This is a genomic window from Nonomuraea sp. NPDC050663, from assembly GCF_044456985.1.
GTDB lineage: Bacteria > Actinomycetota > Actinomycetes > Streptosporangiales > Streptosporangiaceae > Nonomuraea.
The window spans coordinates 55,677-110,073 of the sequence record NZ_JBITGL010000018.1 but is presented as its reverse complement, the minus strand read 5'-3'; the positions used below and the strand labels follow the sequence as shown (position 1 = coordinate 110,073).

56 protein-coding genes (2 of these 56 only partly in view) are annotated in these 54,397 nt (G+C 70.9%); 24 read left to right on the top strand and 32 right to left on the bottom strand.

Annotated features, from left to right (window positions below):
• Both ACIBH1_RS39405 and ACIBH1_RS39400 read left to right on the top strand, forming a co-directional pair.
• Positions 1–295, top strand: the final stretch of a protein-coding gene (locus ACIBH1_RS39405; protein WP_397319168.1) for a CoA-transferase subunit beta. It extends 425 nt beyond the left edge of the window; 295 of the gene's 720 nt are visible here — the last part of the coding sequence; the start codon falls outside the window, past its left edge; its stop codon occupies positions 293–295.
• Entirely contained in the window at positions 292–1,317 is a 1,026-nt protein-coding gene (locus ACIBH1_RS39400) for an NAD(P)H-dependent flavin oxidoreductase (RefSeq protein ID WP_397319167.1), read from the top strand. Before ACIBH1_RS39405 ends, ACIBH1_RS39400 begins: the two co-directional genes overlap by 4 nt.
• A gap of 8 nt (positions 1,318–1,325) precedes the next feature.
• Here the strand turns inward: ACIBH1_RS39400 and ACIBH1_RS39395 are convergent, their stop codons facing one another.
• From ACIBH1_RS39395 to ACIBH1_RS39375, 5 genes are read right to left on the bottom strand one after another with little or no spacing between them, the layout of a single operon-like run.
• On the bottom strand, positions 1,326–1,991 hold the full coding sequence (locus ACIBH1_RS39395; RefSeq protein ID WP_397319166.1) for a pentapeptide repeat-containing protein: 666 nt from the start codon (positions 1,989–1,991) through the stop codon (positions 1,326–1,328).
• 20 nt (positions 1,992–2,011) lie between these two features.
• On the bottom strand, positions 2,012–3,490 hold the full coding sequence (locus ACIBH1_RS39390) for a glycoside hydrolase family 3 protein (protein ID WP_397319165.1): 1,479 nt from the start codon (positions 3,488–3,490) through the stop codon (positions 2,012–2,014).
• A 45-nt stretch (positions 3,491–3,535) separates the two neighbouring features.
• Positions 3,536–4,876, bottom strand: coding sequence for an alkaline phosphatase D family protein (locus ACIBH1_RS39385; RefSeq protein ID WP_397319164.1), 1,341 nt, complete (start codon positions 4,874–4,876; stop codon positions 3,536–3,538).
• Between the two features lie 5 nt (positions 4,877–4,881).
• Positions 4,882–5,373, bottom strand: coding sequence for a hypothetical protein (locus ACIBH1_RS39380; RefSeq protein ID WP_397319163.1), 492 nt, complete (start codon positions 5,371–5,373; stop codon positions 4,882–4,884).
• A 32-nt stretch (positions 5,374–5,405) separates the two neighbouring features.
• A complete protein-coding gene (locus tag ACIBH1_RS39375) occupies positions 5,406–6,557 on the bottom strand; it encodes an acetyl-CoA C-acetyltransferase (RefSeq protein WP_397319162.1) in 1,152 nt (383 codons plus the stop codon).
• Positions 6,558–6,644: 87 nt separating this feature from the next.
• Here ACIBH1_RS39375 and ACIBH1_RS39370 point away from each other — a divergent pair, with 87 nt between their 5' ends.
• Positions 6,645–7,325 carry a TetR/AcrR family transcriptional regulator gene (locus ACIBH1_RS39370; protein ID WP_397319161.1) on the top strand — a complete coding sequence of 227 codons (681 nt, stop codon included), beginning with the start codon at positions 6,645–6,647 and terminating at the stop codon, positions 7,323–7,325.
• Positions 7,322–8,008, top strand: coding sequence for a DNA alkylation repair protein (locus ACIBH1_RS39365; protein WP_397319160.1), 687 nt, complete (start codon positions 7,322–7,324; stop codon positions 8,006–8,008). The genes ACIBH1_RS39370 and ACIBH1_RS39365 overlap by 4 nt, the downstream gene beginning before the upstream one ends.
• Here the strand turns inward: ACIBH1_RS39365 and ACIBH1_RS39360 are convergent.
• Positions 7,980–8,996, bottom strand: a complete 1,017-nt coding sequence (locus tag ACIBH1_RS39360; RefSeq protein ID WP_397319257.1) for an MFS transporter — start codon at positions 8,994–8,996, stop codon at positions 7,980–7,982. The two genes, ACIBH1_RS39365 and ACIBH1_RS39360, sit on opposite strands and share 29 nt — an antisense overlap.
• A gap of 142 nt (positions 8,997–9,138) precedes the next feature.
• On the bottom strand, positions 9,139–10,083 hold the full coding sequence (locus tag ACIBH1_RS39355) for a LysR family transcriptional regulator (protein WP_397319256.1): 945 nt from the start codon (positions 10,081–10,083) through the stop codon (positions 9,139–9,141).
• Between the two features lie 56 nt (positions 10,084–10,139).
• Between ACIBH1_RS39355 and metE the strand changes: the two genes are divergently transcribed.
• Together metE and ACIBH1_RS39345 are read left to right on the top strand one after the other, a co-directional pair.
• Positions 10,140–12,284: a 5-methyltetrahydropteroyltriglutamate--homocysteine S-methyltransferase gene (gene metE / locus ACIBH1_RS39350; RefSeq protein WP_397319159.1), complete on the top strand. Its 2,145-nt coding sequence runs from the start codon at positions 10,140–10,142 to the stop codon at positions 12,282–12,284.
• Positions 12,285–12,659: 375 nt separating this feature from the next.
• Positions 12,660–13,028, top strand: coding sequence for a peptidase inhibitor family I36 protein (locus ACIBH1_RS39345; protein WP_397319158.1), 369 nt, complete (start codon positions 12,660–12,662; stop codon positions 13,026–13,028).
• 82 nt (positions 13,029–13,110) lie between these two features.
• On the opposite strand, the gene ACIBH1_RS39340 is transcribed toward ACIBH1_RS39345, so the two are convergent.
• Together ACIBH1_RS39340 and ACIBH1_RS39335 are read right to left on the bottom strand one after the other, a co-directional pair.
• The gene (locus tag ACIBH1_RS39340) at positions 13,111–13,917 is read right to left on the bottom strand and encodes an SDR family oxidoreductase (protein ID WP_397319157.1); all 807 of its coding nucleotides are present in this window, start codon (positions 13,915–13,917) and stop codon (positions 13,111–13,113) included.
• 35 nt (positions 13,918–13,952) lie between these two features.
• The gene (locus ACIBH1_RS39335; RefSeq protein WP_397319156.1) at positions 13,953–14,996 is read right to left on the bottom strand and encodes an aldo/keto reductase; all 1,044 of its coding nucleotides are present in this window, start codon (positions 14,994–14,996) and stop codon (positions 13,953–13,955) included.
• A 56-nt stretch (positions 14,997–15,052) separates the two neighbouring features.
• Here ACIBH1_RS39335 and ACIBH1_RS39330 point away from each other — a divergent pair, with 56 nt between their 5' ends.
• Positions 15,053–15,421 carry a MerR family transcriptional regulator gene (locus ACIBH1_RS39330; protein ID WP_397319155.1) on the top strand — a complete coding sequence of 123 codons (369 nt, stop codon included), beginning with the start codon at positions 15,053–15,055 and terminating at the stop codon, positions 15,419–15,421.
• Here ACIBH1_RS39330 and ACIBH1_RS39325 read toward each other — a convergent pair.
• From ACIBH1_RS39325 to ACIBH1_RS39300, 6 genes are all read right to left on the bottom strand, one after another.
• Positions 15,418–16,074: a type 1 glutamine amidotransferase domain-containing protein gene (locus ACIBH1_RS39325; protein ID WP_397319154.1), complete on the bottom strand. Its 657-nt coding sequence runs from the start codon at positions 16,072–16,074 to the stop codon at positions 15,418–15,420. The two genes, ACIBH1_RS39330 and ACIBH1_RS39325, sit on opposite strands and share 4 nt — an antisense overlap.
• 80 nt (positions 16,075–16,154) lie before the next feature.
• A complete protein-coding gene (locus tag ACIBH1_RS39320) occupies positions 16,155–17,021 on the bottom strand; it encodes a carbohydrate ABC transporter permease (RefSeq protein WP_397319153.1) in 867 nt (288 codons plus the stop codon).
• Positions 17,021–17,917, bottom strand: a complete 897-nt coding sequence (locus ACIBH1_RS39315) for a carbohydrate ABC transporter permease (RefSeq protein WP_397319152.1) — start codon at positions 17,915–17,917, stop codon at positions 17,021–17,023. The genes ACIBH1_RS39320 and ACIBH1_RS39315 overlap by 1 nt, the downstream gene beginning before the upstream one ends.
• 5 nt (positions 17,918–17,922) lie before the next feature.
• A complete protein-coding gene (gene ngcE / locus ACIBH1_RS39310; protein ID WP_397319151.1) occupies positions 17,923–19,284 on the bottom strand; it encodes an N-acetylglucosamine/diacetylchitobiose ABC transporter substrate-binding protein in 1,362 nt (453 codons plus the stop codon).
• Positions 19,284–20,021: a sugar isomerase domain-containing protein gene (locus tag ACIBH1_RS39305; protein ID WP_397319150.1), complete on the bottom strand. Its 738-nt coding sequence runs from the start codon at positions 20,019–20,021 to the stop codon at positions 19,284–19,286. Before ACIBH1_RS39305 ends, ngcE begins: the two co-directional genes overlap by 1 nt.
• A complete protein-coding gene (locus tag ACIBH1_RS39300; RefSeq protein ID WP_397319149.1) occupies positions 20,018–20,887 on the bottom strand; it encodes a MurR/RpiR family transcriptional regulator in 870 nt (289 codons plus the stop codon). Before ACIBH1_RS39300 ends, ACIBH1_RS39305 begins: the two co-directional genes overlap by 4 nt.
• 82 nt (positions 20,888–20,969) lie before the next feature.
• On the opposite strand from ACIBH1_RS39300, the gene ACIBH1_RS39295 reads away from it, so the two are divergent.
• Positions 20,970–21,899, top strand: a complete 930-nt coding sequence (locus ACIBH1_RS39295) for an N-acetylglucosamine kinase (RefSeq protein ID WP_397319148.1) — start codon at positions 20,970–20,972, stop codon at positions 21,897–21,899.
• On the opposite strand, the gene ACIBH1_RS39290 is transcribed toward ACIBH1_RS39295, so the two are convergent.
• From ACIBH1_RS39290 to ACIBH1_RS39250, 9 genes are all read right to left on the bottom strand, one after another.
• A complete protein-coding gene (locus tag ACIBH1_RS39290; RefSeq protein WP_397319147.1) occupies positions 21,886–22,305 on the bottom strand; it encodes a nitroreductase family deazaflavin-dependent oxidoreductase in 420 nt (139 codons plus the stop codon). The two genes, ACIBH1_RS39295 and ACIBH1_RS39290, sit on opposite strands and share 14 nt — an antisense overlap.
• Before the next feature lie 64 nt (positions 22,306–22,369).
• The gene (locus ACIBH1_RS39285) at positions 22,370–23,248 is read right to left on the bottom strand and encodes a hypothetical protein (RefSeq protein ID WP_397319146.1); all 879 of its coding nucleotides are present in this window, start codon (positions 23,246–23,248) and stop codon (positions 22,370–22,372) included.
• A gap of 116 nt (positions 23,249–23,364) precedes the next feature.
• Complete coding sequence (locus ACIBH1_RS39280; RefSeq protein WP_397319145.1) at positions 23,365–24,546, bottom strand: beta-N-acetylhexosaminidase; 1,182 nt, start codon at positions 24,544–24,546, stop codon at positions 23,365–23,367.
• On the bottom strand, positions 24,543–25,361 hold the full coding sequence (locus ACIBH1_RS39275; RefSeq protein WP_397319144.1) for a carbohydrate ABC transporter permease: 819 nt from the start codon (positions 25,359–25,361) through the stop codon (positions 24,543–24,545). The genes ACIBH1_RS39280 and ACIBH1_RS39275 overlap by 4 nt, the downstream gene beginning before the upstream one ends.
• On the bottom strand, positions 25,358–26,290 hold the full coding sequence (locus ACIBH1_RS39270) for a carbohydrate ABC transporter permease (protein WP_397319143.1): 933 nt from the start codon (positions 26,288–26,290) through the stop codon (positions 25,358–25,360). The genes ACIBH1_RS39275 and ACIBH1_RS39270 overlap by 4 nt, the downstream gene beginning before the upstream one ends.
• A 66-nt stretch (positions 26,291–26,356) precedes the next feature.
• Complete coding sequence (locus ACIBH1_RS39265; RefSeq protein ID WP_397319142.1) at positions 26,357–27,622, bottom strand: extracellular solute-binding protein; 1,266 nt, start codon at positions 27,620–27,622, stop codon at positions 26,357–26,359.
• Entirely contained in the window at positions 27,619–28,980 is a 1,362-nt protein-coding gene (locus tag ACIBH1_RS39260; RefSeq protein ID WP_397319141.1) for a cellulose binding domain-containing protein, read from the bottom strand. Before ACIBH1_RS39260 ends, ACIBH1_RS39265 begins: the two co-directional genes overlap by 4 nt.
• Before the next feature lie 31 nt (positions 28,981–29,011).
• A complete protein-coding gene (locus tag ACIBH1_RS39255) occupies positions 29,012–29,740 on the bottom strand; it encodes a sugar isomerase domain-containing protein (RefSeq protein WP_397319140.1) in 729 nt (242 codons plus the stop codon).
• On the bottom strand, positions 29,694–30,590 hold the full coding sequence (locus tag ACIBH1_RS39250; RefSeq protein WP_397319139.1) for a MurR/RpiR family transcriptional regulator: 897 nt from the start codon (positions 30,588–30,590) through the stop codon (positions 29,694–29,696). Before ACIBH1_RS39250 ends, ACIBH1_RS39255 begins: the two co-directional genes overlap by 47 nt.
• Positions 30,591–30,663: 73 nt before the next feature.
• On the opposite strand from ACIBH1_RS39250, the gene ACIBH1_RS39245 reads away from it, so the two are divergent.
• Positions 30,664–31,536 (top strand): N-acetylglucosamine kinase, encoded by an 873-nt coding sequence (locus tag ACIBH1_RS39245; RefSeq protein WP_397319138.1) that lies wholly within the window; start codon positions 30,664–30,666, stop codon positions 31,534–31,536.
• 6 nt (positions 31,537–31,542) lie between these two features.
• On the opposite strand, the gene ACIBH1_RS39240 is transcribed toward ACIBH1_RS39245, so the two are convergent.
• Together ACIBH1_RS39240 and ACIBH1_RS39235 are read right to left on the bottom strand one after the other, a co-directional pair.
• The gene (locus tag ACIBH1_RS39240) at positions 31,543–32,595 is read right to left on the bottom strand and encodes an acetyl-CoA acetyltransferase (protein WP_397319137.1); all 1,053 of its coding nucleotides are present in this window, start codon (positions 32,593–32,595) and stop codon (positions 31,543–31,545) included.
• 153 nt (positions 32,596–32,748) lie between these two features.
• Positions 32,749–33,423 (bottom strand): ThuA domain-containing protein, encoded by a 675-nt coding sequence (locus ACIBH1_RS39235; RefSeq protein WP_397319136.1) that lies wholly within the window; start codon positions 33,421–33,423, stop codon positions 32,749–32,751.
• A gap of 107 nt (positions 33,424–33,530) precedes the next feature.
• Between ACIBH1_RS39235 and ACIBH1_RS39230 the strand changes: the two genes are divergently transcribed.
• The 6 genes from ACIBH1_RS39230 (at position 33,531) to ACIBH1_RS39205 (ending at position 39,484) form a co-directional block, all read left to right on the top strand.
• Positions 33,531–33,869: an SSI family serine proteinase inhibitor gene (locus ACIBH1_RS39230; protein ID WP_397319135.1), complete on the top strand. Its 339-nt coding sequence runs from the start codon at positions 33,531–33,533 to the stop codon at positions 33,867–33,869.
• A 67-nt stretch (positions 33,870–33,936) separates the two neighbouring features.
• Positions 33,937–34,794: an NAD-dependent epimerase/dehydratase family protein gene (locus ACIBH1_RS39225; protein ID WP_397319134.1), complete on the top strand. Its 858-nt coding sequence runs from the start codon at positions 33,937–33,939 to the stop codon at positions 34,792–34,794.
• The gene (locus tag ACIBH1_RS39220; RefSeq protein WP_397319133.1) at positions 34,784–35,623 is read left to right on the top strand and encodes an RNA polymerase sigma-70 factor; all 840 of its coding nucleotides are present in this window, start codon (positions 34,784–34,786) and stop codon (positions 35,621–35,623) included. The genes ACIBH1_RS39225 and ACIBH1_RS39220 overlap by 11 nt, the downstream gene beginning before the upstream one ends.
• A gap of 9 nt (positions 35,624–35,632) precedes the next feature.
• Positions 35,633–36,391: an SDR family oxidoreductase gene (locus ACIBH1_RS39215; protein WP_397319132.1), complete on the top strand. Its 759-nt coding sequence runs from the start codon at positions 35,633–35,635 to the stop codon at positions 36,389–36,391.
• 25 nt (positions 36,392–36,416) lie between these two features.
• On the top strand, positions 36,417–38,078 hold the full coding sequence (locus ACIBH1_RS39210) for an FAD-dependent oxidoreductase (protein WP_397319131.1): 1,662 nt from the start codon (positions 36,417–36,419) through the stop codon (positions 38,076–38,078).
• Positions 38,075–39,484: an ATP-binding protein gene (locus ACIBH1_RS39205; RefSeq protein ID WP_397319130.1), complete on the top strand. Its 1,410-nt coding sequence runs from the start codon at positions 38,075–38,077 to the stop codon at positions 39,482–39,484. Before ACIBH1_RS39210 ends, ACIBH1_RS39205 begins: the two co-directional genes overlap by 4 nt.
• Here ACIBH1_RS39205 and ACIBH1_RS39200 read toward each other — a convergent pair.
• Complete coding sequence (locus ACIBH1_RS39200; protein WP_397319129.1) at positions 39,481–40,710, bottom strand: alpha/beta fold hydrolase; 1,230 nt, start codon at positions 40,708–40,710, stop codon at positions 39,481–39,483. The two genes, ACIBH1_RS39205 and ACIBH1_RS39200, sit on opposite strands and share 4 nt — an antisense overlap.
• Positions 40,711–40,770: 60 nt before the next feature.
• Positions 40,771–41,682 (bottom strand): carbon-nitrogen hydrolase family protein, encoded by a 912-nt coding sequence (locus ACIBH1_RS39195; RefSeq protein ID WP_397319128.1) that lies wholly within the window; start codon positions 41,680–41,682, stop codon positions 40,771–40,773.
• Positions 41,683–41,748: 66 nt separating this feature from the next.
• Between ACIBH1_RS39195 and ACIBH1_RS39190 the strand changes: the two genes are divergently transcribed.
• The 3 genes from ACIBH1_RS39190 to ACIBH1_RS39180 are packed head-to-tail and all read left to right on the top strand — an operon-like array spanning position 41,749 to position 45,580.
• Positions 41,749–42,792: an LLM class flavin-dependent oxidoreductase gene (locus tag ACIBH1_RS39190; RefSeq protein ID WP_397319127.1), complete on the top strand. Its 1,044-nt coding sequence runs from the start codon at positions 41,749–41,751 to the stop codon at positions 42,790–42,792.
• A 25-nt stretch (positions 42,793–42,817) separates the two neighbouring features.
• On the top strand, positions 42,818–44,302 hold the full coding sequence (locus tag ACIBH1_RS39185; RefSeq protein ID WP_397319126.1) for an AMP-binding protein: 1,485 nt from the start codon (positions 42,818–42,820) through the stop codon (positions 44,300–44,302).
• A 45-nt stretch (positions 44,303–44,347) separates the two neighbouring features.
• Positions 44,348–45,580 carry an aminoglycoside phosphotransferase family protein gene (locus ACIBH1_RS39180; RefSeq protein WP_397319125.1) on the top strand — a complete coding sequence of 411 codons (1,233 nt, stop codon included), beginning with the start codon at positions 44,348–44,350 and terminating at the stop codon, positions 45,578–45,580.
• Here the strand turns inward: ACIBH1_RS39180 and ACIBH1_RS39175 are convergent.
• Positions 45,564–46,181 carry a TetR/AcrR family transcriptional regulator gene (locus tag ACIBH1_RS39175; protein WP_397319124.1) on the bottom strand — a complete coding sequence of 206 codons (618 nt, stop codon included), beginning with the start codon at positions 46,179–46,181 and terminating at the stop codon, positions 45,564–45,566. The genes ACIBH1_RS39180 and ACIBH1_RS39175 overlap by 17 nt on opposite strands.
• Before the next feature lie 55 nt (positions 46,182–46,236).
• On the opposite strand from ACIBH1_RS39175, the gene ACIBH1_RS39170 reads away from it, so the two are divergent.
• Positions 46,237–47,238, top strand: a complete 1,002-nt coding sequence (locus tag ACIBH1_RS39170; RefSeq protein WP_397319123.1) for a cytochrome P450 — start codon at positions 46,237–46,239, stop codon at positions 47,236–47,238.
• A 4-nt stretch (positions 47,239–47,242) separates the two neighbouring features.
• Here ACIBH1_RS39170 and ACIBH1_RS39165 read toward each other — a convergent pair whose 3' ends face one another.
• Positions 47,243–48,127, bottom strand: coding sequence for a cyclase family protein (locus ACIBH1_RS39165; protein WP_397319122.1), 885 nt, complete (start codon positions 48,125–48,127; stop codon positions 47,243–47,245).
• Between the two features lie 28 nt (positions 48,128–48,155).
• Between ACIBH1_RS39165 and ACIBH1_RS39160 the strand changes: the two genes are divergently transcribed.
• On the top strand, positions 48,156–49,391 hold the full coding sequence (locus ACIBH1_RS39160; RefSeq protein WP_397319121.1) for a serine hydrolase domain-containing protein: 1,236 nt from the start codon (positions 48,156–48,158) through the stop codon (positions 49,389–49,391).
• A gap of 2 nt (positions 49,392–49,393) precedes the next feature.
• Here ACIBH1_RS39160 and ACIBH1_RS39155 read toward each other — a convergent pair whose 3' ends face one another.
• Positions 49,394–50,158, bottom strand: coding sequence for an SDR family NAD(P)-dependent oxidoreductase (locus ACIBH1_RS39155; RefSeq protein ID WP_397319120.1), 765 nt, complete (start codon positions 50,156–50,158; stop codon positions 49,394–49,396).
• Entirely contained in the window at positions 50,158–50,718 is a 561-nt protein-coding gene (locus tag ACIBH1_RS39150) for an isochorismatase family cysteine hydrolase (protein ID WP_397319119.1), read from the bottom strand. The genes ACIBH1_RS39155 and ACIBH1_RS39150 overlap by 1 nt, the downstream gene beginning before the upstream one ends.
• Positions 50,719–50,913: 195 nt before the next feature.
• On the opposite strand from ACIBH1_RS39150, the gene ACIBH1_RS39145 reads away from it, so the two are divergent.
• The 4 genes in view from ACIBH1_RS39145 to ACIBH1_RS39130 are tightly spaced (at most 52 nt apart) and all read left to right on the top strand, a layout consistent with a single transcriptional unit that may run on beyond the window.
• Positions 50,914–52,635: a protein kinase gene (locus ACIBH1_RS39145; protein ID WP_397319118.1), complete on the top strand. Its 1,722-nt coding sequence runs from the start codon at positions 50,914–50,916 to the stop codon at positions 52,633–52,635.
• Positions 52,636–52,687: 52 nt separating this feature from the next.
• A complete protein-coding gene (locus tag ACIBH1_RS39140) occupies positions 52,688–53,026 on the top strand; it encodes a Zn-ribbon domain-containing OB-fold protein (RefSeq protein ID WP_397319117.1) in 339 nt (112 codons plus the stop codon).
• Positions 53,023–53,346 (top strand): VOC family protein, encoded by a 324-nt coding sequence (locus ACIBH1_RS39135; protein WP_397319116.1) that lies wholly within the window; start codon positions 53,023–53,025, stop codon positions 53,344–53,346. Before ACIBH1_RS39140 ends, ACIBH1_RS39135 begins: the two co-directional genes overlap by 4 nt.
• Positions 53,347–53,361: 15 nt before the next feature.
• On the top strand, positions 53,362–54,397 hold the 5' portion of the coding sequence (locus ACIBH1_RS39130) for a class I adenylate-forming enzyme family protein (protein ID WP_397319115.1). It continues 470 nt past the right edge of the window; 1,036 of the gene's 1,506 nt are visible here — the first part of the coding sequence; its start codon is at positions 53,362–53,364; its stop codon lies beyond the right edge, outside the window.

The window sequence follows — 54,397 nt, the reverse complement described above, 5'->3', positions numbered from 1 at the left end:
CGTCTTCGTCGAGCGGGTCGACATGGTCAGCGGCCTGGGCACCGACCGGGGCGCGCACGACCTGCGCCGCGTCGTCACCGACCTGGCCGTCCTCGACTTCGACACGCCCGACGGCTCGATGCGGCTCGCCTCCGTGCACCCCGGCGTGAGCGTCGACGACGTCGTCAGGGCGACCGGCTTCCCGCTGGACGTGCCCGGCGAGGTGCCGGAGACCCGCCTGCCCACGGCCCAGGAGCTGGAGGTGCTCCAGAGCCTGGATCCCGGCAAGCAGCGCGCCAGGGAGGTCGCCGCGTGAGGACCGCGCTGACCGAGCTGGTCGGCTGCCGCCACCCCATCGTGCAGACCGGGATGGGCTACGTGGCCGGCGCCCGGCTCGCCGCGGCCACCTCGCGGGCCGGAGGGCTGGGCGTCATCGCCGCCGCCACCATGTCGGTCGAGCAGATGACCACCGCCATCCGCGAGGTCGGGGAACGCACCGACGCGCCCTTCGGGGTCAACATCCGCTCCGACGCCGACGACGCCGCCGAGCGCGTCGAGGTGATGATCCGCGAAGGGGTGCGGGTCGCCTCCTTCGCCCTGGCGCCGCGCCAGGAGCTGATCAAACGACTCAAGGACGCCGGGATCGTCACGATCCCCAGCGTCGGCGCGCGCCGCCACGCCGAGAAGGTCGCCGCCTGGGGCGCCGACGCGGTGATCGTGCAGGGCGGCGAGGGCGGCGGCCACACGGGGCCGGTCGCCACCACGCTGCTGCTGCCCCAGGTCGTCGACGCGGTCGACATCCCCGTCATCGCCGCGGGCGGCTTCTTCGACGGGCGCGGCCTCGTCGCCGCCCTGGCGTACGGCGCGGCCGGGATCGCCATGGGCACCCGCTTCCTGCTCACCAGCGACTCACCGGTGCCCGACGAGGTCAAGAAGGCCTACCTGGGCGCCTCGGAGACGGTGGTCACCACCCACGTCGACGGTGTGCCGCACCGGGTGCTGCGCACGCCGTTCGTCGACTCGCTGCAGCGGACCAGGCTGCTGCGAGCCGTACGCAACGGGCTGAGGTTCAGGGCGGTCTCCGGGTTGTCGATAGCGGCGCTCGTGCGGGAGGGGCGGCGCATGAAGCACGGCCGCGAGCTGACCTGGGCGCAGGTGCTGCAGGCGGGCAACACGCCGATGCTGCTCAGGGCGGCCATGGTCGACGGGCGCGCCGACCTCGGGGTGATGGCGAGCGGGCAGGTCGTGGGCGTGATCGACGACCTGCCGTCGTGCGCGGAGCTGATCGAGCGCGTCATGGCCGAGGCCGAGCGGACGCTGGGGCGCCTGCCGCGCTAGCGGGTGCTTCACACCACCTTGATCCCCCGGTCGGCGAAGAGCGCCGCCGCCTGGGCCGGGCTGATCACCGCGCCCGTGAAGACCCGCAGCGTGGCGTCGTCGGGGTGCCCGAGGTCGGCGCCGCGCAGGTCGGCCCGCTCGAAGACGGCGTTGATCATCCGCGCCCCGATCAGCCGGCAGTCGGCCAGCACCGCGTCGGTGAAGTCGCACCCCGACAGGTCGCCGTCGTCGAAGCGCACGCCCGTCAGCTGCGCGCCGCGGAAGGAGCAGCCGCCGAGGTTGGCCATCGTGAGGTTGCTGCGCTCGACGGCGAAGCCCGGGCCGCGCGAGCCGGTGAGCTTGGCGCCGATCATGCGGCAGCCCGTGAAGGCGACATCGGTCAGCAGGGCGCCGCCGAACTCGGCCGACGACAGGTCGACGTCGGTGAAGCGGGCGTCGAGCAGGTCGGCGTCGCCGAAGCGCGGGCGCAGGCCTCCGCCGCCCTCGAAGACGGCGCTGTCGAGGTCGGCGCGGCGGAAGTCGGTCTGCTCCAGGACGCAGCCGAGGAACTGCGAGCCCGCCAGGGACGCCCCCCAGAACTCGGCGCGCGACAGGTCGCAGCCGCGGAAGAGATGGGGCTCGTCGGGCAGGTCGGTGAGGGAGGAGCCGGACAGGTCCTGGTCTACGAATTCCACCCGTGGATGCTAGAGGGTCCCTACGACAGTCCGGTGATGACCTCGGCGGCGGCCTGGCCGCACACGCGGGCCGAGCCGTACGTGGCGATGTGGACGGCGCCGAGGTCGCTGCGCTCGGGCAGGCCCATCTCGACCACGACCGACTCGGGGCGGGCGCACAGCAGGTGCTCGATCGCCTGGAGCTGCCACGGGTAGCGGTGGGCGTCACGGGCGACTATCACCATGGGCCTGCCGTTGGTGGAGGCGAGCAGGTTCTCCAGCGCCGGGCCGTCGGCGCCCTGCAGGCGGGTGACGACGGTGCCGGGCATCAGCTTGGACAGCGGCTCGCCGACCCCCCACGGGGTCTTCTTGTCGATGGCGAGGTTCATCTCCGGCGACAGCTCGATCACGTGCGGGGCCGAGGTGATCGGCAGGACGGGAGCGGCGGACCTGCGGGTCACCTTGACGGCGCGGCGGGCGGCGTGCAGGCCGATCTCCTCGGCGCGGGGCGAGGTGGCGGAGGGCACCCCCCGGGCCGCCCAGGCGCCCAGCTCGGAGGTACGGCGGGCGGCGTCGTGCAGCCTCTCCTCGGGCAGCCTGCCCTCGACGACCGCGTCGACGATGGCGTCGCGGATGGCGATGGCGCTGGCCTCGTCGGAGTTCTCCCCGCCCACGCAGATGGCGTCCGCGCCGGCGGCGATGGCCATGGCGGAGGCGCCGCCCAGGCCGTAGACGCTGGAGACGGCGGCCATCTCGATGCCGTCGGTGATGATCACGCCCTCGAATCCGAGTTCCTCGCGCAGCAGCCTGGTCAGCACCTGGTGGCTGAGCGTCGCGGGCAGCTGGGCGTCGACCTGAGGCACGAGCAGGTGGCCCGTCATGACGGTTTTGACCCCGGCCTCGATGGCGGTGCGGAAGGGCAGCAGGGCACCCTCGAAGTCGTCGCCGACGACGGGCACGCTGTAGTGGGAGTCGACGGAGGTGTCGCCGTGGCCGGGGAAGTGTTTGGCACAGGCGGCGACCCCGGCCGACTGCAGGCCGCGGATGAAGGCGGCGGCGTGCCGGGCGACCAGCTCGGGGTCGGCGCCGAAGGCCCGCAGGCCGATCACCGGGTTGTCGGGGTTGGAGTTGACGTCGGCCGAGGGGGCGAAGTCGACGTTCACCCCGACACCGGCCAGGTCGGCGCCCAGGCCACAGGCGACCTCCTCGGTGAGCACGACGTCGTCGACCACGCCGAGCGCGTAGGGGCCGGGACGGCTGCTGCCGGTGGCCACCTCCAGGCGGGTGACCTCGCCCGACTCCTCGTCCACGCCGACCAGCACGGCGGGGTTCTCGGCCCGCAGGGCGGCGGTCAGCTCGGCGACCTGGGCGAATCCGGCGATGTTCCGGGAGAACAGCACGACTCCGGCCAGTCCGTCGCCCAGTCGTCGGCGCAGCCAGTCGGGCGGGGAGGTGCCCTGGAATCCGGGCATCAGGACGGAGTCGGCAAGCCTTTGCAGGCCGCGGTCGCGCGTGGGCATGACCCGAAATCTAATAGGAAAGTTTCCTATTTGCTAGAGGCATTTTCAAACGTCAGAACGCTTGATTCCCTCACCTTCCGTGACGAACTCAGCGACAATCCGGACATTGGCCCCTGCCTTCTCGACAGAATCCACGACACGGTACGACACCCTGAAGTCAGTGGCCCCCGCCGTACCGGCCAGGTAGCCCCGGCGGCCGTCGAAGAACTTGATGTGGGGGTTGGCCGCGAGCACCGCCGGAGCGTCGGTGGCGGGCGGGCGGCTGGAGATCGAGCTGGTCACGAACTCGGCGCCGACGATCGCCGACCTCGGATCCAGGAAGTCGGCGTGCAGGTCGCTCGCCCAGTGGTTGTGCACGTCGCCGCTGAGCACGATCAGGCCCCTGGCCCCGGCGTCGAAGATGCGGCGGCGCTGCTCCTGGAAGCCGTCCCAGGCGTCCAGACGGAGGTGGGGCGGGTTGCCCGGCACGAAACGGCGGGCGAAGAAGAGCGGCTCCACCAGCACCTTCCAGCGCGCCGTACTGGTGCGCAGCCGTTCGAGCAGCCACTTCTCCTGGGCCGCGCCCAGCATGTCGCCCGGCACCCGGAACTGGCGTGAGTCCAGCACGATGAACTCGGCGTTCTGGCCGTAGACGCGGCGGCGGAACATCTGCAGCAGGTGGGCCTCCGGCTTGACCCTGATCGGCAGGTGCTCGTAGTAGGCCTGGTAGGCGCGGGCGCGGCGGCGGAAGAACGACGAGGCGCCGGTGTAGTTGTCGGCCACCTCGTGGTCGTCCCAGGTGGCCACCCACGGCGCGGCGGCATGCGCGGCCTGCAGGTCCTTGTCGAGCTTGTAGCGGGTGTAGCGCAGCCGGTACTCCGCCAGCGTGTCGGCCTCGGAGGTGTTCGGCAGGGTGCGCACCGGATTGGCGGCCTGCGGCGACTCGTAGACGTAGTCACCCACGAAGAAGATCACATCGGGCCGCTCGGCGGCCAGGTGCCTGTAGGCGGTGTAGAAGCCGTGCTCGTAACGCTGGCAGTTGGCCACCGCGAACCGCACCGGCCCGGCGGAGGCGGCGGCGGGAGCGGTGCGGGTCCTGCCCACCGGGCTGTGGTCGGAGCCGCTGCGGAAACGGTAGAAGTAGTCGGCGCCGGGACGAAGCCCGTCGAGCCGCACGTGCACGCTGAAGGCCCAGCGGGGCTGGGCCTGCGTGACCCCCTCACGCACGATCCTGGTGAAGCGTTCGTCCTCGGCGACCTGCCACCGCACCTCGACCGCCCGGTTGGGCAAGCCGCCGGGCCTGGCGGGGTCGAGGGTCAGAGGGGCGGGCGCCAGCCTGGTCCAGATGACCACGCCGTCGGGCAGCGGTTCGCCCGACGCCACGCCCAGGGTGAAAGGGTTGGCCATGTGCCCTAGTTAAAGCAGTCCTGTGTGTCGAGTGCCAGGCCCATCTCCCGCACCTTGCCCTTGGAGTTCAGCAGGAACAGGTAGTAGGCCTTGGAGTTGCCGGGGACCGACACCATCGGGAAGCCGGACGCGGCGGTCTTGAGCTTGGGATAGGCCTTCTTGAGCTGGGCCTTCGTGGAGCCGAGCCCGATGCCTTCCGGCGTCTTGGCGCCCTTCCAGGCGAAGATGCCCGCCACGCCCACGTTGCGCGAGATGTACAGGCCGACGCTGTCCTTGCCCGTCGGATGGGCCTTCAGGTCCCAGCCCGAGCAGCCGCCGCCCTCGCCGCGCATCTTGAGCACGATCCTCTTCGTGGCCTTGGCCTGCTTGAGGCTCATGCCGAGCTTGACCTTGCCGTAGCCGTGCGGGCCGAAGGTCGTCGCGGCCTGCGCGGAAGCAGGCGCCATCAGGGTCAGAGTGGTTCCCGCGGCAAGCGCCGCCACCAGGAGTTTCTTCACAGAGACTAAGAGTCGTCCAGGTGCGATTTGGTTCACAGGCGTTCGATGACGGTGACGTTGGCCTGGCCGCCGCCCTCGCACATCGTCTGCAGGCCGTACCTCCCGCCCGTGCGCTCCAGCTCGCACAGCAGCGAGGTCATCAGCCGCGCGCCGGTCGCGCCCAGCGGGTGGCCGAGGGCGATCGCGCCGCCGTTGGGATTGACCCGCGCGGGGTCGGCGCCCGTCTCCTTGAGCCAGGCCAGCACGACCGAGGCGAAGGCCTCGTTGATCTCCACCACCGCGATGTCGGAGATGTCGAGCCCGGTCCTGGCCAGCGCGTGGGCGGTCGCCGGGATGGGCGCCGAGAGCATCATGATCGGGTCGTCGGCCCGCGCCGACAGGTGGTGGATGCGGGCGCGCGGTGTCAGCCCGTGTTCCCGTACGGCACGCGGCGAGGCGACCAGCAGCGCCGCGGCTGCGTCGGAGATCTGCGACGAGAGGGCGGCGGTGAGCCTGCCGCCCTCGACGAGGGGCCTGAGCGAGGCCATCTTCTCCAGCGAGGTGTCGCGGCGCGGCCCCTCGTCGGTGGCGACCCCCTCGATCGGGGCGATCTCTCCGGCGAAGTACCCCTGGTCGATGGCGTGCAGGGCCCGACGGTGGGACTCGAAGGAGTACGCCTCCATGTCCCGGCGGGAGACGTCCCACTTCGCTGCGATCTGCTCCGCCCCGGCGAACTGCGAGACCTCGCGCGTGCCGTACCGCTGGGCCCAGCCCTTGGATCCGGCGAACGGGTTGTCGAAGCCGAGCTCGCGCCCGGCCAGCATGGCGTAGGAGATGGGCACCGTGCTCATGCTCTGCACGCCTCCGGCGACCACCAGGTCGGCGGTGCCCGACAGCACGGCCTGCGCGGCGAAGTGCACGGCCTGCTGGGAGGAGCCGCACTGCCGGTCGACCGTCACCCCCGGCACGTGCTCGGGCAGGCCGGCCGCCAGCCAGCAGGTGCGGGCGATGTCGCCCGCCTGCGGGCCGACGGTGTCGACGCAGCCGAAGACCACGTCCTCGACGGCGGCGGGGTCGACGCCGGTGCGTTCCATCAGCGCGGTGAGCACGTGGGCGCCGAGGTCGGCGGGGTGGACGGCCGACAGCCCGCCGCCCCGGCGGCCGACGGGGGTGCGGACGGCATCGACGATGTAGGCCTCTCTCATGTCCCTAGCGTAACAAGCGCTTGGTTGACGTGCATGACCTGCGCGAGTCGGTGAACAAGCGATTGTCCGAGGGCCCATAATGGGGAGGTGCCTACCAGAAAGAACGCCGGTCCCGCAGTGACCCCAGCGGCTTCCCGTCGTCCGCGGCCGTCGGGCGGATCCGCCTCAGAGCGCCGCGACCATCTCGTCAAGCTCGCCGCGGAGCTGTTCGCCCGCAAGGGCTTCCAGGCCACCACCGTCCGGCAGATCGCCGACGAGGCGGGCATCCTGTCCGGCAGCCTCTACCACCACTTCGACTCCAAGGAGACGATCGTCGACGAGGTGCTGTCCACCTTCCTCGACGACCTGGTGGCACGTTACCGCTCCGCGCTGGAGGCCGGAGGCACCCCACGCGAGGTGCTCTCCGAGATGGTGCGCATCGGCTTCAGCACCCTCGAGCCCCACCGCGCCGCGATCACCGTCATGCAGAACGACTGGAACTACCTCCTGTCCCTGCCCGGCGACCGCTTCGCCTACCTCATGAAGGCCGAGGAGGAGGTCGAGCGCATGTGGCTGGAGCAGATCAAGGCGGGCCAGGCGGCCGGGGAGTTCCGCCCCGACGTGGACCCCAAGCTCACCTACCGCATGATCCGCGACACCATCTGGGTGGCGGTGCGCTGGTTCCGGCCGGGCGGGCGCCTCAACACCACGGGCCTGGCCGAGCACTACACCACGATGCTCTTCGACGGCCTGGCCACGGGCGAGCGGACCTCCCAGCAGGGCTCATGAGCGTCGTCGACGCGGCCCGCCAGGCGCTCCACCAGATCGCCGACGCCGGCAAGGCCCCGGCCATGCAGGCCTACATGAAGTCCGACATGCCCTTCCTCGGGGTGCAGTCGGGCCCTCGCAAGCTCGCCTTGAAGGCCGTCTTCCTGGCCAACCGGCTCGGCGGCGCGCCCGAATGGCGGCGCGCGGTGCTCGCCCTGTGGCGCGAGGCGGAGTTCCGCGAGGAACGCTACGCCGCGATCGAGCTCGCGGGCTTCCGCCTCTACCGCGACTTCCAGACGCTCTACACCGTGCCGATGTACGAAGAGATGATCGTCTCCGGCGCGTGGTGGGACCTGGTCGACGAGCTGGCCACCCATCGCATGGGCCACCTCCTGGAGCGCTACCCCGACTCGATGCGCGCCACCATGCTCGAATGGGCGCACGACAGGAACCTGTGGAAACGCCGCACCGCCATCCTGTCGCAGAACCGCTTCAAGGAGCAGACCGACACCGCGCTCCTCTACGCCTGCATCGAGCCGAGCCTGTCCGACAACGACTTCTTCGCCCGCAAGGCGATCGGCTGGGCGCTGCGAGAGTACGCCAAGGTCAACCCCCGCGAGGTCGTGCGCTATGTCACGGCCAAGGGGATCAGCGGCCTGAGCAGGCGCGAGGCGCTCAAGAACGTCGCGCAAGTCCCAGGATGACGTACGGCACGGCGGCCACCACGAACAGCTGCCACGACGACAGCCAGTGCGAGCCCAGGCCGTATCCGGCGTAGATCGACAGCACCACCACCTCCGTGCCGAAACCCGACAACGAGGTCACCGTGGCCCGCGCGGTGTCCTCGATCCGTTCCTGCAACCTCGCGTCGGCAGCGGTGACCGCCCAGCGGAAGATCGCGAAGGCCCCGGCGATCGGCACGAACCCGATCGGATGCTGCAGGATCGCACCCAGGGCGAGCAGCAGGCCGGCCAGCACCAGCAGCGGGCGCTCCCATCGCAGACCGCGCCCCGCCAGCCAGCCGCCGACCGCCTCACCGGCCGTGACCACGCCGATCAGCAGCGCCACGTCCGCGGCGCTCGCGCCCGACTCGTCGGCCAGCAGCGCCAGATACTCGTCGATGCCCGTCAGCCCGTAGACGAGCACCAGCAGGATCAGCGCCTGCCTGACCTTGCGGCTGTGCCGTACCTGACGCAGACCGGCCGTGATCACGCGGCGGACGGACGGCTCCTCCTCGCCGTCCTCGTCGATCCTGCGGCTCTCCGGCAACGACCAGCCGATCACCGCCGTGACCAGAGGCATGGCCAGGCTCGCGATTCCCAGCAGGGGGTAGCCGCCGACCGTGAGCGCCGGGGCGGCCAGCGCGGAGGCCAGCATGATGGCCATCGTGCTCGCCACCTCGGCCCGGCCGATCACTCTGGCGTAGTCGTGCTCGGCCTTCAGGTGGGCGAGCTCCTGGTAGACCAGCGCCTCCCACGCGCCGGAACGCAGCGCGCTCGCCGCGCCCCAGCACACGAAACCGGCGGCGAACGCGGGATAGCCGGGGGCGAAGGTCCACAGGGCGTAGCAGGCCGTCATCAGCAGCGGCGAGTAGGCCATGAGCTTGCGCCGCGAGACCACGTCGGCCCAGACGCCGGAAGGGATCTCCAGGACGAACGACGTGATCGACCAGATGGCCAGCAGGGAGGAGATCTCGGCCGCGTTCAGCCCGTGGTCGGCGAACAGCAGCGCGTAGACCGGATAGATGAGGATGAAGTCCTCGGTGAAGGCGTAGGCGTACAGCCTGCGCCTCAGGCGCGTTATGGATCAATGTCGGCGTCTCATGTTCGCGAGACTACCTCGTCCACAACGAGTCCTGCACTGCCTTAACGAGCGCCAGGAGATCGGGCGTGACGTGGTCGCGCAGCCAGGCGACGCCGTAGGTCAGGCGCAGCTCGCCCGCCTCCAGCGGGACGTAGCGCACGTCGTCGCGGCGCAGGGTGCGGGCGACCAGCTGGGGGATCGGCAGCAGGCCGGCACCGGCGGCGACCAGGTCGAGGGCACCGGTGAAGTCGTCGAGGTCCTCGGCGATCGCGCGGTGGCGGCCGGGCAGGCGCTCGGCCAGCTTCGCCCACGCCCCGCCGGGCGGGCGGTTGCGCGGCAGGAGGATGTCGCGGCCCGCCAGCTGCTCGGGCAACACCCCACCCGCGCCGCTGGTTGGGCCGCTGGTTGGGCCGCTGGTTGGGCCGCCGCGTGAGCCGCCGCCGTTTGGGCCGCCGGCTGATTGGGCGAGCCGGTCAGCGGCGGGGACGGCCAGGCGGTCCAGGGCCACGTGGAACCTCGCCCCGGTGACGAAGCGCGCGGGAGCCGGGATCGCCATGATCGCGACGGACGCCTCCCCCGCGTCCAGCGCCGCGATCGCGGCTCCCCGGCCCGCGTTGTGCAGCTCCACCGCCACCGGCGGATGGGCGTTCGCCAGCCGCCTGGCGATCCGGGCAGCCAGCGGCCCCGCCAGCGATGGATAAGCCAGGTGAATGATCGGCCGCGCCAACCGGACGGCCTCTGCCTCAAGAGCGTGCACGGAGTCCAGCACCTGCCGAGCATGCTCCAGCAGTCCCTTCCCGGCGGGCGTCAGCCGTACCTCGCGGGCGTTTCGCTCGAAAAGCCGTACGGCCAGAGCCTTCTCCAGCCGGGTGACGGCCTGGCTCATCGCCGGCTGCGACATGCCCAGGTCGGCGGCGGCCCGCGAGAAGCTGAGCCGTTCGGCCACACGGGCAAAACACTGGATCTCGCGAAGCATAAGCAGCACGAATGAATGATGCCCGACTTCCGCGCGGGCTTGCAGGATGCGTCGGCATGAGAACCTTCCCCGCATCGACCGTGCTCGGCTACCCGCGCATCGGCCCCGACCGTGAGCTCAAGCGTGCCCTGGAGGCCTACTGGGACGGCCGCGCCAGCCGCGCCGACCTGGAGGCGACCGGCGCCGAGCTGCGGGCGCGGACCTGGCAGCGGCTCGACGCGCTCGGCCTTGACGGGCTGCCGTCGAACACCTTCTCCCTCTACGACCAGGTGCTCGACACGATCGTGCTGCTCGGCGCGACCCCGGCACGCTATCTGGACGCCGACGACCCCTATTTCGCGATGGCCCGCGGCACCGCCGAACTCGCCCCGCTGCGCATGACCAAGTGGTTCGACACCAACTACCACCACCTGGTGCCGGAGATCGGGCGCGAGACCGTCTTCAAGCTCGACGCCTCCAAGCCGGTCTCCGAGGTACGGCAGGCGCTGGAGCTGGGATTCGAGACGCGTCCCGTGGTGCTGGGCCCGGTCACCTTCCTGCTGCTCGCCGGGGCGCTGGAGCGGCTCGACGAGGTGCTGGAGTGCTACGAGGAACTGCTGGCGACGCTGGCCGCCGAGGGCGTGACCTGGGTGCAGCTCGACGAGCCCGCCCTGGTCGGTGACCGCACGCCGCAGGAGCTCGCGGCGGTGCGTGCGGCGTACGACCGGCTCGGCGCCCTCCCTGGGCGTCCCGGGCTGCTGGTCGCCTCCTACTTCGGCGACCTGGGCGAGGCCTTCGGCGTGCTCGCGGCCACCCCGGTCGACGCGATCGCCGTCGACCTGGTGCGCGGCTCCGTCCCGCCCCCGGCACCCGACAAGATCATCCTTGCCGGTGTGGTCTCCGGGCGCGACATCTGGCGCACCCACACCGACCGCGCCCTCGGCCTGCTGCGCTCCGTCAAGGCCGCCCAGGTCGTGGTCTCCACCTCCTGCTCCCTGCAGCACGTGCCGTACACCGTCGCCGTCGAGACCTCACTCGAACCCGGACTGTGGGAACGGCTGGCGTTCGCCGAGGAGAAGGTCGCCGAGGTCGCCGGGCTGTCCAGGCTCCTGACCACCGGCCGTCCCGGCAGCCCGCCCGTGACCGCCGCGCCCCCGGCCGACCTGCCGCCCGTCGCCGCGCGCAGCCCCTACCCCGTGCGCGCCGCCGCCCAGGCCGCCCACCTGGACCTGCCCCCGCTGCCCACCACCACGATCGGCTCCTTCCCCCAGCTCGGCGAACTGCGCGCCGCCCGCGCCGCCGTCACCTCCGGATCGCTGGCCGAATCCGACTACGACAAGCTCGTCGAGAGGGAGATCGAACACGCCATCCGCGTCCAGGAACGGCTCGGCCTCGACGTCCTCGTGCACGGCGAACCGGAACGCAACGACATGGTGCAGTACTTCGCCGAACACCTCGACGGCTTCGCCGTCACCCGTCACGGATGGGTCCAGTCGTACGGCTCGCGGTGCACGCGCCCGCCGATCATCCACGGTGACGTCAGCCGCCCGGCGCCGATCACCGTCAGATGGGCGCAGTACGCCCAGTCGCTGACGGACAAGCCCGTCAAGGGCATGCTCACCGGGCCCGTGACCATCGTGGCCTGGTCGTTCGACCGCGACGACCTCCCCCTGGCCGCCGTCACCCACCAGGTCGCCGCCGCCATCGCCGAAGAGGTCGCCGACCTGGAGGCCGCGGGGATCTCGATCATCCAGGTCGACGAGCCCGCCCTGCGCGAGCTCCTCCCCCTCCGCGCCGCCGACCAGGCCGCCTACCTCGAATGGTCGGTCGCCGCCTACCGCCGGGCCACCTCAGGCGTGTCTGACCGCACCCAGATCCACACCCACCTGTGCTACTCGGACGCGCAGGAGATCCTCTCGGCCATCGACGGGCTCGACGCCGACGTGACGACCATCGAATCGGCCCGCTCGGGAGCCCGCATCCTCGGCGGAGTGCAAGGCTTCGGGAGAGGCCTGGGGCCGGGGGTGTACGACATCCACTCACCACGGGTGCCCTCGGTGGAGGAGATCGCCGGATCGCTCCGCGCCACACTGGACGCACTGCCGGCCGTACAGGTGTGGGTCAACCCCGACTGCGGACTCAAGACGCGAACGTACGCACAGGTGGAGGCGGCACTGGGGAACCTGGTGGAAGCGGCTAGGGAGGCCCGGGCAGGCTTGTGAACCGCCTCCTAGGCACGGGCCTTCGCGGCGGTCCTCGCGCTCCGCGCTCGGGCGTCCCTCTTCGGCCCGGGCAACCCATGGCGGGGCGTGTCCCGGCGAGCGAACTCGGCCGCGTTCTCGCGGATGTGGGACAGGTGGCCGAGGTCGACGTCGGCCGCCCAGTCGTGCCAGGCAGTCCGCCCGGCACCCTATATGTCCCGAGGATGTGTCATCCAAGCTTCGCGCCTAGGTTCGTGACGTGGGTGGAATGGCCTCCACCCAGCTCGGGGCACTCGGGCCGGCGGTAATCCACTTCGCACCGCCTGGCTACTGAATGCAGTGGATCATTTACATAGAGTGCCCATCCAGACGACCAGTCAGGAAGGAAGCACGCACATGAAATCCCTCATCATCGCGGCCATCCTCGCCGCGACCACCGTCTCCGGCAATGCTCAGACCGAGGCCGCCGCGCTGCAGCGGGCGGCTGAGCAGTGCGGGCCGGGCGAGATCTGCCTGTGGGAGCGCAACGACTTCGTCGGCACGCCGTGGCGGTGGAAGCCGCAGAACGGCTACCGCGATCTGCCGCCCTACCTGCATGACGACGTGGGGTCGTTCTACGCGAACTCGGTCGGGTGCTTCATCGACTGGGATCCGCGGACGTTCGTCAGGGTCGCGCTCGGGGACTACTCGCGGGCCTACAAGTACGAGGGCAAGTTCGGGTCGCGTATGGACGCGGTCAACACCTACCGCGAGTGCCACGCGTGACGGAAGCCGGGTGAGGCTCCGGAACGGCCCACCGTTCCGGAGCCTTCGACCGCGGGTCGACGCCTGCCGTACTGGGGAGAGGTCACCCGGCCCAGGCGCCGCGCTCGGCCGCCTCCGACACGTACGTCTCGAAGGGCTTGGGCGCACGGCCCGTCACCCGCCGCACGACATCGGTGGGTTGCGCGTCGCCCTGGTCCCGCAGCGCCGCGAATGCCTCGATCGCCGCCTTGGCCTGCTCCTCCGGCATCCCGGCCCCCGTCATGGCCGCCAGGTAGCCCTCGGGCGAGCCGTCGAAGCGCACCTCGCGCCGCGCCGCGCGGCCGATGATCGTGGCCGCGTCCCCGAACGACAGCGCCCGCGGCCCGGTCACCTCGTAGCTCTCGCCCACGTGCCCGTCGCGGGTGAGCGCGGCGACCACGACGGCGGCGATGTCGCCCGCGTCCACGAACGGCTGCCGCAGCTCCCCCACCGGGACGGTGATCCGCCCGGCCAGCACGCCCTCCCGCAGGAAACCCTCGTCGAAGTTCTGGTCGAACCACGACGGCCGCACGATGGTCCACTGCGCCCCCGACTCGCGCACGGTGCGTTCCGCGGCGAGCAGGCGCTGGTCGCCCATCACCTCGATGCCCCCGCTCGACAGCAGGACGATGCGCCGCACCCCGCTTCGTACGGCCTGGCCGACCAGTTCGGGGTCGACGTCCTGGCCGTCGGGCGCCATGAGGAACAGGCCTCCGACGGCTTCGAGCGCCGGTCGCCAGGTGCTGTCGTCGGTCCAGTCGAACGGGGTCGGGGTGTGCCTGGAGGCGACCCGCATGGCGTGGCCCCCGGCTTCGAGCTGGGCCGCCACGCGGCGGCCGATCGTTCCCGTCGCGCCCAGTACCAGAATCATGCCCCTTCACCTGCCCGGGAGCGGCGGAACATTCCTCAGCCCGCGGCGCGCTCCCCGGCGGGACGGCGGCGCAGCGCCGGCTCGACGAGGGGGCGCGGCTTCCACACGCCGTCGGGCGGGTAGGTGTTGCTGCCGGGCGGCGCGATCTCGTCGATCCGGTCGAGGACGGCGTCGTCGAGTTCGAGCGCGACGCCCTTCAGCAGCCCTTCGAGCTGCTCCATGGTGCGTGGCCCGGTGATCACCGACGTGACGCCGGGGTGCGCCGCGGCGAAGGCGATGGCGAGCTCGGGCAGGGTGCACCCGACCTCGTCGGCCAGCGCGGCCAGCTTCTCGACGGCCTCGTACTTGCCCTGGTTGACAGGCAGCGAGGGGTCGAACCGCTGCGCCATCAGCTGGGACCGGTGGGAGTCGGCGGTCACGCCCTTGCGGATCTTCCCGGTCAGGAATCCTGAGGCCAGCGGGCTCCAGGTCAGCACGCCCATGCCGAGCCGCTGGCAGGTCGGCAGCACGTCGGCCTCGATGCCGCGCGCCAGGATGGAGTACGGCGGCTGCTCGGTGCGGAAGCGCATCAGCCCCCGCCGCGTGGCCACGTGGTGGGCCTCCACGATGTCCTCGGCGGGGAAGGTCGAGCACCCGAAGGCGCGGATCTTGCCGTCCCGTACGAGGTCCGTCAGCGCCGAGAGGGTCTCTTCGATGTCGGTCGTGTGGTCGGGCCGGTGGATCTGGTAGAGGTCGATCCAGTCGGTCTGCAGCCTGCGCAGGGAGTCCTCGACCTCGCGCACGATCCAGCGCCGCGAGTTGCCGCCGCGGTTGGGTCCCTCGCCCATCGGGAAGTGCACCTTGGTGGCCAGCACGACGTCGTCGCGCCTGCCCTGCAGCGCTTTTCCGACGATCTCCTCGCTCTCGCCGCTGGAGTACATGTCGGCGGTGTCGACGAAGTTGATGCCGGCGTCGAGCGCGGCGTGGATGATCCTGATGCTGTCGTCGTGGTCGGGGTTGCCGATGCTGCCGAACATCATGGCGCCCAGACAGTGGACGCTGACCTCGATGCCCGTGCCGCCCAGAACTCGATATCTCATGCTTGGCACCCTAGGAGTTAGAGTCAGCTCTAGATCAAGCGGACAAGGAGCGGACGATGACCCTCAGCATCGGGCAGGTGGCGGAACGCACCGGGCTCAGCGTGCACACGCTCCGCTTCTACGAGCGCGAGGGCCTGCTGGCCAACCCGGTGCAGCGCGCCGCCGGCGGGCGGCGCCTGTACACCGAGGACGACGTCGGCTGGCTCGGCGTCTGCATCCGCCTGCGCTCGTCGGGCATGCCGCTGCCGGTGATCCGCGAATACACCGAGCTGGTACGGCAGGGCCCGGGCAACGAGAAGGAGCGCCTCGACCTGCTCAAGCGTCACCGCGAGCACGTGCTGGAGCAGCTCGCCGAGCTCAACGCCTGCCTCGAGGTGATCGAGCACAAGGTCGGCATCTACGAGGGCCGCCTGCCCGACTGCTAGGAGAGCAGCTTCACGATCTCCTGGGCCAGGGCGGTGGCGCTCTGCGGGTTCTGCCCGGTCGCCAGGCGCCCGTCGACCACGACCTGCGGCTGCCATTCCGGGCCTGGCACGTGCGTCGCCCCCCGCTCGGTCAGCTTGTCGGCCAGCAGGAACGGCACCACGTCGGTCAGGCCGACGGCCTGCTCCTCCGCGTTGGTGAAGCCCGCGACCCGCTTGCCGTCCACCAGGTAGGAGCCGTCGGACAGGGTCAGGTCGACGAGCGCGGCCGGGCCGTGGCACACCGCGGCCACGACTCCGCCCGCCTCGTAGACGTCGCGGCCGGGGCGGGCGACATCGGGGCTGGCGGGGAAGTCCCACATGGCGCCGTGCCCTCCGGCGTACAGCACCGCGTCGTAGCGCGAGGGGTCCACGTCGGCCAGGGCCGTCGTGTGCTCCAGGTCGAAGGCGGCCACGAACTCCCGCTGGGCGGGGTCGTCGGGGTCGTAGCCGTCCTGCGGCGCCACCCCGCCCTCCACGCTGGCGAGCTCCACCTCGTGTCCCGCCTTGCGGAACACCTCCCACGGGTGGGCCGCCTCGGAGACGTAGAACCCGGTCTTGCGCCGGCCCGCGAGGTCGTCGTGGCTGGTCAGAACGATCAGGATGCGCTTGGTCATGCCCTCGAGCATGCCCCGCCCCATCCCATGACCACCAATAACGGCGCTCACGATCAGCTGACCCGCGACGCCGTACTAGGTCACTTCAGCGCTCCCGCGGTCAGGCCGGACTGGATCTGGCGCTGGAAGATCGTGTACACGATGAGCATGGGCAGGATCGCCAAGGTCAGCGCGGCGAACAGCGCCGACCAGTCCTGGTCGTAGCCCGCCGCCGTCGAGATGTCCGCGATCCCCTGCGTCAGCACCCACTTCTCGCGGTCCTGCAGCAGCACCAGCGGCTTCTGGTACTGGTTCCACTGCCCGAGCACGTTGAAGATGGTGATCGAGACGATGCCCGGCCTGGCCATCGGAAGCATGATCTGGAAGAAGATCCGCGTGTGCGACGCCCCGTCGACCAGCGCCGCCTCCGCGACCGCGGTCGGCAGGGTGCGGAAGAACGCGGCGAGGAAGAACACGGTGAACGGCATCGAGTAGGCGATGTACACCAGGATGAGCCCGGCGTGGGTGTTGAGCCCGATGTAGGGGCCGATGAGCGGGATGGTGCCCATGTTCTGCACGACGAAGAACAGCGGCGTCAGCGCGAGGTAGATGGGAAAGGCCAGCCCGGAGACGAACAGCAGGTAGATGGCGCGGTTGCCGCGGAAGGGGTAGCGGGCGAGCACGTAGGCGGCCATGGAGCCGAGCAGCATGGTGCCCAGCACGCCGAAGAAGACGACGATGACGCTGTTGAGCATGTACTGCCCGATGTGCGCCTGCTCCCATGCTCTGGCGAAGTTGTCCCAGCGCAGCGTGGCGGGCAGCGACCAGGCGTCGCTGAAGATCTCGTCCTCGCTCTTGACCGAGGCGAGGAAGGTCCATACCAGCGGCACGATGATGAGCAGCGCCCAGACGGCCAGGGCGATGTGCATCAGGATGTTCAGGGGTCCCAGTTGGTGTCTGCGAGGCATCAGAACTCGATCCGTTCCCGCCGTGACAGGCGCAACGACAGGACGGCGAAGCCGAGGACGAAGAAGAACATCACCACACCGAGGGCCGAGGCGTAGCCGAACTGGAAGTACTGGAAGGCGTTGCGGTAGATCTCGGCCGCCATCACGGTGGTGGAGCGGTCGGGGCCGCCGTGCTGGTCGGTCATGACCCAGACGATGGCGAAGGCGTCCATGGCGATGATGCCGAGGTAGACCCAGGCCACCTGCACGGTGTCGCGCAGCAGCGGCAGGGTCACGCGGAAGAACATCGACATGCGGCCCGCGCCGTCGATCTGCGCCGCCTCGAACATCTCGCGCGGGATGGAGGCCAGCCCGGCCGAGAAGAGCACGACGTAGAAGCCGACCGCCTGCCAGATCAGGACCGCCATGACCGACCACAGGGCGATCGACGGGTTGGACAGGAAGCCGACCGGCTTGAGCCCGAGCGCCATGAGCGGCGCGTTCAGCATGCCGCTGTCGTCGGGCCTGAAGACCTGCTGGAACAGCACGGCGACGATGGTCACCGCGAGCACCTGGGGGAAGAAGAACAGCACGCGGTAGAACTTCGACCCCCAGACCCCGGTCCTGCCTCCGGCGCCGCCCACGTTGAGCAGGTAGGCGAAGACCAGGGCCAGGGCGATGGTGATCACCGGCAGCAGGGCCAGCAGCAGCGCGTTGTGCCCCACCGCCTTCCAGAAGACCCCGTCGCCCAGGAGCCGCCCGAAGTTCTCCAGCCCGATGAACTGGGGCGCGGCGTTGACGCCGCGCCAGTTCGTCATGGCGATGTAGAACGCCTGGCCGTACGGCGCGATGACGTAGACCAGGTAGAGCGTCACCGGGGCGACGAGGAAGGAGAAGATGAACAGTCGTCGTCTCATCAGGATCAGCGCTTGAATTTCTTGATGGACGAGTCCTTCTTGATCTCGTCGGACTTGACCTGGATGCGCTCCAGGTACTTCTCGGGGGTGACGCCGCCGGTCATGAGCTGGCCGGTGGCGGCGATGGCCTCGTCCTTGAGCTGGGCGTACCAGCTCTGCCAGCGGTAGAAGACGGTGTTGGACCCGGCGGCGGCCACGGCGGCGGAGGCGCTCTTGACGCCGGGCGACAGTTCGAGTCCCTCGCCCGCGCCCTTGACCACCGAGACGGTGGCGACCATCTTGCTGAAGTCGCCGGCGGCCTTCTTCGACAACATCGCCCGAAGGTAGTCGACGCCGCCCTGGGAGTTGGCGGCCTTTGCCGGGACGATGAAGTTCTCGCCCGGCTGGGTGTGCAGCGTGCCGTACGGCAGCTTGTCGGAGCCGGTGACGTCGGGCACGGGGAACATGCCGTAGGCGAAGTCGGGCGGGGTGGTGGACTTCTGCTCGTTCTCCAGCCAGGAGCCCGACGGCAGCATGGCGACCTCGTACTTGTTCTGCGCGGTCTGCGTCTGCACGTGGTCGAGGCCGGCGGTGCCCTCCATGAGGTACTTCGCCCCGACCTCGGCCCAGCGGGTGGCCGCCTCCAGCATCGCGGGGGCCTTCCAGGCGCCGTCCTCGAGGTTGTCGATGTTGACGAGCACGTCGTTGCCGCCGATCTTGGCGGCCATGGTGAGGAGGATCTCGTAGAGGTACTGCGGGTGCTTGCCGGCGTAGGTGAAGGGCGCCATCTTGCCGGACTTCTTGATCGTCTCGCAGAGCGCGATGAACTCGTCCCAGGTCTTGGGCGCGGCCCAGCCGTTGTCGGTGAAGACCTTCTGGGAGTACCAGACGCCGAAGATGTAGTTCACATAGCCCAGCACGAAGAACTTGCCGTCGAAGGTGCCGAAGTTGATCACCGCGGGGTCGACGGTGTCCTTCACCTTGACGCTCTCGTCGTCCCAGCTGGGCATCTCCAGCAGCGGGCCGAGGTCGAGCAGCTGGCCGTCCTGGGCCAGGGCGCCGAAGTCCATCGCGTTGGCGCCCGAGTTGTCGATCACGTCGGGCGGGTTGCCGCCGGCGAAGCGCGGCTGCAGGACCTTGGTGATCTCCTTGGTGAAGTTGTGCTTGACCTCCACGTCGGGGAACTTGCTCTTGAACAGCGGCTGGTGGATGTCTGTGGCGTACTGGTGGCCGAAGCCGCCGTCGAAGATCCACACTTCCAGCGCCTTCTTGGCCCCTGCCGCCTGGGTGGCGGGTGTCTGCTGGACGGGCGTGGCGCAGGCGGCCAGCGCTCCGGCGGCGGGGATCAACGCGGCGGCACGCAGCAGCTCACGGCGGGAAACAGACATCAGGACCTCCTGATACGCCCGGCGTAGCGGGCTTCTAGTGCACGGTTGTGTTCGTCGCCGCCGGTGATGTTGGCGGACAGGTAGACGGGCGGGCTCTGGCCGAGCGCGATCAGGCGCTCGATGGTCTCGGTGACCATCAGCTGGGCGAGCAGGGCGCTGGTGATGGTGGAGACGGCGCCGTAACCGCCGCCGCCGGGCAGGTCGAGGATCGCGTCGCCGTACGGTGAACCGTTGTCGAGCACGACGTCGGCGAGGTCGAGCAGGCGCCGGCCGGACGGGTGGCGCGAGGTCATGGCGGTGCTGTGCTGGACCGAGGTGATCGCGATCAGCGGGTGGCCGCGCTCCTTGACCAGCGTGGCGAGTTCGACGACCGTGCCGTTGACGCCGGAGCTGGAGATCAGGACGAAGACGTCCTGCGGGCGGACGGGCGCCAGCTCGTAGATCGTGTGGGCGATCGACGGGTCGCGTTCGAGTTCCGGGGTGAGCACGGAGGGCGGCTGCCCGCCGTACAGCACCAGGTCGCGGGGGGTCAGGCGGTTGCTGGGCACCAGGCCGCCCGCGCGGCCGGCGATCTCCATCGCGATGGCCTCGGAGTGGCCGGAGCCGAAGGCGTTGACGACGCCGTCGTCGCGCAGGCTCGTGACCAGCAGCGCGGCGGCCTGCCCGATCCCCTCGGCCTGCTTGCCCGCGACCTCGCGCGCGAGGTCCAGGACTCGTTCGGCATATCCCAAGGTCATCTCTCCACTCGGTGACTCTCGACCGCCCGGATCGTCCGGGCGAAGGCCTGGCTGGTGCGTTCGTGGGTGCGCTGGGCGACGGCGACGTAGACGGCGTCGAGCACGAACAGCTGGGCGTGCGCGGCGGCCAGGCCGCCCAGGCGCAGCGGGGTCTCGGGCGAGGCGGCCGTGGCCAGCAGCAGGTCGGCGACCTCGGCCACGGGTGAGCGGGCGAAGGAGGTGACCGCGACCGTGGTGGCGCCCTGGCTGCCGGCCTCGGCGAGCGCCTCGATGACCTCGCGGGTGCGGCCGCGGTGGCTGACGCCGAGCACGACGTCTCCTTCGGTGAGCAGGGCCGAGTCCGAGAGCGCCTCGTGCGCGTCGGAGGTGCTCCAGCACGGCAGGCCTATCCTGCGCAGCCGTCCGGCGAGCATGGCGGCGACGTTCCCGCTGGTGGAGACGCCGACGAGGAGGATCTTGCGTGCCTCGACGACCAGGTCGGCGACCTGGCCGACGGTGTCGGGGTCGACCTGGGCCGCGGTGTCCTGGATGAGGCGGGTGTCGGCCGCGGCCATGATCTTGATGGCGCTGTCGAGCGGGTCGTCGGGGCCGATCGCGTGGCCCACGCCCGCGCCCCAGCCCGCCTGCGCGGCGCGGCCCGTCTCGGTCGCGAGCGCCACGCGCAGGTCGGCATAGCCCGCGAAGCCGAACGCCCGGCAGAAGCGGGTGACGGTCGCGGGAGAACTGCCCGCACGCTCGGCCAGGGCGATGATCGTGGAGCGGGCCGCTTCGGCCGGATCCTCGAGGATGACCTCGCCGACCCGGCGTAATGCTTCCGGCAAGCTGGGTAATTCGCTCTCGATCCGGCCAAGGGCACCAGGTGTCATGGAAAATTTCCTTCCGAACACCGAACCTTGCGGCGAAAATTATTCTTGCAAGACGGTCACGTCAAGACCCAGAATCAGGACCGTGACAAAACCGTTCGTCGTCGGTGTCGACGCCGGGGCCACCTCCACCCGGGTCGCGGTCCACGCCCTCGACGGGACCAGGATGGGGTACGGCACGGCAGGGCCGGGCAACCCGTCCGCGCACGGCCTGGCCAAGGCGGGCGCGGCCATCGGCGACGCCCTTGACCTGGCACTCACCGGGATCGACGGCACCCAGGTGCGCGGCTCGCTGGCGGGCGTCGCCGGACAGGCCGACGCCCTGCACGAGACGCTGGCGGCCATCTGGAGCCGCCACGGCATCCCTGGGGCGCCGACCCTGATCGGGGACGTGCCCATCGCCTACGCGGCCGGCTCGTCCGCCCCCGACGGCTCGCTGCTGCTGTCAGGAACCGGGGCGGTGGCCGCGCGCATCGCCGGCAGGGAGCTCGACGCGCTGGCCGACGGTGTCGGCTGGCTGCTCGGCGACCACGGCTCGGGATTCTGGATCGGCCGCGCGGGTGCGAAGGCGGCCGTGCACAGCCTCGACAGGGGGCAGCCGTCAGGGCTGCTCGTCGACCTGGTCGTCGACCACTTCCTGGGCGACCAGGAATGGCCGTCCGACCGGGCGAAGGTCGACCGCATCGTCCGGCTCGCGCAGGCCGACCACATGCGGCTGGCCGCCGTCTCGCGGCTGGTCTGCCAGGCGGCCGGGGCCGGCGACGCCATGGCCGTCTCCATCGTGGAGCAGGCGGCCGATCATCTGGTCGCCATGGTGGGCCGGGTGCACCGGTCGGGCCCGATCGTCCTGGCGGGCAGCGTGCTCACCAACGACGGCCCGGTCCGCCGGGCCGTGCTCGAACGGCTGGCGGGCGACGAGGTGTCGACGGCTCGCTGCGCGGCGGGCGCCGCCGCCTGGCTCGCCGCGCTCCAGCTCGACCCGGACGCCCCGCACGAGGCGTTCACCTCGGGGTGAGGCGGACCACCGGGTAGATCCTGGCGGACTTGCGCTGGTACTTGGCGATGCGCGGCTGGGCCTCGGAGATGACCTTCCAGGCCTGCTCGCGCTCGTCGCCCGACAACTCCCGCGGGCTCACCGGCATCGGTCCGCGGCCGGGCAGCTCGACCGTGGCCCGCTCGGGGTGCGCCATGAGGTTGGCGTGCCAGTCGGGGTGACGGCTCCCGCCGCCCGAGGCGACCACCAGCCAGGCGTCCGGCCCGGCGGGGAACCACGCCACCGGCGTCTCGCGCGGCCGGCCGCTGCGGCGTCCCACGGTGTTGAGGATGAGGACGTCCATGCCGGCGAACTTCCCCTTGCCGGCGCGGATCTTGCGGTTCAGCCGGGCGTTCGCCTGGTGCTGCATCCATCTCGAGAATCCCATGCCGGTCACCGTAGGGACGGGCCGGTCGCGGGGGCTTCTCGATTCTTGACCGATCCGACGCGGGTCAGCCCTCCTTGAAGGCCACCTTCCTGAAGAACCTGAACTGCTTGTCGGCCCCGCCCTCCAGGTGGAACCAGGGCCAGTCGGTGGCCCGGTCGCCGATGCGGTCGAACTGCCGGGCGGCCGAGGCGTAGTCGTCGGCGATGCAGAAGATCAGGGCCATGGCGTTCTCGACGACGATCCAGCCGGGGTCGCGGTGCCCCTCGTACGAGTGCACCTTGGAGGCGATCTCGCGCAGCCTCTCGCGGGTCTCGTCGTCGTCGAGCGCCGAACGGCCGTGGGCGATCCACGTCTCGATGTAGGCGTCGACCATCAGGTGCGGCAGCGGGGCGTCGCGGGCGAACCGCCACATCTCCTCGTCGCTGCCGAACCACTTGCCGCACAGGTACTGCAGCATGCTCTCGTGCGCGGCCCGGTGCGCCGGGTGGCGGCTCACGACGTTGCGGAACCGCCGCTCGGTCTCCTCGCGCTCCACCTGGCGACCGCGGGCCGCGGTGATCAGCGCCGCCCAGGCCTCGGTGTCGCCTGGGTCGCGCTCGACCACCTCGTCCAGGCAACCCTCGGCGATCTTCAGCCTGCGGTGGAACTCGGTGAACTGTTCGTGCGAGGTCTCCGACGCCCGGCCGCCGCCCCGCGCGTCCCACGCCCAGTCGACGCCGTGCACACCCTTGACCAGGAGGGGCAGCGTGGAGTCCGGCTCGGCGGCGATCCACTCGTCGATCCACTCCTGCAGGCCGTCGACTCCGGCGCAGATGCCCAGGTAGAAGGCGCGGTCGTCGGGGTGGTGCACGCCCGTGAGCAGGGCGGCGGCGGTGTGCGTGTCTCGCCTGGTCAGGGCGTCGCGAAGCTGGGCGGCCGTGCGATCGCCACAGGTGGGATCCACGATCGGCTTCTTGCGCCAGAACGCCATTTCGACCGCCTCTGTAACCGGTTTCCGGCTGCACAAGTTATCGACGAGTCGCCACTTTGTCCTGAAATTTCATTTGATAGGGCGATCACCTACGGCATGACCGGCCCCGACGCCACCCCGAGCCTGGCCAGATGGGACGGCAGGCGGCGCAGGAAGTCGGTGTAGTCGTCGTCGGCGCTCCCCCACGCCACCTCCGCGAAGGCGCAGAGCCGGGGGAAGGCCATGCGCTCCACCGCCTCGGGGTCGGGCATGTACTCGGTCCACAGCTGGCACTGCACGCCGAGGATGCCGTCGGGCGGTGCGAAGCCGTAGACCTGGCGCAGTGTGAGCACGCGGCCGTTGGCGCCCGGCTCGCCCGGCCACGGCGCGTAGTCCAGGTAGGTGCGCTCGTGCGGGGCGTAGATCACCTCGCGGTCGCCGGGCAGCGACTCCTCCAGCCAGACCATGGCGGCGGCGCCGGGCGGCCCGTCGTCGCGCTCGTACCAGTAGACGAGCCGTTTGCCGGGCGCCTTCAGCCGCGACAGGAACCAGCCGCGCGCCTTGCCGGGGTCCAGGCCGCGCGGGTTGCCCTCCCACTCCTCGGTCGGGCACTCGTCGCCGCCGATGTGCACGTACGGGCCGGGGAAGAGCTCCGCCACCTCGTCGAGCACGTCCTGGCAGAACCGGATGGTGCGTTCGTCGAGGCTGAAGACGTGCTTGCTGATGCCCGGCACGTCCCAGACCGGGAGCTGGCGGTCCGGGTCGTTGCCGAGCCACGGGTAGGCGGCGATGGCGGCCTGGGCGTGGCCCGGCATCTCGATCTCGGGCACGATCGTGACGAACCGCTCGGCGGCGTAGGCGACGATCTCGCGGATGTCGTCGTGGGTGTAGTGCTCGCCGCTGACCTCGGTCAGGCGCGGGTACCTGTCGATGTGCAGCCGCCAGCCCTGGTCGTCGGTCAGGTGCAGGTGGAGCACGTTCATGCGGTGGACGGCCAGCAGGTCGATCAGCTTGAGCACGAACTCCTTGGGCATGAAGTGCCGCGCCACGTCGAGCATCACGCCGCGCCAGCCGTACCGGGGGCGGTCCTCGATCGTGCCGGTGCCCGTGGTCCTGGCCAGGGTGCCGAGGGCGTAGAACCGTCCGGCCGGGCCGCCCGCGGTGACCAGCGTGCGCTCGGGGGTGATGCTGATGCGGTAGCCCTCGGGGCCGAGGCCGGGATCGTCGGGCTCGTGCCGTACCTCTCCCCTGCGTCCGGGGCTCAGGTCCTGGTGGTGCGCCTTGGGGATCATCCCTTCACCGCCCCTGCCGTCATGCCGGCGCCGACGCGGCGCTGCAGGAACAGGAAGAGCACCAGCGCGGGCAGGGCGAACATGGTCGCCGCGGCCATCGTGGCGCCCCAGTCGGTGCCGAAGACGTCGCGGAAGGACGACAGCCAGACCGGCAGGGTGCGGTTGGCCTGATCCTTGATGATCAGCACGTTCACGAAGGCGAACTCGTTCCAGGCGGTGATGAAGCCGAACAGGGAGGTGGCCATCAGACCGGGTGCGAGCAGCGGGAAGACGATGCGCCTGAAGGCGGCGGCGCGGGTGCAGCCGTCGACCAGGGCCGCCTCCTCCAGGTCGGCGGGGATCGCCTGCAGGAAGCCGCGCAGGGTCACGATGGTGAAGGGCAGGGTGATCATGAAGTAGACGCCGGTGAGCATCAGCAGCGAGTCGAGCAGGTCGGTGTCGCGGGCGATGATGAACATCGGCACCAGCAGCGCCTCCCACGGCGCCATCTGGGCGGCGAACACGGCGACGATGAACGGCCCCTTGCCGCGCCAGCGCATCCGGCTGACAGCGAAGGCGGCCAGCAACGCCACGATCAGGGCCAGGAGTACGGCTCCCGCGGTGACGAGCAGGCTGTTGGCCCAGAAGCGCCAGAATCCCTCGGCGCCCATCGCGGTCTCGAAGTGCTGGAGCGTCGGGCTCAGCGGGAACAGGGAGGGCGTCTCGGACTGGATGTCCTTCGTCGGCTTGAAGGCGGTGATCACCATCCAGTAGACGGGAAAGATCATCACGACGAAGGTGACGGCCGCGGCGGTGTTGAGCGCGACTCTTCTCATGCGGCGGTCTCCTGCTTCAGCATGCGGCGCAGGTTCGTGATCAGCGCGATGGCGAGGATGACCACCGTCAGCATGGCCACCGCCGAACCCATGTCGTACCTGTGCAACACTCGGGCGATCTTGAACGCGTAGACGGGCAGCGTGGTCGTCGCCCCGTCGGGCCCGCCCTGGCTCAGCACCCAGATCTGGGGGAAACACTTGAAGACCCAGATGATCTCCAGCGAGGTGATCAGCGCGAACAGCGGGCGCAGGATCGGGAAGGTCACCTTCCAGAAGATCTGCCAGCCCGTGCCGCCGTCGATGCGCGCCGACTCGTAGAGCTCGTTCGGGATCGTCGTCAGGCCCGCGTACAGCGTGAGCGCCACGAACGGGATCGACTGCCACACCACGAGGATCACCAGCACCGCGAACATCGCCACCGGATCGGCGAACCACGCGAACCCCTGGATGCCGAGCAGCCAGTTGACGATGCCCAGCTCCGATTGGAACAGCCACTGGAAGATCGTCGTCGCCGCGATCACCGGCGTGGCCCACGCCAGCGCCAGCGCCGACATCAGCAGCAGCCTGGCCCGCTTGCCCAGGCGCGCCAGCATCAGGCCGATGCCGGTGCCCAGGACGACGATGAGGACGACGTTGACGGCCGTCCAGACGAAGGTGCGCAGGACCACCTGCCAGAACTCCTCCTTGGCCAGGAGCTCCCGGTAGTTGTCGAACCCGACCAGCTCCGCGCCGCCCCTGATCAGCTCGCCCATGCGGAAGTGCTGGAAGGAGATGACGGCGGCCTTGAGGAGGGGGTAGAGGAGAAGGAAGATCCCGCCGGCCACGGCGGGGGCGATGAGGAGATAGGGCCAGGGATTGGCGCGGCGGCGCGCCGCCGCCGCCGGGCGGTGCTGGCCGCGCTTGGGCGGGGCCTGGGTCGTGAGGGTCACGGAGGTTCCTCGGGGGTGAATCGGATGCCCCGCCGTCCCCTCACGAGGTACGGCGGGGCAGATCGGTCAGGAGCCGCTGTTGAGGGTGTCGGTGATCGACTGCGAGACCTTCTTGGCCTCGGCCGCCGCGTCGCCGCCGGTCAGGACGGCCGTCATGTACTGCTTGATCACCGTGGTCGCCTCCACGGCCGCCCAGTTGGGCGTGTTCGGCGTCGCCCGGCCGTTGGCCGCGCCCGCCGCCATGGCGGCGGTGCCCTCGTCACCGGCCAGCACGCCGGCGAGCGAGGTCCTGTTGGGCACGAAGCTCATGGCCTTGGCCAGCTCGGTCTGGAACTTCTCGCCGGCCAGCGCCTTGACCACCTCGTAGGCGGCGTCGTGGTTCTTGGACGCCTCGGGGATGATCAGGTCGGAGCCGCCGGTGAAGACGGCGCCCGGCTTGTCGGCCGTCTTTCCCGGGATGGTGAAGAATCCGATCTTGTCCTTCATACCCGGCTCGACCTCGAGCACCCGGGCGGCGATGCCGGGCACGCCGATGATCTGCGCGACCTTGCCCTGGGCGAAGACCTCATGCTGCGGCGGGTTGGCCTCGTCGGCGTCCTTGGGGCCCTTGCCGAGCGCCTGGAGCTTCTTGTAGAAGTCGAGCCCCGCCAGCGCCTGCGGGCTGTCGAGCGCGCCGACCCACTTGCCGCCCTGCTGGACGGCGAAGTCGCCGCCCTCGTCCCAGATGAAGCCCGCCAGCGCGTACCAGGTCTGCCCGGTGAGGTAGATGCCCTGGTTGCCGCCCTTGTTGAGCTTCTCGGTGGCCGCGACCCACTCGTCGCGGGTCTTGGGGATCGCGGTGTCGCCCCAGAGGTCCTTGTTGTAGACGACGACGCGGTTGGCCGCGTACCACGGGATGCCGTACTGCTTGCCGTCGATCTGGCCGGGCTGGGCCAGGCCGGGCAGCCAGTCGGAGCCCTGCAGGTCGCCGGTCTTGTCGGTCAGGTCCTTCACGCCGCCGCTGGAGGAGTACTGCGCGACCTGGGTGTTGCCGACCTCGATCACGTCGGGGGCGTCGGTGCTGGCCAGCGCGGCGGTGACGCGCTCGCCGATGCCGTCCCAGGCCTGGATCTGGATGTCGAGGTCGACGCCGGCGTGGGCGGCCTCGTACTCCTTCTCGAAGCTGCCGAGCAGCTCCTTGGTGACGCTGCCGTCCATGATCCAGACGACGAGTTTGGCCGGAGCCTGGGCGGAGGGCGAGCCGCCGGTGGCGGCGCTGGGGGCCGGGTCCGGCGTGGAACCGCAGGCGGTCAGGGCGAATATGGCCGCTAGGGCCAAGAGCCGGTGCTTCATGAAGCGCTCCCGGGAACGGTGTCGACGAAACTGGTGTTGGCCGCGCGGTAGCCGGCGACGCGGGTCAGGACCTCGGCGGGCGAGACGACCTCGTTCTGGGCGTGGTAGACCCAGTCGACCTGCTGCCGGTAGGTGCGCGGCGTGGTGGAGCCCTGCAGATCGATGAACCACTGGTTGAACATGATCCACATGGGCGTCTCGGGGTAGTAGATGCCGCCGTGCTCGGCGAACAGGCGGCCGTCGATGTAGTAGCGGATGGTGCCGCCGGAGACCTGGATGACCAGGTCGTGCCAGCCGGCGAAGCTCACCCGCTCGGCGGTGTGGGTGTTGACGGCCTGCCAGGGGTCGGCCTGGTAGGTCTCCCACGAGGTGGCGTACATGATGTTGGACGGCTCACCCCAGCCGCCGTTGGGCAGGTACTCGAAGTCCAGCTCGCCGTAGTTGGGGTCGAGGTTGGAGTTGAGCGGGGTGATGGTGAAGAAGGTCTGCACGATGTGCTCGCCGTCGGGGCCGCCGCTGATGGGGGCGTCGCTGAAGTTCACGCGGGCGGCGTAGGTGCCCTCGAAGAACTTGCGGTTGCTCGTGGACAGCTCGGTCTGCACGGTGCCGGAGGCGGTGCCGTTGGTCGACGACTCCAGGGTCAGCAGGCCGCTGGGGAAGGTGACGGCCGAGGGCGACCAGGTCGCGCCGGGCACGCCGGGGCCGCCGCTGCTGGAGCGCACGGTCCAGCCGCGCTGGGCCAGCCGGGCGTCGCCGGAGCCGGTGTAGGAGAAGTCGTCGAAGAGCTTGCCTCCGGGCTGGCCGGTCGGGGTGACGGTGGGCGTGGGCGACGGCGACGGGTCGCTGCCGCCGGGCGGGGTGCCCCAGACGAGCTGCCCGCCCACGTAGACGGCGACCTTGTTCCAGTCGGCGTAGGAGGTCACGGCGCCGTAGGAGTAGTCGTCGCTCTGGGTGAAGTTCTGCCAGTCGGCCCGGTAGAAGCGCAGCTGCATGTCGCTGGTGTTCGCGCCGGGGGCGAGCGTGCCCGAGGTGAAGCCCACCTCCAGGTACTGCTTGCCGCCCGGCAGCCCGGTGAAGGAGCCGGTGATCGTGGAGCAGCTCACGACCGCCCACGAGCAGGCGAAGCGGTAGGTCTCCGTGCCGGTCAGGTAGTAGCGGATCTTCACCTGGCTGAGCTGCACGGCGGAGGAGCCGTCGTTGAAGAGCTTGAACCAGGGCTCGGCCTGCGGGGTGGTGGCCCCGGTCGAGCTGTTCTTGTACTGCAGGCGCAGGCCGGGGGCGGCGCTGGCGTGGGCCACGCCGACGAGTCCGACCACGAGGGCTAAGGCGGCAACGATCTTCCAGACGTGTTTGAACATGGCGAAGCTCCTTGGGGGGTGAAAAGGAGGGTCAGGCGCCGCGGCGGATGCGGCCCGCGTAGCGGGCCTCGAGTGCGAGGTTGTGCGCGTCGCCCTCGGGCACGTTGGCCGAGAGGTAGATCGGCGGGACCTTGCCGGCGTCGAGCTGCTCGCGCACGACGCGGGTCACGACGAGCTGGGCCAGCAGGGCGGAGGTGACGGTGGAGACGGCGCCGTAGGCACCGCCTTCGGGCAGGGGCAGTACGGCGTCGCCGTACGGGGCCAGGTTGTCGAGGACGACGTCGGCCAGGTCGCACAGCTTGCGGCCCGAGGGGTGGCGGGAGGTGCTGGCGTTGCTGTGCTGGAGCGAGGTGATGGCGATCAGGTCGTGGCCGCGTTCCTTGATCTGGATGGCCAGTTCGACCACGACGCCGTTGACGCCGGAGTTGGAGATGATCACGAACAGGTCGTGTTCGTGGATGGGGGCGGCGTCGAGGATCTGGTGGGCGACCGTGGGGTCCCGTTCGAGGTCGTAGCGCTCAAGCTCGGAGCGGGCCGCGGTGCCGTACAGGTGGATGTCACGCAGGGCGAGGCGGTTGGTCGGCACCAGCCCTCCGGCTCGGCCGGCGATCTCCATCGCGATCGCCTCTGAGTGGCCGGAGCCGAAGGCCTGGATGACGCCGCCGTTGTCGAGGGCCTTGCCGACGAGTGTCGCGGCTTGCTCGACAGGCTGGTCAGCGAGCGGGTCGATCAGGCTCTTCAGGTGTTCGAGGTAGTTCATAGCGGTGACCGGTGACGGCTCGCACCGTCAGGTCGAACGCCTCCTTCGTCCGTTCGTAGGTGCGCTGCGCGACCGCGACGTAGACCACGTCGAGGACGAGCAGCTGGGAGTGGATCGCGGCGAATCCGTCGGCGCGGAAGGTGGTCTCGCGTGCCGCGCTGGTCAGCACGAGCTCGGCCACCTCGGCCAGGGGTGAGCGGGGGTGCGAGGTGACGGCGACGGTGATCGCGCCGTGGCTGCCCGCCTCGGCGAGCACCTCGATGACCTCGCGGGTGCGGCCGCTGTGGGAGATGCCGATGGCCACGTCGCCGTCGTCGAGCAGGGCGGCGTCGGTGAGCGCGCTGTGCGCGTCGGACCTGCTCCAGGTGGGCACGCCCATGCGCTGGAGCCGGTACTCCATCTCCCCGGCGACCGCGGCGCTGCTGGCGACGCCGAACAGCAGCACCCTGCGCGCCCTGGAGATCGCCTGCGCCACCTTCTCCACCGTGCCGAGGTCGAGCTGGGCGGCGGTCTCCTGGATCAGCCTGATGTCGCTGTTGGAGACCACGCCGAGCACCTTGTCGAGCCCGTCGTCGGGCCGGATCTCCTGCCCTATGTCGGTGGCCCACTGCTGGCGGGCGGCCCGTCCTGTCTCGGTGGCGATGGTGACGCGGAGTTCGGCGTAGCCGCTGAAGCCCAGGGCCCGGCAGAACCGGGTGATCGTGGCCGTCGAGGTGCCGGAGCGCTCGGCCAGGTCGACGATGGTCATCCTGGCGGCCTCGGCCGGGTCTTCCAGGATCACCTCCGCGACCTTGCGCAGCGCTTCGGGCAGTTCGCCCTGTTCGGCCCGTATCCGGGACAGTAGTTCCACGTCGTCCTCCTTGATGGTGAAAATTATGCTCACCATCTAGCGCGGTCAAGGGTTATGGCCAATAATTTTTGACATGGCAGTGGTAATCGGCGTGGACGCCGGAGGCACATCATCTCGCGCGGTCGTCGCCACGCTCGACGGTCACGTGGTCGGCCGCGCGCGTGCGGGCTGCGGCAACCCGGCAGCCGTTCCGGCTTCCCACGCGTACTCCCAGCTCAAGGCCGCGATCGACGGTGCGCTGGCGGAGGTCGAGCGGGAGAGCGTCGTGGCCGCCACGATCGGCCTGGCCGGCATCGAGGCGGTCACCGCCGAGCTCGAAGCGCTCTTCCCGGTGCGCCCGCAGGTCGTGGGCGACGTGGTGGTGGCCCTCGCGGCGGGCACACCCGAGCCCTCGGGCACCGTCCTGATCGCCGGCACGGGTGCCATCGCGGCAAAAATTATTGACCACACGATCGTCAGCACCGCCGACGGGTTCGGCTGGCAGCTCGGCGACGAGGGCTCGGCCTTCTGGCTCGGCCGCCAGGCCGCCCGCTCGGCCGTGCGGGCCAGGCCGGGACTCCTGACCGAGCTGGTGCTCAAGCACCTCGGCGCGCACGACCACGAGCAGGTGGCGGTGGTCGCCCAGGCCGCGCCGCCGCTGGCGCTGGCCGAACTCGCTCCCCTGGTCAGCCGGGCGTGCGAGGAGGGCGACCCGGCCGCCGCCGAGATCGTCGAGCGCGGGGCGCAGTTGCTGGCCAGGACCTTCCACGAGGTGCACGAGCCGGGCACGCCCGCGGTACTGGCGGGCAGCGTGCTGACGAACGACGGCCCCGTACGGCGAGCCGTACGGGACCTGCTGGCGCCCAGCTCCCCGGCGACGGCGGGACCCGGCGAACTGGCGGCCGCCTGGCTGGCGGCCCGCACGGTGTCGCCCGCCGCGCCGCACCGGGGGTTCCTGCCCTTCTGAGCGGCCTCAGGCCATGTCGAGCAGGGCCGCGCTGCCGTAGGAGCCGCCGAAGCCGGTCACCAGCGCCAGGCTCCTGCCGCCTCGCAGTTCCCGCACGGCCTGGGCGACGTTGTTGAGACCGTGCACGTACCCCTCGCTGAGCAGCCCACCGTGCGGGTTGACCCAGGCGTGCGCGCGTTCCATCAGATAGGGCCCCGGCTCGCCGGTGATCCCGAAGTCGGTCAGCTGCTTGGGCACCAGCCAGGAGTAGGCGTCGTAGAGCAGCGCGGCGTCCACGTCGCGCGGCTTGGCGCCCGAGCGTTCCCACAGTTCGGGAGCCAGGTACTGCGAGAACACGGCGGTCACGTCGGGCGCCCGGTCCATGGCCGAGCAGCCGGGGCCGCCGCCGCGCACGACGGTCCTGATGCGCGGCCCGCCGAGCACGCCGCTGACCAGCAGCGCCACCGCGCCGTCCGTCTCCTGGCAGCAGTCGGCCGTGCGCAGCGGCGTGCTGACGTACGGCTTGGCCAGGTAGTCGTCGAGGCCGAGCGCCTCCCTGCGCTGGGCGCGCGGGTTGCCCGCCGCGTTGTCGCGCGACTGCGCCACCACGGCGTGCAGGTGTTCCTCGGTCAGCCCGGCGTCGTGCAGGTAGCGGGTGGCGGCCAGGGCGAACATCGAGATCGGGCCCGCCATGCCGTACCTGCGGGTGAAGTCGTCCTGGTGGGTGGGCACGGTGTTCATGCGCTGCCCGGACCGGCCGTTCAGGGCACGATAGACCAGGACGTGGCGTGCGGTTCCGCTGGAGACGAGCATGGCCGCATCGCCCAGGATCGACGCGGCCTGGGTGCCGCCGCCCCAGATGTCGTTGTGCCACCCCAGCCGCTCGATCCCCAGGGCACGCGCGACCTGCACGACCGGCACCGAGTCGCCGAGGTGGTAGCTGAGCAGACCGTCGACCTCGCCGGGCGTGATCCCGGCGTCGGCGCACGCCTCCCGGCACGCCTGGACCGCCTGCGACAACACGCTGCGTCCCGACTGCCTGGTGAGCTCGGTCATCCCGATGCCGGCGACGGCTGCCATGTCCCTCCCGGGCGCTGGACGCCCGGCCGAGGCGGGGCGCGATCCGCCCCGGCCGGACGGTTGCCGCACATCGTAACACAAGCGCTTGCTCGGTTTGGATCCGAGCCCTGCTCGAGGTGGGCAGGCTGCCCACGGAGTCGGCGTCGGCCGCGCTCAGTCCATCAGTTGCACCGGACGCTTGAGCAGCCACAACGCCGCCCGCTGCAGCAGGGTGCGGTGGATCTCGTTGTCGTAGGAGCGGGTGTCGTGGCCGAGCGCGTCGTAGAAGACCCGCCCGCGCCGCACCGGCCGCGCCCAGATCAGCGGCTGGCCGTTGGCGCTGGCGAGCGGCTTGACGTCGGGCATCACCCGCAGGTCGCTGTAGACCTCGTCGACCAGGTCGAAGTCGCGCAGCCCCGACACCACCTCGTGGTCGCCCGTGATGCGCACCGAGGCCCAGCCGAGCGGCGGATGGTGGGACCGATCCCATTCCCAGCTGGCGCCGACCACTCTCGGCCAGCCCTGCCAGTCGTCGAAGCAGATCGAGGCCGCGTGCATGCACAGCAGGCCGCCGCCGCGGTCGAGATGGTCGAGCAGGGTGGTGCGGGCCTGGGCTGGAAGCCGGAATCCCCACTGGTCGCGCTGGTCGGCGAAGCGCTCCAGGCCCATCTGCCAGCGCAGCGCGTTGACGGTGATGAGCTGGTACTCCGAGGGCTCGCTCAGAGCTCCCGCGATGTCCTCGGTGATCTCGGACTCCACGCCGATCTCCGCCAGCACGTCGGACAGTGCCTGGGAGGTCGCCGCGAAGTCGTGGTAGAGGCCTCCTGACAGAATGAGATTTCTCGCCACGGCAGCCATCTCATCACGGACAGCTGACCAAATCCATCCGCTGAGCGGACCTGATCAGGGGAATCACCCCGCTCATGATGTTCACCAAGATCGTTTTGATGGCGGCCATGACCGCAGTGCCGAGCCCGGAGACCTCACTGGAGCTGTCGGTGACCAACACCTCCTTCAGCGGCACGACCATCATCAGCTCCGCCGTGCGGACCAACCTCACCTGCGACCCCGACGGCGGCGCCCACCCCGACCCCGAGGCCGCCTGCGACCTGCTGCGCGAGGTCGACGGCGACCTGGCCTCCCACCCGGGCGGGAAGGGCCCCTGCACCAAGGAGTACAACCCCTACGCCGTCAGGCTCGTCGGCACCTGGGAGGGCCGCGAGATCACCTACTTGCACACCTTCGCCAACCGCTGCGAGATGCTGCGGCAGACCGGCTCCGTCTTCTCCTTCTGATCGGTTGTCACATCCGGGGCGCCTGTCCCGTCCAGTCTCCGTAAGCGCACCACTTGAGGAGACCACGATGCGAGTTCTCGTCGCAGGAGCCACCGGAGTCATCGGCCGCCGGCTCGTCCCGCTGCTGGACGCCGTGGGCCACGAGGTCGTCCCGATCTCGCGGTCCACGGGCGTGGACCTGCTCGACCGTGACGGCCTCGCGCGGGCCGTACGGCAGGCGGACCCGGATGTGATGATCCACTTGGCCACCGCCATCCCGCAGGCGCTCAACCCCCGGCGTTTCGCCTCGGACTTCGCCATGACCAACCGGCTGCGCACCGAGGGCATGCGCAACCTCATCGACGCCGCGCCCGGCGTGCGGCTGATCGCCCAGGGCGTGGCCTTCGCCTACGAGCCCGGCGCGGGCCTGGCCGACGAGGACGCGCCGCTCCTGGCCGACCCGCCCAAGTCGTTCCGCCAGACCCTGGGCGCGCTGGTGGAGCTGGAGCGGCGCACCGCCGAGGTGGGCGGCCTGGTCCTGCGGTTCGGGCACCTCACCGGCCCCGGCACCTCCTACGACAAGAACGGCTACGTCACCAAAGCCGTCCGGTCGGGCAAGATGCCCATCGTGGGCGACGGCGGCTCGGTGTTCTCCTTCACCCACACCCACGACGCCGCCACCTCGATCGTGGCCGCGCTCGACCGGGACGTCAGCGGCGTGCTCAACGTGGTCGACGACCACCCGCTGGCCGTGCGCGAGTGGCTTCCCGCCCTGGCCGCCCGGCTCGGCGCCCGCGCGCCCGTGCGCGTGCCCGCCGCCCTGGCGCGGCTGGCCGTCGGCGCCTTCGGCGTGCACTACATGACCAGGCTTCGCGGCGCCGACAACACCCGGGCCCGGCTCCACCTCAACTGGCGGCCTTCCTATGATGCGACCCGTGAACTTTGAGGAGCTCCGTCCCACCCTGCTGGGCATCGCCTACCGGCTGCTCGGCAGCATGTGGGACGCCGAGGACGTCGTCCAGGAGGCCTGGCTGCGCTGGCAGGGCGTCGACCAGGAGGAGGTGCGCGAGCCGCGGGCCTTCCTCACCACCGTGGTCTCGCGCCTGGCCCTCGACCAGCTCCGCTCCGCCCGGGTCAAGCGGGAGTCCTACACCGGTTCCTGGCTGCCCGAGCCCGTGCTCTCCGGCGACATCGGCCCGCTCGACACCGCCGAGCTGCGCGACACCGTCTCCTTCGCCACGCTGCACATGATGGAGCGGCTCACCCCGCCTGAGCGCGCCGTGTTCGTGCTGCGCGAGGCCTTCGAGCTGCCCTACGAGCAGATCGCCGAGATCGTCGAGACCTCGGTGGCCAACTGCCGCCAGCTCTTCCGCCGCGCCTCGGTACGGCTCGCGGAGGGCAGCGACCGCTTCAGCCCCTCCTCTGAGGAGCACGCCAAGCTGCTCGAAGGGTTCCTGCGCGCCGCCAGCCTCGGCGACATGGAGGCGCTCACCGGCTTCCTGCACGACGAGGTCGTCTCCTGGAGCGACGGCGGCGGCAAGGTGCGCATGGCGCTCAAGCCGATCGCCGGCCGCGAGCAGGTGATCAAGTTCATCACCGGGCTGCTGCGCAGATACACCCTGGAGTCGGTCACCCCCGTGGAGGCCAACGGCCAGCCGGCGCTGCTCGTCGACATGGGCGGCCGCATGCAGCTCATGGCCTTCGACATGCGCGACGGGCTCATCCACGACATCTACACCATCGGCAACCCCGACAAACTGCAGAGGGTTCTATAGTCCTTCCTTATGGATCTCGGCATCACGGGCAAGGTCGCCCTCATCACCGGAGGCAGCGCCGGCATCGGCCTGGCGGCGGCCAAGAGCCTGGCGCGGGAGGGCTGCCACGTCTGCGTGAGCGCCCGCAACCCCGAGCGCCTGGCCGAGGCGATCGTGGAGCTTCAGGAGTACGGCACGACGGTGCACGGCATCCTCGCCGACGTGGAGGACCCGGGCTCGGCGGCCAGGGTGGTGGCCGAGACCCGCGAGGTGCTCGGCCCCGTCGACATCCTCGTCGCCAACGCGGGCGGACCTCCCGTGGGGCGCTTCACCGACATGTCGCTCGACGACTGGGACGTCGCCATCCAGCGCAACCTGCTGGGCACCGTCCGGCTGATCCGCGCCGTGCTGCCCGACATGGTCGGGCGCGAGTGGGGCCGCGTCATCACGGTGACCAGCAGCTCGGTGCGCGAGGCCATCGACGGTCTCGCCCTGTCGAACGCCACCCGCTCGGCCGTCGCCGGGGTGGTGCGCTCGCTGGCCCGCGAGGTCGGGTCCAAGGGCGTGCTGATCAACAACGTGCTGCCCGGCCCGATCGACACCGACCGGCTGCGGTCGTTCTCCACGCCGGAGGGGCTGAAGCAGCGCGCGGCCCAGGTTCCGGTCGGGCGCATCGGCCGGCCGCAGGAGGTGGGCGACGTGATCGCCTTCCTGGCCAGCGAGCGGGCCTCGTTCGTGACCGGCGCCTCGCTGCTGGTCGACGGGGGTAGTGCGCACGTAATCGCCTGAAAGTGCGGCATGGCATGCTCTATGGGTGAGTGTGGATAAGCCGATCATCGTGACCGTCGACGACGACCCGGGCGTCTCCCGGGCCGTCGCCAGAGACCTGCGGCGCAGGTATGGCCAGCAGTACCGGATTGTCAGGGCGGACGAGGCGCTGCAGGGCATCGACGCCCTGAAGGAGATGCGCCTGCGGGGCGACGACGTCGCCGCGATCCTGGCCGACTACCGGATGCCGCAGCTGAACGGCGTGCAGTTTCTCGAGCAGGCCATGGATCTGTATCCCTTCGCCCGGAGGGTGTTGCTGACCGCCTACGCCGACACCGACGCGGCGATCCAGGCGATCAACGTCGTCGACCTCGACCACTACCTGCTCAAGCCGTGGGACCCGCCGGAGGAGAAGTTTTACCCGGTGATGGACGGCCAGCTCGAGGCCTGGCAGCGCGCCGACCGGGTCGAGCAGGCCGAGCTGCGCGTGGTGGGCGACCGCTGGTCGGCGCCCTCCTACCAGGTGAGAGACTTCCTGGCCCGCAACCACGTGCCCTACCGCTGGATGCTGGCCGAGGACCCGGAGGCGGCGCAGCTGATCACCGCGGCCGGCGGCCCCGAGGTGTGCAGGCTGCCGCTCGTGGTGACGGCCGACGGCGACGCGTTGCAGGCGCCCACCCAGTCGTCGCTGGCGACCGCGGTGGGCCTGTCGACGACTCCGGCGACCGACTTCTACGACCTGATCGTCATCGGCGGCGGCCCCGCCGGGCTGGGCGCGGCCGTCTACGGCGCGTCGGAGGGCCTGAACACGGTCCTGGTCGAGGCGCACGCCAGCGGCGGCCAGGCGGGACAGAGCTCCAGGATCGAGAACTACCTCGGCTTCCCCGACGGCGTGTCCGGCCAGCAGCTGGCCGACCGGGCCAGGCGGCAGGCGCTGAAGTTCGGCGCCGAGCTGCTGACGGCCAGGAAGGTCACCGGGCTGGAGCCGCACGGCCAGGCCAGGGTGGTGAGCTTCAAGGAGGGCGAGCAGATCGCGGCGCACGCGGTGATCCTCGCGACCGGCGTCAGCTACCGCAGGCTCGACGCTCCGGGCCTCGACGACTTCGTCGGCCGGGGCGTCTACTACGGCGCGGCGCTGACCGAGGCGCCCAGCTGCCAGGACAGCGAGGTCTACATCGTGGGCGCGGCCAACTCGGCCGGTCAGGCCGCGGTCTACCTGTCGGGATTCGCCAGCACGGTTCATGTGTTGGTGAGAGGTGACGGGTTGGAGAAGTCGATGTCCGCCTACCTCATCGAGCAGATCGCGGAGAAGCCCAACATCAGGGTGCACTACCGCAGCCAGGTGACCGGCGCCGAGGGCGACGGCCACCTCGAACGTCTGCGCGTGGAGGAGGACGGCGAGGAGCGCCTCACCGACGCGCAGTGGCTGTTCGTCTTCATCGGAGCGGAGCCGTACACCTCGTGGCTGGGTGAGACGGTCGAGCGCGACGCCAAGGGCTTCGTGCTGACCGGACCCGACCTGCTGGCCGGGGGCAGGCGGCCGAAGCAGTGGCCGCTGCGGCGCGAGCCGTACTTCCTGGAGACCAACGTGCCGGGCGTGTTCGCGGCCGGCGACGTGCGCTCCGACTCGATCAAGAGGGTCGCCTCGGCCGTCGGCGAGGGCGCGATGGCGGTGGCGCTGGTGCACAGGTACCTGGAGAAACAGTGAACGCTGACGAACTTCGCAAGCTCTTCCTCTTCGAGAGGCTCAGCGACGAGCAGCTGGAGCTGCTGCTGACCAAGGGAGCCGAGCGCACCTACGCCCAGGACGAGATGATCGTCACCCAGGGCGAGGAGGCCACCTGCTTCGTCGTGCTCGTCGAGGGCGAGATGCAGATGATCACCGAGACCACCGCGGGCACGGTCGCCGCGCCCCGCACCTCCCAGCCCGGCGTGTACGGCGGGGCCACCCAGGCGTGGCTGGGCCCGCAGGCGCCGCCGCTGTACACCCACTCGCTCAAGGCCACCGCGCCGAGCAGGACCTTCGAGCTGCCGGCCAAGAAGTTCGCCTACATCGTCTCCGAGTGGTTCCCCATGGCCACCCACCTGCTGCAGGGCATGTTCCTGGGCGGGCGCGTGCAGCGGGAGATCATCGACAGGCGCCAGCGCCTGGCCGCGCTGGGCCAGATCACCGCGGGGCTCACCCACGAGCTCAACAACCCCGCCGCGGCGGCGGTGCGCGCGGTCGGCGAGCTGCGGCAGCTGATCCGCAACTCGCGCATCCAGCTCGCCGAGCTGGCCGAGGGCGGCATACCGCCCGAGAAGCTGCGGGCGCTGATCGACACGGTCGAGATGTGCGCGCAGGCGGTGGGCAACGTGCCCAAGCGCACCCCTATGGAGGTCTCCGACGCCGAGGACGAGATCGGAGACGCGCTGGAGGAGATCGGCATCGACGACGCGTGGGACCTGGCTCCCGGCCTGGTCAACGCCGGTTTCACCATCGAGACCATGGACAAGGTGCGCCATAAGGTCGGCGACCAGCACGCAGGCACCGCGCTGCGCTGGTTGTCGGAGGCGGTCGAGATCTCCCAGATGCTCAAGGAGGTCACCGAGGCCACCGAGCGCATCAGCTCGCTGCTGGCCTCGGCCAAGCAGTACTCCCAGATGGACCGGGCGCCCTTCCAGACGGTCGACGTGCACGAGCTGCTGGAGAGCACGATCGCGATCTTCCGCGGCAAGATCCCGCCCGGCGTGATGGTGGTGACCGACTTCGACCGCACCCTGCCGCCGATCCCGGCCTACGCGGGCGAGCTCAACCAGGTGTGGACCAACCTCATCCACAACGCGCTCGACGCGATGGAGGGCGAGGGCACGCTGACGATCCGCACCGCGCACGACGAGGACGAGGCGATCATCGAGATCGGCGACACCGGCCCCGGCGTGCCCGAGGCCATCAAGGAACGGGTCTTCGAGCCGTTCTTCACCACCAAGGGCGTCGGCAAGGGCACCGGGCTCGGCCTCGACATCTCCTACCGCATCGTGGCCGGCCGCCACGGCGGCGAGATCAAGATGCGCTCGGCGCCTGGCGACACGTGGTTCGAGGTACGGCTGCCGCTGCGGGAGATCGTCGCCTAGACGAGCCCCGCGTTCATCTCCATCAGGCGGGCGGTGATGCGCCGCCCGTCTGCGCGGAAGCCGTTGTGCTCGTACTCATTGGTGACCCACACCTTGCAGGCGCCCAGCCGGGAGGCGGTGTCGAGCGAGAGCCCCGCGTCCACGTACATGTCGTCGTGGTAGACGACCGCCGCGACCGGGACCTCGTTGGACGCCAGGCGGGCCGCGTCGTAGAGCGGGGGCCAGTCGTCGCGCTCGGCCAGCAGCTCGGCCGCCTCGCGGAAGGGACGCAGGGCCCGCATGTCGGCGAACATCCAGGGGTAGATCATCTCGCCGGTGAACATGTCGGGCGCGCGGAAGTCGTCGGGCATCAGGCGTTCGGCCGACCAGGCGGTGGCCGCGCCCTGGCCGTAGATCGATTCGTGGAGCACGGCGAACAGCGGCCCGGCGTGGAACGACGTCTCCATCATCACGTCGTAGAGGAAGACGTCGGACAGCCGCCCGCCGATCCAGGCCTCGTCGAGCAGCCAGTGCAGCTTCTCCGCCCCGCCGCTCATGCCGAGCATCATGCCCAGCGACTGCCAGCGCCTGAAGGTCAGCGGGTCGCCGTCGGGCAGGGTGACCGTCGTGGACGACAGGTGCTCGGCGATCGCGGTGACCTTGGCGCGGTCGGCGGGGTAGCGGGCGTAGAAGGCGCGGACCTTGTCGCGGACGCGCGGGTAGGTGCGCGTGTAGACGTCGTCGGCGCTCGCCCCGATCCCGGCCAGGCCGCCGGTGACGTGGCAGGCCTTCAGCCCCTCCGGCGCCTGCGACAGGTAGGTGAGGGTGACGAAACCGCCGTAGCTCTGCCCCCAGGTCTCCCACCGTTCGATGCCCAGCGAGCGGCGGATGTGCTCGCAGTCGGCGACGATCGCGTCGGCGCGGAAGTGGCCGAGGCGGCGGGCCAGCTCCTGCGGCGGGCCCTCGGCGACGGCGGGGGTGCTGCGGCCGGTGCCGCGCTGGTCGAGCAGGAGCACGCGATGGGTCTTGAGGATGTGGGAGAAGTAGCCGGGGCCGTCGAGGCGCGGGGACTTGCCGCCGGGGCCGCCCTGCAGGAACACCGCCCAGGGCAGGTCCTGGCCGGCCTTGTCGGGAGAGACGATCTCGCGGGCGAAGACGGTGATCGTGGGCCCGGTGGGATCGGCGTGGTCGAGCGGAACGGCGAACTCGTGGTCAACGGCGGTCAGGCCGGGCATCGTCACTCTCACGCCGCAACCCTAGCCACTCCACGCACCACGACCTGCGGCCCGGGGCGTGCCGTACGGGGATCAGTCGAGGAAGTCCGCGCCCGACAGCCGCCTGCGATCGACGGTCAGGCGGAGCACGTCGCCGCGGTGGTAGTGGCCCGCGGGATCGAAGTTCTGCCGCTCGCCCCTGACCCGCGCCAGGTCGAGGTCGGCGATGACCAGGCGTTCCTCTCCGGAAACCGGTTCCACGATCCATTCGCCGTCGGGTCCGGCGATGGCCGAGCCGCCGTCGTAGGCCGACGGCCCGGTCACGGTGAACGGGAAGCCCGCGGGCACGTCGTCGAAGGAGATCAGCGCCCCCGCCGCCAGGGAGTAGACCCGTCCTTCGCGCGCGATGAAGCGGGTGATGTCGCGCGTCAGCCCCGTGGAGCCCGGCCACACCGAGACGTGCAGGTCGACGCCCTGGGCATAGAGCGACTGGCGGGCCAGCGGCATCCAGTTCTCCCAGCAGTTGAGCCCGCCCGCGCGCACCCCGCGGAAGGTGTGGGCGCGCAGCCCGTGGCCGTCGCCGGTGCCCCAGACGAGCCGCTCCTCGAAGGTCGGCATGAGCTTGCGGTGGGCCGAGACGACGCCGTGGTCGGGCGAGATCGCGACCAGCGTGCAGTAGACGGTGCCCCCCGAGCGCTCGCTGATGCCCAGGTAGGTGAAGACGCCCAGGTCGCGGACGGCTTCGGTGATCGTCGCCAGTTCGGGTCCGTCCAGCTCCACGGCGGCGTCGAGGTAGCAGGCGTAGGCCTGCTTCTGCAGCGGGTCGTCGAAGGCGGCGCCGCCGGTGGAGCTGAGCCAGTACGGGTAGCCGGACAGGAAGGTCTCGGGGAAGGCGACCAGCTCGACCTGCCGGTCCGCGGCGTCGTGCAGGAAGGCCAGGACCTTGGCGGTTCCCGCGGCGGGATCGAGCCAGGGGCAGCGGGCTTGGGCGGCGGCGATACGCATGGCGTGATCCTATGGCTCCTGATACGCTGCCCAAGCGAGCGCTTGGTTAGCAGACGAGGGGCCGGCATGAAGTTCTCGACCTTCCACCTCTTCCACCGTTTCGATGGACAGAGCTTCAAGGACGTCTACGACTACCACCTGGAGCTCATCGAGCTGGCCGAAGAGCTGGGGTTCGACGGCGTGCGCCTGGCCGAGCACCACTTCCGCGACTACGGCGTGGTGCCCAACCTGTTCACGATCCTCGCCCACGCCGCCGCCAGGACCGAGCGCATCCGCCTGGGCACCGGCATCGTGGTGCTGCCGCTGCACAACCCCGTGCACGTCGCCGAGGAGGCGGCGCTGGTCGACGTGCTCTCCGGCGGCCGGCTCGACCTCGGCATCGGCCGCGGCTACCAGAGCTTCGAGTTCGAGGGCTTCGGCATCGACCTGGCCGAGGCGCGCGACCGGTTCAACGAGTCGCTGGAGGTCATCCTCGGGCTGTTCACCCGCGAGTCGTTCCAGCACGAGGGCAAGTTCTACAAGACCGGCGCGGAGGTGGCGCTGACGCCCCGCCCGGTGCAGACGCCGCACCCGCCGATCCACGTGGCGGCCGTCTCACCCGAGACGGTGACGATGTACGCCGAGCGCGGCATCCCGATCCTGGCCGACCCCGCGGCGCCCTTCCGCAAGGTGGTGCAGGCCGCCGAGACCTGGCAGACGATCTCCGGGCAGCGCGCCGACAGCCTCGTCGTGGCGCGCAGTGTCTACGTGGCGCCCACGCTGGAGCAGGCACGCGAGGACCAGGCGCGCTTCGAGGCCGGATTCGACCGCTCGCGCATCTTCAACCAGCGCAGCGCGCCCATCGACTCGCGCACCGGCAAGGCCGCCCAGGGCTTCGAGTACTACCAGGACCGCTACCTCAAGGGCGGTTCGGTGAGCAACGACTTCCGGTGGGAGCAGCTGGAGGTGATCGGGGATCCCGGCCGGGTCGTCGAGCAGATCTCCGTGCTGCGCGACGCGGGATTCGGGCAGCTGCTGTGCGACTTCGGCAGCACCAGGCCGATGCCGCTCGAGGAGATGAAGCAGGTCATGCGCTTCTTCGCCGCCGAGGTCATGCCGGCGTTCCGCTGAATGCAGTGATTTTCCAGGAGGCGCGATGATCCACTCCCTGACCCTCTCCGACGTCCTGGCCGACCACGCGCGCAGCAGGCCCCAGGCCGTGGCCGTGGTCGACGGCGAGGTCCGGCTCACCTACCCCGAGCTGGAAGCCCGCGTCACCCGCCTGGCCGCGGCGCTGGCCGAGCGCGGCACCGGCCCCGGGGACCGGGTGCTCTGGCTGGGCCAGAACGCCCATGCCGTTTTGGAACTGCTGCTGGCCTGCTCGCGGCTGGGCGCGATCTGCTGCCCGGCCAACTGGCGGCAGAGCACCGACGAGCTGCGGTTCGTCCTCGACGACCTCGCGCCGCGCGTCGTGGTGTGGGAACCCTCGGACGCCGTCGCCCCGCTCGTCCAGGCCGACGGCGCCTGGATCCGGGCCGGCGAGGAGTACGAGGCCTTCCTCGCCTCCGGCTCGTTGCGCGCCTTCGACCAGGTCGCCGACACCGAGCCGGTGCTGGCGCTCTACACCGCCGCCTTCGACGGCCGGCCCAACGCCGCGCTGCTGTCGAGCGCCGCCCTGCTCGCCCACGCCACCTCGCTGCAGATCGTGCGGCGGATGGAGCCGGACTTCGCCTTCCTGGCCAGCGGGCCGCTCTTCCACGTCGGCACGACGATGTTCGCCCTGGCCACCTTCCATCTCGGCGGCAAGAACGTCTTCATGCCCGCCTTCGACGCGGAGGAGCTGTGCCGGCTGGTCGATGCGGAGAAGGTCACGCAGGCGTTCCTGTTCGGGCAGATGATCGACGCCGTCGTCGCGGCCAACGCGGGCGGCAAGTACGACCTGTCCTCGATGCGCTTCATCTCCCACTCGGCCGAGTGGGACGCCATGACCACGGTCGACGACTCGCCGTGGTGCCGCTCCAAGATGGGCGGGTACGGCCAGACCGAGGTGGGCGGCATGCTCACCTTCCTGGGGCTGGCGCCCGGGGGCTCGGGGTACGCGGGGCGGCCTTCGCCGCTGGTGCAGGTGCGGATCATCGGGCCCGGCGGGGTCGAGGTGCCGCCGGGGGAGGTGGGCGAGATCTGCGCGCGCGGCAAAACCCTCTTCTCCGGATATTTCGCCCGGCCGGAGCTTAACGCCGTTAAATCAGCCGATGGCTGGCACCACACCGGCGACCTGGGCAAACGCGAGCCCGACGGCACCATCACCTTCATCGGGCCCAAGCTTCGGATGATCAAGTCGGGCAACGAGAACATCTACCCCGCCGAGGTCGAGCGCGCGCTCAAGGCGCACCCCGCCGTGGCCGACGCCGCCGTCATCGGCGTGCCCGACGACACCTGGCACCAGGCGGTCCTGGCCGTCGTCGCGCTCAAGGGCGAGGCCACGGGCGAGGAGCTGATCGAGCACGCCAAGGGGCTGCTGGCCTCCTACAAGAAGCCCAAGCGCGTGGTGTTCGTGCAGGCCGTTCCCAAGAAGGGCTTCACCCCCGACTACGACGCGCTCGACGCCGCCCACGGCGGAGGGAACTACCCGGGGACCTGATATCCGGTGGCCCCGGGTGGCGGGGATAGTGCACAGTTGGTCGCCGTGATCGAACCCGGGTGGCGCACCACCGTCGAATGGCAGCTCGTCCGACCCGGCGGGACGCGGGTGCTGCCCGCGATCGAGCTGCCAGGGCGCCTGTGGGCCGACGAGCCCCGCCCCCTGCAGGAGGCGCTGCTGCGTGAGCGCCAGGTCGACGCCGTGCTGCTCAAGGCGCTGTCCGAGAAGGAAGACACCGAGACGGGCGAGCGGCACCTGACCCTGCTCGGCGCCGACCGCGACGACTTCACCGACGGCCTCGCCCCGGAGTGGCACGTCCCCGAGCCGGGCGACGCCCCGTGGGCGGGGCCGGGCTGGATCCACCGGATCACCCGCTGGCTGGCCGGCTCCCTGCCGCCGGGCGCCACCGTCACCGGCCCGGCCGAGCAGGTGCGGATCTGGGAGCTGAGCTGCGTCCTGCGCGTCCCCACCACGGACGGCGACGTCTACGTGAAGTCCGCCGCCGACTCCCCGCTGTTCGTCGACGAGGGCGCGGTCGTCACCGTCCTGCACCGGCACTTCCCCGGCCGGGTGCCCGCGCCGCTCGCCCACGACCCCGGCGCCCGGCTGCTGGCCATGCGGCCCTTCCCTCCGGAGATCGGCCATCAGGCCCCGCCCGAGGTGCAGGCCGAGGTGCTGGGCGCCTACGGCCGCTTCCAGGCGGCCACCCCCGGGCTGACCGCCGAGCTCACCGCCGCGGGATGCGGTGAGCGCACCCTGCCATGGCTGGCCGACCAGCTGTCGACCTGGGCCGCCGCGCTCGACCACGCGGTGGTCCCGCCCGGCGCCGACCCGGCGTCCTGGCTGAACCAGGAGGAGGCGCGAGCGATCCGCTCCGCCGTCCCCGACCTGCTCTCGGCGGTCGAGCGGCTGGCGGCGTACGGCCTGCCCGACTGCGCCGTGCACGGCGACTTCCACCTGGCCAACGTCGCCCGCGCCGACGACGGCTTCGTCTTCTTCGACTGGACGGACGCGGGTGTCGGCCACCCCTTCCTCGACCTGGTGACGCTCTACTGGGAACCCAACCCGGCCGCGCTCGACGCCTACCTGGCCGCCTGGACCGCATACGCGTCGCCCGAGCGGCTGCGGGAGGCGTGGGAACTGGCCGAGCCGCTGGTGGCCGTGAACCAGGCGATCAGCTACGCGGCGATCGTCTCGGTGCTGCCTCCTGACGGCGACGCGACGCTGAAGCCCATGATCGCCCGCTGGCTGCGCCGCCTGCTCACCCTGCGTTCCTGACCTCCGGCACGGCGGGGTCCGGCGCCGGAGCCGCGGGGGCCCTGTCGAGCACCTCCAGCTCGGCCAGGGCCCGGTCCAGCTCGGCCGGGCCGTCGGAGCCCGGCGAGGACGACCAGGTGAGCCATACCGCGAAGATCACTCCCACGATCGCGCCCGTACGGTTGCGCATCGCCTCGACCGGGACCCCCGCCCGCCGGGCCAGCAGTTCCTGCATCGCCGTGACCGACCCGGTGATGCTCTTCAGGCTCGACACCCACATCTCGGGCACGGTGAGCATCAGCCGCTCCCGCTCGACCCCCTCGGCCAGCTCTTCGGGGCTCTGCGCGGCCGTCCACACCCGCATCGCGTGCCGCACCGCGCCCACCGCGCCCAGCTCGGCGGGCGCGTCGCGCAGCGCGTCGAGGAAGTCCTGGTCCTCGTCGACGAGGACCAGGTCCTCCTTCGTCGGGAAGTAGCGGAAGACCGTGCTGGGCGCCACCTCGGCCGCCTCGGCGACCTGCTCGACGGTGGTCGCCGCGTAACCCTGATCCCGGAACAACCGCAGTGCCTCGCGCTGGATCAGCGCCCGGGTCTTGGCCTTCTTGCGCTCCCGCAGACTCATGCTGAGATTCTACAAAGTGCTAGCAAACTCCTAAATGCGAGTCTACTCTCAAATTATGGTCAGCACTCAGAAAGACGCCCGCACGGTCCTGAGCGACCCGCGTTTCAGCAACCGGCAGGAGCTCAAGCGCGCCCAGCTCCCCACCGCCCGGCCCAACGACGCCTCCCAGCCCGCGGCGCCCGGCTGGTTCATCCACATGGACCCGCCGAGGCACACCCACTACCGGCGGCTGCTGCAGGGCCAGTTCACCGTCCGCCGCATGCGGCTGCTCGAACCCCGCATCGAGCGCATCGCCGCCGAGCTCATCGACGACATGATCACCCACGGCCCCCCTGTGGACCTGGTGAGCACCTTCGCCCTCCCCCTGCCCTCGCGGGTGATCTGCGAGCTGCTCGGCGTGCCGTACGCCGACCACGCCTTCTTCGAGAGCCGCTCGACCGCGATGGTGTACGGCTCGCAGCAGGCCCTGGCCGATCTCACGGGCTACCTGCGCGACCTGATCGGCGCCAAGAAACCCGGCGACGACCTGATCAGCGGGCTGAAGGCCGAGCTGGCCGTCGAGGAGCTCACCAACATCGCGCTGATCCTGCTGGTGGCCGGGCACGAGACCACCGCGGCGATGATCTCGCTGGGCGTCGACACGTTGCTGCGCCACCCCGAGCAGGACCGCTCCGACCCGGTCGAGGAGCTGCTGCGGCACCTGACGATCGTCCGGGTGGGCGCGCCGAACCGCGCGGCGCTCGAGGAGGTGGAGCTCGACGAGCGCACGGTCGCCCCGGGCGAGACGGTGACGATCGACCTGCTCGCCGCCAACCACGATCCCGCCGTCTTCACCGACCCGCACACGCTGCGCCTGGACCGGCCCGAGGCACGCGAGCACCTGGCCTTCGGGTACGGCGCGCACCTGTGCCTGGGCCACAACCTGGCCAGGCTGGAGCTGCGCATCGCCTACCGCGCGCTGTTCGAGGCCTTCCCCGCGCTGCGGCACGCCGGAGAGCCCAGACCGCGCGCCGGCTATCCGATCGCCACGCTGGAGGAGCTGCCCGTCGCCTGGTGACCTGTCAGAGGATCGCCAGCGGGTTGAGCGGGCTGGCCGTGCCTCCCTGCAGGCGCAGGGGCGCGGCGACGAAGACGAAGTCGGAGCGGCCGGTCGCGCTCAGCTCCTCCAGCCACAGCAGCTCGATCAGGTGGATGCCGTGGCGGTGCAGCAGGATCAGGTGCAGGTCGTCGGCCAGGCTCTCGTCGGAGAGCTGGCGGGGGTTGAGCCCGCCGATCGCGGCGTTGTCGGCGGCCACCACCGCCACGTCGCGTTCTGCCAGCCACCGCCCCGCCGACGCGGCCAGGCCCGGCTGGCCCGACCAGTACTCCTCCGGCGAACGGTCCCACACCAGCGGCCAGCCGGTCCTGATCACCGCCACCTCGCCCGCACCCACGGGGGCGATCTCCTCCAGGAGGTCGCCGGAGACGCGGAAGCCGGGCGGCAGGTGTTCGAGCCCCAGGTGCCTCGGCACGTCGAAGAGCACGCCGCGCGCCACGACCCCGCCCGCCTGCTCGATGCCGCACCGCCTGGCGCCATAGGAGTGCACCTGGGAGGCGGGGTGGCCGTTGTAGAGGTGATCGCCCTCCCACATGTGGCACAGGGCGTCCATGTGGGTGGTCGTGCCGTGCGCCGAGACGATGAGCGCGTCGTCGGCCATCCGCAGCCCCGCCCCCACGGGCCTGGTGCCCGCGGCGAAGTCGGCGCCGTCGATGGACATGAAGTGCTGAGGCTCCGGGCGCCCGCGCAGCCGAGGTCCGCCCCGCCGTACCGGCATCGACAGGCACAGGACCTGCCCGGTGACCGCGGCGGCCAGCGCGGCGAGCACCCGCTCGCCGGTCAGCAGGTTGAGGGTGCCCCGCTGATCCTCTGGGCCGAATCGTCCCCAGTTGTTAGGCTCGGTGACCAAGTAAGCGCTCGCTTCCCCTAGGAGTCGTGTGAACGGCCACTGTGACCCCCGCTTCGCCCGTGTCCGAGAGATCTTCGAGAAGAGCTTCGCCAAGGACGAGGAGGTGGGCGCGGCCGTCGCCGTCTATCTGAACGGCGAGCCCGTCGTCGACCTGTGGGACGGCGTGGCCGACCGGCACACCGGGCGCCCGTGGGCCGCCGACACGCCCGCCTACGCCTACTCGTGCACCAAGGCGATCACCGCGACCGTGCTGCTCACGCTCGTCGAGCGCGGGCTCGTGGAGGTGAGCCGGCCGGTGGCGACGTACTGGCCGGAGTTCGGCAAGCCGGACGTCACCGTGGAGCACCTGCTCACCCACCAGGCGGGGTTGCCGATCATCGACGATCCGGTGCCGGTGGAGGAGTTCTCCGACCATCCGGCGATCGCCGCGCGGCTGGCGGCCCAGGAGCCGATCTGGGAGCCGGGCAGCAGGCACGGCTATCACGCCCTGACATACGGGTTCCTGCTCGGCGAGGTCATCCGCCGGGTGAGCGGCAAGTCGGTGGGCGAGCTGGTCGCGGCCGAGATCGCCGGGACGCTGGGGTTGGACATGTGGCTGGGGGCACCCGACCACGTCATCGACCGCGCGGCCCGCCTGACCACCAGCCGCCCGGCCGCCCGCACGGAGCGACCCGCCTCCCCGCCGGCGCCCGTGGAGACGCCCGTTCCTGGGGAGGCTCCGGCCGGCGATCGGGAGGTCCCGGCCGGCGATCGGGAGGTCCCGGCCGACGACCTGTTCACCCGCATGAACCGCGCCTTCACCGATCCGCAGAGCCCGCTCAACCGTGCCCTGGGCAACCCCGACATGCAGCTCCTGCCCGGCGGCGCCAACCATCCCGCGGTCATGGCCTCCGGCTGGCCCGCCGCCGGCGTGGTGACCACCGCCCGCGCCCTGGCCGGCTTCTACCGCGCCCTGGTCGCCGGCGAGATCCTCCAGGAGCAGACCCTGCGCGACGCCATCAGGCGGCGGGTGAGCGGCCCCGACGAGCTGCTGATCGTCGACAGCTCCTTCGGCCTGGGCTACATGCGCCCCAGCATGACGTTCCTGACCCCGCCCGCGGGCCACGAGGGCGCGTTCGGCCACACCGGCATGGGCGGCTTCCTCGGCCTGGGCGACGTGGAGCACGGCCTGGCCTTCGGCTACACCCCGAATCGCCTGGCCCGCGCCGCCGACGGCGCCCTGCGCGGCTACCTGCTGCTGGAGGCGTCCTACCAGGCGCTGTGACTTCACTGCATCGTCACGCCGCCGCTCACCGACAGGACCTGGCCGGTGATGTAGGCGGCGCGGTGGGTGCACAGGTAGGCCACGAGTCCGGCCACGTCGGCGGGCTCGCCCAGGCGGCGCATCGGGATGGCGCGGGCGAGCTTGTCGACCAGGCCCGGCTGCTCGGCGGAGATCTGGCGCAGCATCGGGGTGTCGGTGGGTCCCGGGCAGACGACGTTGACGGTCACCCCGCCCCTGGCGACCTCCCTGGCCAGCGACTTGGCCAGGCCGAAGAGCCCGGCCTTGGTGGCGGCGTAGGCCCCTTCGCCACCCGAGCCGGCGCGGGCGCCGTCGGAGGAGATGTAGACCAGCCGCCCCCAGCCCCGCTCCGTCATGCGCGGCAGCACGAGCTTGGTCAGCAACATCGGCCCGCGCAGGTTGACCTGCCACATCAGGTCCCACTTGGCGGGGTCGCCCGCCACGAACGGCTCGACCACCGAGACGCCGGCGTTGTGGACCACGACGTCGGGCTGGTGGGCGGCGGCGAACTGCTCGATCGAGGCGGGTGAGACCAGGTCGAGGTGGGCGGCCCTGCCGAGGCACATCCGGGTCCCGCCGCCGAGCTCGACCACCAGCTCGGTGGCGACCTTCTCGGCTCCTGGCAGGTCGCGGTCGGCGACGATCACGTGGGCGCCGAGGTCGGCCAGGTCGCGACTGATGGCGGCGCCGATGGCCCCGGCTCCCCCGGTCACGACGGCCGTCCTGCCGTCCAGGCGCAGTCCTTCCATCACCTCTCCTTGATGGCGGCGACGAGGTCGGCGGTGGTCCTGCGGGTGGCCAGCAGGCTGATGGTGTGCTTCATGACGGCCTGCGCGTAGTCCCGCGGCACCCCGGCGACGGCGTCGGTGGCGACGGTGACGTGGTAGCCGAGGTTGACCGCTTCGAGCGCCAGGCCGGGGATGCCCAGGTTGAGCGAGACCCCGGCGGCGAGGAGGTGGGTGACGCCCATCGCGCGCAGGCGCCGGTCGAGGGTGGTGCCGGTGAAGGGCGAGAAGCCATGGTATCGGCGGCTCTCCAGGTCGCCGTCGTCCCACAGTTCCGGCAGCACCTCGACGGCGGGGGTGCCCTCCAGCATGTGGCCGGGGTCCTTGAGCAGGTGCACGATGAACGGGCAGTTGTCGGTGAACGATCCCGCGCGGTCGGCGCGAAAGGCGGCGGTGCAGTGCACGACGGGCATCCCGGCGGCGCGGGCGGCGCGCAGGAGCGAGGCGGTGTTGTCGATCAGTCCTTCATCCGCCAGGTCAGGAAATTTCGTGAGGTCGCCGACGACTCCTCGCTGCATCTCCATCACCAGAACTGCTGGCCGAGCGCTTGCTTGGTTCACATGTGGAGCTTAACAACCCCGGTCTTTCCCCACAACGCGCCCAACCCTTCACGAAGAGTGATAATTCAAGCGCGACACGTCAAATATCGTGACTCGTGACAACCGGGACCCCGGGTGAGACCGTCGAATCCTAGACGGGCGACTCAATGGGGGTTGATCTTGGTCCCGGGGTACCGAGAAGTACGTCAGCTTGGCGCCGGCCGTACGGGACGGGTCTTCCTCGCGACCTACCAGGAGACCGGCGCCTACGTCGCGATCAAGTACCTCAACGCCGCCCTGCGCCGTGACCCCGAGTTCATGTCCCGCTTCACCGCCGAGACCCCGCGCCTGGTCGAGGTCGACGACGAGAACGTCGTGCGGTTCTACGAGTACGTCGAGACCCCCACCAGGGCCGCCGTGGTGATGGAGCTCGTCGACGGCGTCTCGCTGCGCACCCTGCTCGCCGAGCACGGCCGTACCAGCCCCGAGGCGGCGCTGGCCGTGCTGAAGGGCACCCTGCTGGCGCTGGCCGCCGGGCACGCCAAGGGCGTGGCGCACCGCGACGTCAAGCCCGAGAACGTCCTGGTGCAGGCCGACGGCACCAGCAAGCTGGGCGACTTCGGGGTCGTGGGGTACGTCGAGGAGCCCAACGTGCCGCAGGGCAGCCCGCCGTACATGGCTCCCGAGCTGTGGCTGCACACCAACGGTTTCAACCCGCGCGCCGACCTGTACGCCGCCGCGTGCCAGCTGTTCGAGTGCGTGATGGGCCGCGTGCCGTACCGCGGCACCACCTCGGAGATCCGCGACCGGCACCTGCACGACCCCGTCCCGCTGGAACTCGTGCCCGACATGCTGCGCGACCTGTTACGCAGGGGCCTGGCCAAGGACGCCGCCACCAGGTACGGCTCGGCGACGGAGTTCCTGTCGGAGCTGGAGGAGGACGCGCTCGCGGGCTACGGCCCGGAATGGGAGAAACGCGGCCGGCGTCACCTGGCGGAACTGGCCACCCTGCTGGCGCTGCGTTTCCCGCTGGCGGCGCCCGACAACCCGGGCGAAGGCGAGACGGCCGTCATCAGGCGCGGGCGTAGCTGGGTCACCCTCGTGCCGAGGCTGCCGCCGCACCTGTGGATCGCGGGCGGCGCGGTGGTGGCGATGCTGGTCGCCCTGCTCGTGGCGCGGGGCACGGGCAACACCGGGCCGATCCTGATGCCGCCGCCCGAGTCGCCGCGGCAGATCGATCCGACGGTCGAAGGCAGCAGGCCGCCTCCCACGGACCGCAGGCCGAGCAGGCGGCCCACCACCAAGCTTCCCGTCACCAGCGCTCCGCCGACCTCGCGGCAGGAACCGCCGACCTCGGGCCAGAGCCAGCCACCGCCGCCTCCCGCGACGTCCGCGCCCACACCCACGCCCACGCGGTCGTCGCAGTCCGCCCCCGCCCGCCCGGCGGTGCGGGCCGCGACCATCCTGGGCTGGAGCGGCTCGGCTGGCGCCGTGCGGGTGACGGCGGCGGGCACGGGACCGGTGCAGCTGAAGATCTCCTACACCCGGCGCGAGGAGGGCGGCACCGCCCGCGTGCTGGGCACCGAGACGCGCACCCTGACCGGCGAGACGAGCTACACCCAGCCCATCACCCGCGACCTGGGCGACGTGGCCTGCGGCGGGCGCGCCTACTTCGGGATCATCGTGGCCACCGTGCCCGTGGCCGACAACGGCCCGGAGGTCAGCGAGGCGCCGATGGACGGGCCGCCCTGCCCGACCCAGGAACCGACCGGCACCTCCCAGGGCGCGCCGTCGCCGACGGCCAGGACCGTCCCTTCGCCGACGCCCGAGGCGAGCACGAGGGCGCTGCCCACGGCCGAGTCCGAGCCCACCGACGTGATCAGCGAGCCGCCGCCGGGCTGAGCCGGATCCGGCCTGTTGTGCGTCAACCAAGCGTGCGCTAGCTTGGCAATCGATGGACGCCTACTGGGCCGCCTGCGCGCGCGGCGAGCTGGTCATTCAGCGCTGCGACCCATGCGCCCGTTACATCCACCTGCCCGCCGAGGAGTGCCCCGCCTGCGGCGGCGAACTCGTCTTCCGACCGGTCTCGGGCGAGGGGACCGTGCACACCTACACCGTCGTCCACCGCTCCTTCGTCCCCGAGTTCCGCGGGCGCGAGCCGTACATCCTGGCCTGGATCGACCTGCCCGAGGGCGTGCGCGCCTTCGGCCGGGTCCTCGCCGACGAGGTCGCCATCGGCCAGCGGGTGCGGGTCACTTTCGCCGACGACCTACCGCAGTGGAGGCCCCTATGAAGCTCGGCAACGTGCTCATCCCCGTCGCCGACCTGGACGAGGCGATCGAGTTCTACGGCCTGCCGGTCAAGTTCCGCGACGGCGACCGCTTCGCCGCCCTCGACGGAGGGACGGTCACCATCGCACTGGCCGGTCCCGCCGAGCACGTGGTGGACGAGCCGGTGCCCTCCTTCAAGGTCGAGGACCTGGCCCTGGCCGTACAGGAGTTCCTGGAGCGGGGCGGGAAGGTCGAGCGACCGGCCGAGACCGGGCCGCACGAGCTGCGCGCGGTGCTGCGCGACCCGTCGGGCAACCCCTTCGTGCTGTACCAGCCACTCTGATCGGGAGGCACCCCCATGTCGCCATATGGAAACTACGGCTACGCGATCCTGACGGCCGGCGCGCTGCGCACTCCCGATCGGGTCGCGCTCACCTACTGCGGCGAGCAGAGCTTCACCTACGACGAGCTCAACCGCGCGGTCAACGAACGCGCGCACGCGCTGACGGCGGCCGGGATCGTGCCAGGCCAGCGGGTCGCGGCGCTGCTCAACGAGACGCTGCTGGTGGCGCAGATCTACCTGGCCCAGGCCAAGCTCGGCGCGGTCACCGCGGCGCTCAACCCGTTCTGGCCGGTCGAGACGCTCCAGGCCGTGGTGGAGCGGTCGGGCTGCACCGCGTTCGTCTACGACGCCACGGTCGCCGAGGTGATCGAGCGGATCAAGCCCGATCTACCCGGCATCACCTCCTGGATCGCCGCCGAGTCGCTGGTCTCGGACAACCAGGACGAGCCCGAGCTCCACGGGTTCCACGACGACCCGGTGGCCCTCTACTACACCTCGGGGACGACCGGGCTGCCCAAGCCCGTCGTGCACACCCACGCCTCCTCCATCGCCACGGCGCAGATCTGGCTCGACGTGCCGCGCTCCCAGGACTCCGTCTTCGGCACCGGCGCGATCATCTGGGGCATCGGCTTCCCCGCCATCGTCGGCCCGGCCCTCTACGCGGGCATGCGGCTGGTGCTGGAGCAGGACTGGGGCCCCGGCAACTTCCTGAAAGTGGTGCCGCGCGAGAAGGTCACCCACGTCTCGCAGATCCCCTCGTTCTACGCCGCCCTGCTCGGCTCCGACGAGCACGCCGGGGTCGACCTGTCGTCCCTGCGGGTGATCATGCTCGGCGGCGAGCCGCTCACCGCCACCATGCTCTCGCGCATCAAGGAACGCCTGCCGGAGGCCGGGGTCTACTCCTACTACGGCCAGACCGAGGCGCCCTACACGTGCATGGGCAGGGTCGACGACGGATCCACGCCGCTCGGCTCCTCCGGCCGGGCCAGGATGGGCAACGCCGTCCGGATCACCGACCCCTCCGGCGGACGCGTCGTCGGCCGGACCGGCG

Bases quoted from the DNA above. Each gene is read 5' to 3' on its own strand.
- ACIBH1_RS39305 (WP_397319150.1), bottom strand. From the start codon at position 20,021: ATGACCTTGGGATATGCCGAACGAGTCCTGGACCTCGCGCGCGAGGTC.
- ACIBH1_RS39215 (WP_397319132.1), top strand. From the start codon at position 35,633: ATGGATCTCGGCATCACGGGCAAGGTCGCCCTCATCACCGGAGGCAGC.
- ACIBH1_RS39150 (WP_397319119.1), bottom strand. From the start codon at position 50,718: ATGGAGATGCAGCGAGGAGTCGTCGGCGACCTCACGAAATTTCCTGAC.
- ACIBH1_RS39195 (WP_397319128.1), bottom strand. From the start codon at position 41,682: ATGCGTATCGCCGCCGCCCAAGCCCGCTGCCCCTGGCTCGATCCCGCC.
- ACIBH1_RS39170 (WP_397319123.1), top strand. From the start codon at position 46,237: ATGGTCAGCACTCAGAAAGACGCCCGCACGGTCCTGAGCGACCCGCGT.
- ACIBH1_RS39190 (WP_397319127.1), top strand. From the start codon at position 41,749: ATGAAGTTCTCGACCTTCCACCTCTTCCACCGTTTCGATGGACAGAGC.
- ACIBH1_RS39315 (WP_397319152.1), bottom strand. From the start codon at position 17,917: ATGAGACGACGACTGTTCATCTTCTCCTTCCTCGTCGCCCCGGTGACG.
- ACIBH1_RS39390 (WP_397319165.1), bottom strand. From the start codon at position 3,490: ATGCCCACGCGCGACCGCGGCCTGCAAAGGCTTGCCGACTCCGTCCTG.
- ACIBH1_RS39230 (WP_397319135.1), top strand. From the start codon at position 33,531: ATGACCGCAGTGCCGAGCCCGGAGACCTCACTGGAGCTGTCGGTGACC.
- ACIBH1_RS39290 (WP_397319147.1), bottom strand. From the start codon at position 22,305: ATGGGATTCTCGAGATGGATGCAGCACCAGGCGAACGCCCGGCTGAAC.
- ACIBH1_RS39340 (WP_397319157.1), bottom strand. From the start codon at position 13,917: ATGATTCTGGTACTGGGCGCGACGGGAACGATCGGCCGCCGCGTGGCG.
- ACIBH1_RS39300 (WP_397319149.1), bottom strand. From the start codon at position 20,887: ATGACACCTGGTGCCCTTGGCCGGATCGAGAGCGAATTACCCAGCTTG.
- ACIBH1_RS39240 (WP_397319137.1), bottom strand. From the start codon at position 32,595: ATGGCAGCCGTCGCCGGCATCGGGATGACCGAGCTCACCAGGCAGTCG.
- ACIBH1_RS39275 (WP_397319144.1), bottom strand. From the start codon at position 25,361: ATGAGAAGAGTCGCGCTCAACACCGCCGCGGCCGTCACCTTCGTCGTG.
- ACIBH1_RS39135 (WP_397319116.1), top strand. From the start codon at position 53,023: ATGAAGCTCGGCAACGTGCTCATCCCCGTCGCCGACCTGGACGAGGCG.
- ACIBH1_RS39140 (WP_397319117.1), top strand. From the start codon at position 52,688: ATGGACGCCTACTGGGCCGCCTGCGCGCGCGGCGAGCTGGTCATTCAG.
- ACIBH1_RS39185 (WP_397319126.1), top strand. From the start codon at position 42,818: ATGATCCACTCCCTGACCCTCTCCGACGTCCTGGCCGACCACGCGCGC.
- ACIBH1_RS39260 (WP_397319141.1), bottom strand. From the start codon at position 28,980: ATGTTCAAACACGTCTGGAAGATCGTTGCCGCCTTAGCCCTCGTGGTC.
- ACIBH1_RS39155 (WP_397319120.1), bottom strand. From the start codon at position 50,158: ATGGAAGGACTGCGCCTGGACGGCAGGACGGCCGTCGTGACCGGGGGA.
- ACIBH1_RS39355 (WP_397319256.1), bottom strand. From the start codon at position 10,083: ATGCTTCGCGAGATCCAGTGTTTTGCCCGTGTGGCCGAACGGCTCAGC.
- ACIBH1_RS39245 (WP_397319138.1), top strand. From the start codon at position 30,664: ATGGCAGTGGTAATCGGCGTGGACGCCGGAGGCACATCATCTCGCGCG.
- ACIBH1_RS39335 (WP_397319156.1), bottom strand. From the start codon at position 14,996: ATGAGATATCGAGTTCTGGGCGGCACGGGCATCGAGGTCAGCGTCCAC.
- ACIBH1_RS39265 (WP_397319142.1), bottom strand. From the start codon at position 27,622: ATGAAGCACCGGCTCTTGGCCCTAGCGGCCATATTCGCCCTGACCGCC.
- ACIBH1_RS39345 (WP_397319158.1), top strand. From the start codon at position 12,660: ATGAAATCCCTCATCATCGCGGCCATCCTCGCCGCGACCACCGTCTCC.
- ACIBH1_RS39175 (WP_397319124.1), bottom strand. From the start codon at position 46,181: ATGAGTCTGCGGGAGCGCAAGAAGGCCAAGACCCGGGCGCTGATCCAG.
- ACIBH1_RS39365 (WP_397319160.1), top strand. From the start codon at position 7,322: ATGAGCGTCGTCGACGCGGCCCGCCAGGCGCTCCACCAGATCGCCGAC.
- ACIBH1_RS39325 (WP_397319154.1), bottom strand. From the start codon at position 16,074: ATGACCAAGCGCATCCTGATCGTTCTGACCAGCCACGACGACCTCGCG.
- ACIBH1_RS39280 (WP_397319145.1), bottom strand. From the start codon at position 24,546: ATGATCCCCAAGGCGCACCACCAGGACCTGAGCCCCGGACGCAGGGGA.
- ACIBH1_RS39320 (WP_397319153.1), bottom strand. From the start codon at position 17,021: ATGCCTCGCAGACACCAACTGGGACCCCTGAACATCCTGATGCACATC.
- ACIBH1_RS39225 (WP_397319134.1), top strand. From the start codon at position 33,937: ATGCGAGTTCTCGTCGCAGGAGCCACCGGAGTCATCGGCCGCCGGCTC.
- ngcE (WP_397319151.1), bottom strand. From the start codon at position 19,284: ATGTCTGTTTCCCGCCGTGAGCTGCTGCGTGCCGCCGCGTTGATCCCC.
- ACIBH1_RS39255 (WP_397319140.1), bottom strand. From the start codon at position 29,740: ATGAACTACCTCGAACACCTGAAGAGCCTGATCGACCCGCTCGCTGAC.
- ACIBH1_RS39330 (WP_397319155.1), top strand. From the start codon at position 15,053: ATGACCCTCAGCATCGGGCAGGTGGCGGAACGCACCGGGCTCAGCGTG.
- metE (WP_397319159.1), top strand. From the start codon at position 10,140: ATGAGAACCTTCCCCGCATCGACCGTGCTCGGCTACCCGCGCATCGGC.
- ACIBH1_RS39385 (WP_397319164.1), bottom strand. From the start codon at position 4,876: ATGGCCAACCCTTTCACCCTGGGCGTGGCGTCGGGCGAACCGCTGCCC.
- ACIBH1_RS39375 (WP_397319162.1), bottom strand. From the start codon at position 6,557: ATGAGAGAGGCCTACATCGTCGATGCCGTCCGCACCCCCGTCGGCCGC.